Raw genomic sequence first — 56,474 nt, 5'->3', positions numbered from 1 at the left:
ATATAATGCTTTAAATCTCTATCTGACTGCCTAAAACCATCTAATAGTGCAATAGTAATTGGGAAGAAACAGACTAGTGTAATTACGATAATTTTTGGTAGCATTCCAAACCCAAACCAAATAACTAGTAAAGGAGCAAGAACAATTGTTGGTATGTTCTGCGAGATAATAATTAATGGATAAAATGCTTCACGTAAAATGGGAACCAAATGTAAAGCGATAGCGACAAAAATTCCAATGCTTGACCCGATGATGAATCCGATAAAAATTAATTGAATGGTGGATGTGATATGTCCTGAAAAAATGGACCAACCAGTTATTGCCTCACGAACTATCTGGGTTGGTGATGGTAATAACCATTCTGGAATCTGGAGGATGATGGTTGATAATTGCCAACCAAGTAATAAAAGGACGATGACCAGAATTGGTCTCCATCCCTTTTGTAAAAAACTTCGCATTATCGGTATTTCTCCGTTAGCTGGTCCATTGATGCTCCATCAGGCTTATAGAATACTTTCACTTGCGAAATAACACTTGGACAGCCTCGTTCAGTCATTTTTTGATTCATCTTCTCAACAATCTGAAAAAGCTCAGATAGTTCACCCTCCATCGTTGTTTCAAGTGGATTCACTTGGTACTTCACACCAGATTCCTCAATTACAGCAATTGCTTCATCCACAAAAGGAATCGTGTCTTCCCCATTTTTTGTCTTCGGTATGATTTGTACACTTAGTAGTGCATTTGTCATCTCTTCATCCCCCTAATTCGGTAAAAATTCATTTGTAAATGCTTTTTCTGCATCAAGTTCTGCTTCTAAAAGGTCATTCTCATACAACCAGTTCGAATAATTTTCCCATACTTCAAGTTTTTGTTCTCCCCAACGCGGTGCATCATCTTGATATTTAGGTGCCAACCATTCTTGACTTGCACGTACAAGTTCTGCATCTAAATCAGGTACTGCTTCTATTAGAATGTCTGCCGCTTCCTCTGGGTTATCGATTGCAAGCTGATAACCCTTACTTACAGCACTTACAAACTTCTTGATGGTTTCTGGTTTTTCTTCTATCATTTTTTCGTTTGTTGATAAAACAGGTGTATAATAATCTAGTTTTTCGCTATAGTCGGTTAAATAAACGGTATTTATTGGCTCATTTCTAAGCTCTGCTTCTACACCAGTCCAACCATAGTATATCCAAGCAAAATCAATCCCTTGCTCCATTGCAGCGAAAAAGTCCGTATCACCAATGTTTACAATCTCTACTTCATCTACATTCGCATCTTCTTGCTGCATCATAGAATCTAGCACTGCTTCTTCAATTGGTGATCCCCATCCACCATATGACTTTCCTTCAAAGTCCTTCGGTGCAGTAATATTACTATCGGCTAAAGATGCGAAAGCCGATGTATTATGTTGGATAACTGCTGCAATAGACACAATTGGAACTCCCTGAATTCTCGCCATCGTAATTCCTTCTTGATAACTCACACCAAAATCGGCTTGTCCAGATGCTACTAGCTGATCTGCACCAGCTTCACCAGGCATGATGATTTCAACATCAAGCCCTTCCTCTTCAAAGTATCCTTTATCTCGTGCTACATACAAGCCAGTATGATTCGTGTTTGGTGTCCAATCAAGGACGAGTGTAATTTCTTCTAAATCTTGTTGTTCTGTTCCTTCAGTCGCCTCTTCATTTGCTTCGTTATTACCACAAGCAGCAAGGAACAATAGAGCAAGGCTCAAAAATAGTAATCTTTTCATTGATTCTTCCCTCTCTTTAGTAGTTTTACTGTAGTTCTATAGGGGAAGCATACCGATTGATACATCATTTTATGTAATTAAAAACGCCCTAGGGTAATCCTAGGGCGCATACCATTAACAATTCGCATCAAAGTCATGAGTATATGTTCCCTACGCTGGTTTTAACCAGATCAGGTTCTAAGAGTCTGTATCTTACGGATACAATCTCAACCAGCAACACTGGTCCCCCTACAAACTTACAATATTTTATTTATTATACGTTGTTATTTTAGCATAGATGGCAAACCTTGTCACTTGATTGTTTAGAGAGAGGATCGGGTAAGAGTGATTTATTATATAAAAATCCGAACGATGCTTTAAAATCTTCCATTACAACTTAACTTACTTTGGATTTGATGTAAAGTGTAGAATTACTTAATTCAGATTATCTTAATTTTGAGCAACTCTCGCCGTCCGGGATCGCTCTGGGCGGATGCGGACCTTAGGGCACGGCCTCAGCCCTCCTCGGAAGAAAAGCCCTTTCTGCGGGGTCTTCGGACACGTGCTGTTCCCGCAGGAGTCTACGCATTCTGCCTACGCTATGTTAAGTGCTTTAGATGTTATTAAAGCTATCGAACACAGAGTCACGTTTTGGGTAGATTTCCCTCGCGAAAGCAGCATTTTTTTAGTTGAAATCAAATAGAGCAGGAGCTTAGTGGAGGAAACACACGTAGACTCCTACGGGAGGATAGGTCTAGGTGAGACTACGTAGTGCGTTAGCACGAAGAAGGCTCACCAGCCGCCTGCGGAAAGCGAAGTGTGTTTCCGGAACGACGTACTTCTCACTATACTGAATTAAAGAAATCAACACTTTATATAAACTCTTGAGTAATATTAAGGTACAGTAAGTTAACATTCTAAGCTTGGTATTCTATAATCGTTCGTCTCTCGGGTGGGAGGTGTTATTTAGGTCCTATCCAGCTTATTTTTTGTTGAGAAAACGTCCAACTACTTTATCGGAAATGCTTGGGAGTAGATTATAGAGTACACTGCCTGTATTCATCCATCGTGGTAAATTTAGCTCTCTCTTTGGGTTTTGCATTAAACGGACTATTTGCTCTGCTACATGATCAGGTTTTAACAAATATCTTTTGACGTTTTTCACATAGTTTCCACTCTTATCTGCTATGTCAAAGAAACTTGTTTCAATCGGGCCAGGGTTAACGGAACTAACGAAAATGTTTGTATCTGAAAGCTCCAATCGCAGGGTATTGGTGAAGCCTAAAACTGCATGTTTTGTTGCAGCATACCCACTTGACTTAGGTGTTGCGAGCTTCCCAGCTTGAGAGGCAACATTAATAATATGCCCGCCATTTTCGTTGATCATCGACGGAAGAACAGCTTTTGTACATGCCATCATTCCGAGAACATTTACATGGAACATCCTCTCTATGTCACCCAAACTAGCTTCATGAAAAGAATCAAAGATACCAAATCCAGCATTGTTCAGAAGGATATCAACTTGACCAATTTCTTCTGTTATTCGCTTAAATACTACATTTACTTCAGCAAAATCACCTACATCAAGTGGATAATACGTACTATTTATATTTGCATCTTTGTTAATTTTATCGGAAATTGCTTTTAACTTATCTTTTGATCTCGCTAGTAATATTGGACGCGCCCCAAGCTCCGCAACTTTAAAAGCAACCTTTTCACCAATTCCTGAGGAAGCACCAGTTATAACGATTTTTTTATTTGCTAAACGATTCATTTTCCACCTCAACTGCTTTTATTCTCCCATTATTATACACCATCAGAATTCATATAAAGGTATTCTATAGTATTTTAGAAAAAATTAGTGGTATAATAGGCAATGGAATTTTTAAACATACGTAACTTGGAGGTACCATGCTAACATTTGAAGAGAAACTTACAATTATTGAATCCTTTCCGGAGTTAAAACGAAATGATATATCACTTGGAAGAGTGAATTTCCATTATGAAGAAAGCATCTTTGACAAGAAGATAGTCGTGTATCACCTGCACCCGAATGGAAACGGCTTTGTCTATGCGGAAAACATTGATGGAGATTATCAAACCGATCAAAAAGGTATGACAAATATTCGAGATTTCACAGAAGAGGAACTTCGAACGATTATTACACAAGCAATTGCTTCTCTTTCTGAATTTAAAGTATTTGAAGAAGCGTGGATAAACAGTGAGAAACAAATCTTAACACTTATTCATGAATATGACACATGGGATATTTATGCTGGTGACCTGCTAGATGGAACGTACGCTAGTTATAACGCAGCTGCGGATTACCTACAGCAGGAAGGTTTTAGACGAGTGAATAATGAGGACGTTGAATCGTAAAAAGAAGTAACGTTATCAAAACGAAATAGCGCCCAAAAACGCTTGGATTTGAATGGATCCTAGCGTTTTTGGGGTTTGGTCATATTCCTATGTTTAGTAGATGTGACACTTGTTAAAGGACACGGAGTTGATATTCTTTCCGCACGGGTTAACTCAATAAAAAGTCTTGAACGGAGACAAATATGTTAAAAAAGGCAACTATAATCAACAAGTAACCAACCGTTTTCTTCTCTTTTTTTATTTCTTCTCTCCCCATCGTTAATAGTAATGCTCCTAGTAATAACAACGTAATAGACGTCATATCTATACTTGGGTTGAATAATCCATAACCAGATAATAATAAAACAACAATTGCTAAAATAATTTTAATAATGATCACTAACTTCCCTTCCTTTATTATTACCATTACATACGATTTACTTAGAAAAATGTTTCAATATTTGGCTATATGGTGTTTATCAATAGTATCGTTTCTAGAAAGTTACATATAAAAGAAATGAAACAGACCAAGTCACAATGCGATTTGGTCTGTTAATTAAAATGTTCTTTCATAAAAATGGAACTACTTCGTTGAGTTGTTCTCCTGGTTTTTTTTATGACCTTTACCCGAAAATATTTAAATAGAGAAAAAAGATTAGCATCAACGTGAATCCAAATGGTGCAGCAAATTTTGCCCATTCTTTACTCGTGATTCTTAATTTGTTTGCTGAAATAATATTTGGAATGTTTCCTTGAATAAGCATACCCCCACTTATAATTAACCCTAGAATGATATAACGAATTGTTTCGGCACTCATTTCTGGACTGATTTCAGCAGCGGCCAATGTTGCATTATCAAGTATAGCAGAAAGAATATTTATCCAGTATAAGACAGACGAATCTAAATCTAGTAAATACCGATTTACAAGCGGTTCAAATCCAGCCCCAAGCAAAGTTAAGCCCATTACAAATAAATAGATTTTAACGGAACGAAAGATGATTGTATGGTATCCCTCTGTTTCCCTTTTAAATGTTTTGGAATTTGTTTTTTGACTAGGTTGTAACCAAAGGAATGTAAAGGTTCCGATTGCGATAATTGCAACAATAATTTCCATCCCAATTAAATGAAATAAATAAGAGAAATCCTCCCCTAATTTACTTATTGCTATCGTTGCTAATGGCTCGCCAATTGGTGTTAATACCGCACCTAAACCAATAGAGAAACAAGCTAGGACAATAGCTTGTACCTCTGTCTTACGATCAAGTTTTAAGATGCTTATCACAGAAACAAGAATGATAGCTGCTATAATGGCCGTAATGATACTTGATAAAAACCCGAGAATTACAATTAATAACCCTAAAAATAGGCGAATATTTAATGCCTGACTCATTTTTACGATAGCATTTTCAATTGGTTGTTGTAGCCATTTAAAAAGTAGTCCAGCGACTAGGACTGCAAGTGTAATTTTAATTGGGTTTGTCAGTGAGACTTGGAATAATTCCTTATCAAAAACACCACTAACGATCGCTGCCAGTAAACCCATCAAAAATAAAAATACTTCTAAATTCCTTTCAACGATTTTTACAAAAAATGGTAAAACAAGTACAAAGAATAGAATGATTAGTAAACCAACTGTCATTACATAGCCCTCCAAAAATGTAGATGGTATCATTCTATGCTTGTACATGTAGATTAAGAACTATATGTGAATTTATGAACGAAAAAGAAAGAGGGAAACACGAAAATGTGCTGTCCCTCTCTCTTATGATTGGATTAGTATTACAAGACCTTGAGCCAATTCACCAAGTAGTCATTTGCATACATATCATCTGGATAGGTGATAAATGCTGTATCTTCCGCTTCATACAGATATTGCATAAATTCATTTAATACACCCATATATTGTTCGTATAAAAATTCAAAGCTGACCGTTTCTTTTGGCATTAGATTCTCTTCACATACGGTTGGATCCGTGTAATTCACATATGTTCGACATGGAATTGGGCGGATTTCATAGGCCATACATTGGTTTGTTTGTGGATTCAGTAGCGGACATGGAACAAGACTTCTTCTATATTTAAGTTTGAAGTCATTATCTTCGTTGAAATCAAGGGATGTAATCTCTTCTACCCTATCACCGTGTTTTTGGTAATAGTTTGATAGATGATCCTGGATAGCAATACGCCTCTCTTCGGGAAAGTTCTCAATCGCTTTTTTCATTATTTTCGCTTCCATCTCACTAACAATGATTGGAAAATAGCAACAAAAAGCACAGCCTTGTCTACACGTAGCGTCCATCTGAACAGAAGCTTCCATGTTGGTCATTTCGGTACTAACAACTGCAAGTAATTCCCTGAAGCTAGATACTATTTTTTCTTCAACTGAGCTATCTCTCTCAGCCCACTTTTCTATAATCTGGTAAAACTTGTCTTCATCTATTTCATAATTATCTTGTATTTGTTCACATTTAGCTTGTATTTCTTCTAAACTAAGAAACTGCTTCATTATAAGTGCTCCCTTGCTATACAAAATCACACCATTCATTGTATAGCAAATAGCGGTGCCTGTCACTCCTCGAAATTTGTCGAAAAGCGAACAGGCACAATGAATAAAGCTTATTGTCTTTTTTTCGTTTTCTTATTATTATACTTCTCTTCTGGTGTTAATGGTTCATTTGCAAATTCATGATCAAATTGTTTGGACAATTTACCTCTAACTGCTTGTTCATCGCTCATTCCATTTAATTTTTTCTTTGAATTTTTGCTCATTGTTACCACCTCCATCCGCTATTTTTCTCTGTAGATGGATTTTTATGTACAAGTATTTATCCAAACAACGTAATAAAGAACATCATTCCAGCGGGAGAATGATTACTCTTTCCAAACGTTCATTTCATGTAGGAGATTTTCACAGGATTATTTAAGCTTTTTAAATATTGATCAAGGAAATGTACGATATGATGCCATGATTCATTTGCTGCTTTATTATTCGCCTCTTTGCTTCCGCCAAATGTCATTTTCATTCTTGCACGGTTTGAGATAAGTTCGTTTGTTGGAATATTTGGCAATGCATAAGGAAAGCTAGAAAAGTGACCCGCATCTTTAAAAGATATATGTTTAGACTGTTTATTTGCAAGCTTTCTGACTACCATTTTTGAAAATTTAGAAGCGGGAATCAACTGGTCATCTTCTCCAGAAAGAAGTAAAACCGGGCAATTTATTTTTTCTACTGGAATACGTGCCGCATAAACCTTTTTTCGGTTTTCTATTGCTTTTAGTGTTGCGTCAAGGTTTGAAATTGGTTGACCTGTCATCCATTCACCGAAGAAAGTTAGCACATCTTGGATTTTTAAATTGGAATGAAAATAGGCAATTTCTTTTCCTTTATAGGTCCAAGCGGATTGGTTTACTGGCTGATAATCCTTTATCCCAGAAAAGACGAGTCCATTTGGTGATGCCGCGATTATCGTTTGAATTGAAGGATAAACAGAACCTAACAATAAAGCTACTTCAGCTCCTCGAGAAAATCCGATAACACCAATTTTATTTTCGTTAACAAAGGTAAGTTGTTGTAACCAATCTATTGCCCCTCCAAAGTATTCTAGAGGAATGTTGATCAGTCCTTCAGGTAACCCTTCTCTTCCGAAGTATGCTAAAGCAAGTGCAACATACCCCTTTGATGCAAGCATGGCTGCTGCTTGTTCATGTACCGCACCGTCTGACCCTCCTAAAATGATTACTGCTGGATAAGCATTGGAAGCTTTTGGACGGTATAATGTGCCGACTATCCCATTATTGTTTAGTTCAATCTTATGAATCGTTTCCTGTTCAAGCATGCGAGTTACCTGTGTACCAGCAATAACATCTTTCCCGACCTCGGCAGTTAAGTAGGTAGTAATGGGACAGGATGTTGTTTTAATAAACAACTTATTTCCCTTACCAGTATATTCCATTGACCAAAATAAGCCCATCGAATCCTTTTCTTTATACGTACCATTCATTGGCTTTTGACTACTTAAATCTATAACTCCTTCTGGGTCCGCCCTAAACGTGGCAAAAGACGCAAATGGCTGATGTTCATCATCCAATGTTTTTGCTCTAATCGTCACGATTTCTCCTGGTTCACAACCTGATAAACGAATATGGATGTCTTCATCGATATAGGGTTGTTTTGGTGTAATTGAAAACGAGTAATCTTTGCTTAGCTTAGAAGGCATACATCTTCTCCTTTCATGTGATGAAAGTCTTTTTACGCTATTTGTTTTTACCTACTATCAATTTATCAATGAAAGGATGTATATATGACTATTTCTATTTGAAAAAAGCACATTCCCTTATGGAGGGAATGCGCTAATTGTTTATTATGTTTACCTATGAAGCCATGGAGTTGTTTTGCTCCTGTCTATTCGATGCTTTTTTACCGTGGACGATATAATAAACAAGCATACTAAAGAAGACAAGCATAGCCATACCTAAATAAATTCCTCTAAATCCAGTTAAAGGCAAGATGAATCCGAGTAAAAACGGACCAACTCCAACACCTAAATCAAAGAATACGAAAAATGTAGATGTCGCTAATCCAACTCTATGCCGTTCTGCTTCATTTACGGCAATGGTTTGTGCACTTGATTGAAGTGTACCAAAGCCTACCCCAATAATTGCTCCTGCTATAAGTAAAACTAACCCAGAGTTTACTTGACTTAAAATTACCAAGCCTATCCCAAACATTAGGATCGAAGGGTACATTACTTTATTTTCCCCTTTTATATCAAACATTTTCCCTGTGAATGGTCTTGAAAGCAATAGAAAAACTGCATACATAACAAAGAAAAAGCTTGCAGCATTAACTAAATTAATCTCTTCGGCGTAAGCTGTTAGGAATGTTAAGATACTGGAATACACAAAGCCACAAATCATTACGAACAAAGCGATTGGTAATGTGCTTTTTTCAAAGTAATCGGTTATCCTGAATCGTTTCTCTACTTGTATGTTTTCATTCCGCTGCTCTATCTGTGGCACATGCAAAAATAGTGCTGATAAGACGGCTATTACAGCGAAAATAGTCGTTGTAATAAAAATCATCGAGCCATCAAATTGTTGACTAATAAATAATCCCAAAAACGGACCGATTGCCATCGCTAAGTTCATACTTGTAGAAAAGTATCCCATTCCTTCCCCGCGTCTTGCCATAGGAATAATATCTGCAGCAATGGCCCCTGTAGCTGTTGTACTAATACCAAATGAAAATCCATGTAGAAATCGGATAAGGAATAATAGACCTAAGTTATTAATAGGAAAATATAAGAGCATCATAATTAAGAATAGAGATAAACCAATAAGTAACAACTTTTTCTTTCCTACCGTGTCAATTACCTTTCCAGCAATTGGTCTTACGATTACCGCACCTAGAACAAATATACTAGAGGCTAAGCCGGCTTCACTTTGGGATGCATGAAAGTTCTCAATGGAGTAAACCGCTAATGTCACCATTAGCATATAAAATGAAATGAATAATAAAAAGTTTGATATGGATACCATAATAAAATCTTTTGTCCATAATTTTGGTTTTCTTGCCAAAAAAACTCCCCCTTACTTTAATTTTTCGAGAAGAAGTTGCATTACTTCAACTGTCTTTTTCTGGTCATCATCCGGTATTCCTGTAAGTAGTGAGCGTTCAAATGCATCTACAATTTGTTTTGCTTCCTCGTATAACGCGAGACCTTTACCCGTTAACTGTATTCTCCGTTCACGCTTATCTTCACTAGGGATCTTAACAACAAGCTGTTGTTCTTCTAGTCGATTGACGGTTCTTGTAATCGTCGGTTTTTCAACATCAAGGTAGTTGCTAATCTCAACAAGGGTTGTCGTATCAAATTGTTTCAAGTAATAGATAATTGACCATTGGGAATGATATAAACCTACCTTCATTAATTGTTCATTTAATTTCTTTTTAAATGATCTGTTAAATTGTAAATTCCGTTGAAAAAACGATTGAACCACAAAAAAACCTCCATTAGAATTAGTTACCTAGGTAACTATACATCATTTTGTGATGGATGTCACCTTTTTGAGTTTTCTGAAATCAAGCTAACTTATGTACAATAAAAGCTGGTTATCAATTTCGTATCGAATGATAACCAGCATAAAAGACTTGTTATGTATTTTAATTTCAATAAGTTCCATACTAACTCGTTTTTTAATTATGTATCAACTTCTTTTATCAATCGATAAATTGCTTGTTCTGCTCCGAATCGCACAACATTTTCTTGCAGTTCCATTCCTATCTTTTCAAGTAATCTACATGATGCAATGTTAGCTGTTTGAGTTTCAGCGACAAGGGTATTGATTTGTAGTTTATTAAAAGCAAACGCAATCATTGCATTACAAACCTCTGTAGCATATCCCATTCCCCAATAATCTGGTAGGAATTGAAAAGATAATTCAGTGGAGTTGCCATCATGATGTGTATCAAAAGAAACTAAACCAACGAAGGCGTCAGTCCCTTTTTCTTTAACGGTAAAGTAGAAAGCATTTCTAGTCGGTTGCATCATCTTGTTAAATCTTATTATTATTCCCTTCTCTTCAATAACGCCACCAAGGTATTTGCGAACTTTTTCATTGATATACAGAAGTCTTACATTCTCATAATCTGTTTGTTGTACGAATGTAAGTATACAACTTGTTGTCTCTAGCAATAAACCAACTCCTTTTGGAAAACTAACACTCTCGGGTTAAAAGTAAAGGGTCCTATTGACAAGTTAACCTCTGATTCATGACACTTCCTGAGATAATAAAAACGCCACCACAATGAGATATCGGATAAAATGTACAACTGCAAAATGCGGCTAGTGTAGCTGTGATTTCTTCAGCAACAAAGTATATTTCTTCTTCATCCCAGTAGCCTTCACTGTCTTTTCTACAATTGTTCAGTTGTGATCTTGTTTCAAAAGCAATATCGCCAATAAGTAACTTTCCATTTTGGTTAAGTATAGGCAATAACTGTTTGATTAGCTGTACTTTAGCTTCGTCTGTTAGGTGGTGTAACGTATAGGTGCTGATGATCGAGTCATACTTATTTTCAGATACAAAATCTGGTAAACCGTTAGATATATCCCATTCCTTTAAATTTGCGTTTGGCATTTTAGCTTGTGCTATTGATACCATTTTAGAAGAAAAATCTAATCCATCCATTTGATGTCCTTCTTCGTATAGTTTACTCGTTAATACACCAGTTCCAAAACCGATATCAAGAATTTTGGATTTCTCATTTTGCATTGCTTCGTTAAAGATAGTATTCAAGATACGTTTATACCCAGCAAACGGGTACAAATTATTTTCCTCACTAACTTGGACTGTTTTGTCATATTCATCTGCCCATAAATTAAATCCTTGTTTACTTAGCATGATTTACCTCCTAATGTGGAATGTACATATCACTCATAATATATTTAAATTCGACATGATTACTCATAATTCCTGCATGATGTAAAACTCCTTTTCTTTGCTAATCGATCTATTATGTAAATTTTATGTAAAATAATGCCTTATTCCCTTAAAAGGCATTGTAACCTGCTGGCATATATGATAGTTTCTATATATCATTCTTCAATATCGGCTTTCGATATTGACTTACGATAACAGGAAAGGAGTGAATGACACTGGAGGATAAAATACTTAGAAAACTCTTTCTAGGGTTTATACAGATTCACATCCTTCATCATGCAAAGGAACATCCTATTTATGGTGCGTGGATGCATGAGGAATTAGAGGAACATGGCTATGAAATTAGTGCCGGAACACTTTATCCCATTCTTCACAACATGGAAGCGGATGGACTCTTAAAGCGTGAAGACCAGAAAGTTGATGGGAAAATACGCAAATATTATTCAGCAACAAGGAAAGGTGAAGAAGTACTGATTCAAGCGCGTGCGAAAGCCTATGAATTATTTAAAGAAATAAAAGATTAGAAAGCTGGTGAAAAGATGAAATTAAAAACACTACTCGAAATATTAGTCGTTTCCACAAGACTTGGGTTAACCTCTTTCGGTGGGCCTATCGCCCATTTGGGATACTTCCATGAGGAGTATGTTCGTAGACGGAAATGGATGGATGAAAAAAGTTATGCGGACTTAGTGGCATTATGTCAGTTTTTACCTGGACCTGCTAGTAGTCAGGTGGGAATTGGAATTGGTGTAATCAGGGGTGGTGTACTGGGAGGAATCATATCATTTATTGGTTTTACACTACCTTCTGTTATTGCACTCATTATTTTTGCTTCGGTTCTACATACATTTAATATGGAAGAAGCTGGCTGGATTAATGGCTTGAAAATTGTTGCAGTAGTTGTTGTCGCACATGCCATTTTAGGAATGGCACAAAAATTGACTCCTGATATAAAACGGAAAACAATTGCACTATTTGCTTTGGTTATTACGTTGCTTTGGCAAACAGCATATTCACAAATTGGTGTTATTCTATTAGCAGGTGTAGTTGGGTTTGTTATGTATAGAGAGCAAACGTTAAAAGAAGAAAAATCGAATGTTGCACGATTTCCAATTTCACGGCGCTTTGGTTATATCGTCCTGTCTCTTTTCTTTGGACTGTTAATTTTATTACCGATATTAAGTAATCTCACATCACTTGATTGGATTGCATTATTTGATAGCTTTTATCGTTCAGGTGCACTTGTGTTTGGTGGTGGACATGTTGTATTACCATTACTAGAACAAGAATTTGTTCCTACAGGTTGGTTGACAGAACAAGAATTTCTAGCAGGATACGGGGCAGCCCAAGCAGTACCTGGACCACTTTTCACTTTTGCAGCTTATATCGGAACAGTAATTAACGGCTGGCAAGGTGGATTGTTTGCAACGTTTGCAATCTTTTTACCTGCATTCCTCTTAATTTTAGGGACACTTCCATTCTGGGATTCTTTACGCAGCAACCCGAAAATTAAAGGCGCATTAATGGGCGTAAATGCTTCTGTTGTTGGTATATTGATTTCCGCATTTTACCAGCCAATTTGGATTAGCTCGATTTTTACAGCGGTAGATTTTGCGCTTGCTGCAATTTTATTTAGTATGTTGGTATTCTGGAAATTACCGCCATGGGTTGTTGTTTTAGCTGGGGCAGTTGGAGGTATAGTGATTTCTTACTTTTAAATGAATATATTAAGGCTAACCAAAATGGAATGGTTAGCCTTTCTCTGCTTGATGTCATCTACAATTACAACACATCATTAATATTTTGCTGCGCTTCTGTTACTTGTTGACGTACATCATGTAGCTCTTCAAAAGCTTGTTGAAATTGAGAGTTCTCTGTCGCTTCTGTTCCAGCTTGACTACTTACGCCTTGTAACTCTTCTTCCGCTAATCGTAATTGCTTCTCTGCTTGTTCCAATACTTGAAAATCCTTCCCCTGAGCCTGTAGAACCTTTTCCTGAGCATCTTTTATTTTCTGACTTGCCTGTTGTAATTGTTCATGTATGTTCTGTTGTACCATCTATGGACCCTCCAATAAGTATATAAAATCCATCTTATAATTCCCTTAGTCTGCTTTAATTATGTAATTATCGTTTATTCTTTTTATTAATCAAAAATGACCAAAGATAGTACACAGCATAAGCGATGAAGACGGGTAAAGACGGTATAATATTATATATTCGAGGCAAATTGTTAGGAAAATAGATAATTAATAAAATACTAAGAAGGATCGCCGGTATCATTAAATAGAACCAGATTCTAACTTTTTTATTCTTGAAACTTAAATGAAATTCACTCATCGTCTTCCTCCAATTCTGGTAATTACCTTAAATTAATTGTTGCAAATATTTAAAAATAATGCAATTCCAGAAAAACGGATTTTAAACGATATGGATTAAAAACCTATGATTGACCAATCAAACAGTGACCCTGGATCTGTTTTTCGTGTAGGGGCATATTCATCGTGTCCAACAATATGTTTTCTATCCCTTTTAATTGTCGTATTTCGAGACAGGATATCATGAAGTAAAAGATCTAAAGAATGGTACTGCGCATCAGTGTAGCCGATGTACGAAGGATTGATAGATTCATAGGCAGACTCTGACATCATGGGTTCCATTTCTTTCTTAGTCCCAATAGCAGCAAGTTCAATCCCGATGGAGTAATCATTTAAATGGTCTTTATAGTTTGGAAAATCAGGTAAATTCCCTTTTCCAGCATGATAGGCAACCCTGTCTTCAGAAACCAAATGATAGATCTGACCATTTCTTCCGATGAAATAATGGGCCGACACCCCATAATCCCTAAAAATATTAAATATATCTTCTGGAACAAATGGGTCTTGTGGCTTAGCAAGTACGTTGCTCGAAAAATGAATGACGACATGTGTAATCGGTGTGACTCTTGCTTCCGAGTTATCATCAGGAAGAGAAGCATTTATCGTTGGCACACCAGCTTTTATGGTAGTTTCTTCGTTTTGATGGAAGGTTTCTTTATCATTTTTTTCGTTCGGTGCTTCCGTGTCACCAGCAGAATCATTTTCGATTAACTTTTTATTTTCTTCAGTCTCATCTTTTAGTGGGACCAATTCTTCTTTTTCTTTACTCAATTCTTCGGTAGATTTCACAACCGGCTTTTGTTCGATGGCTTGTACCTTTTTTTCTTGAACGTTCTCGAGTTGTTTATCTTCCGCTATTGCCTCATCTTCTTGTTTTTCGATAATCGGCTTTTCTAAAAGCAATACATCCTTTGTATGTTGCATAGAAATCTCTTGTTTCGGTTCTTCCGTACCACATGCAGCTATGATAAGTATAAACAATAATAAGAGATGTAGTAAAAGCGTTCTTTTTTTCATTGCTTTCCTTTCCCAAAATTGTGTAAATCTTGTATGTAATTATTTTTGGTTATAGAAGCTCTCTGTGAAATTGAGCCTTACGTATGAATGTTGATCCAGAACCTCCTTTATGCATAGGATAATTTTACCATATTAAAGCACCTGTCACCATCTATATTTCGACATAAATCGCCAAAATTCGAGGAGTGACAGGCACCATTATTATGAACCGGTGAATAATTGTACCCATGCTCCTTGGTAATAGCCTACGCCAATGGAGTCATATTCTGCTTTTAGAATATTTGCTTTGTGTCCTGGGGAATTCATCCAAGCATTCATTACTTCTTGTGGTGATTTTTGCCCTTTTGCTATATTCTCACCAGCTGTTCTATAAGCTATGCCAAAGGTTTTTAACATATCAAATGGTGATCCATAGTTTGGACTATTGTGCGCAAAATAGTTGGAATTGATTAAATCCATTGCTTTCTTTTCAGCAACGTTTTTAATGTCAGCACGATGTTTCAGTGGACCTAATCCAACTTTCGCTCTTTCAGCATTTACCAAATCTGCTACTTGTTGTTCAAATGATGCAGGACTTTTAGCAGTATCTCTTAAGCGAATTGCACTGCCGACTTGCATATTTGTTGGGACGACACTAGGATTTAATCGCATCAACTCCTGGTAATCCAGTCCATAGCGTTTGGCGATAAACCAGAAGGAGTCTCCTTTTGAAACTTTGTAGTAATCAAATGGTGGCTCATTAAACATTTTAATCTGAGCATGAGCATTTAATGGAAAAACAAACATCAAAGAAAGAACCAAAACCGAAAATATTTTTTTCATTGGCCAAATTCCTCCATTCCAATTAAAACTACATTCTATTTTCCGCTTGTCTGTTCAAAAGGATGTATGGATAAAATTGGAAATGGAGGTATATCGTATTACAAGGTAAAGGAGGAAGGAGGATGTAATAAATTGGGGATCTGGTGGATTAATGTAGGTGCTGTCACTTTTCGGTTTTCGACATATTCCGACAAGTGACAGGCACCTATGAAGGCACCTCGGTTTTAAAAACAAAACTAACTTTATCATAGTTCATCTTTTCTTCATAAAAGCGATGTGCGTCAGTGCGCTGAAGCCCTGAAGATAAAGCAACTTTTTCATAATTATTTGCTTTTGCCCAATCCTGGACATATTTAAGCAACCTCTCGCCAAAGCCATTAGATCGCTTATTCATATCGGTAACTAAATCACATACCCAAACAAATCTTCCGTAATACAAAGTAATCATAGGCTTGAAACCAGTTACTGCAACAATTTCATTTTTATCAAATAAAGCATACATTTTATAACAATCTTTTTCTTGTGCTTCGTGAACTAATTCAAGATAGGTACTTTCATCAAGGTGAGTTCGTAACTGTTTCATTACCGGAAAAGCTTTCATAATTTCTTCTTCAGATACTAGTTCTATAATTGTTAGCGTGCTCATAGTAACCACCTTTTTAATTTTTTGTTCATGTGTACTGGCATGAAGAAACTGTGGGGTGCTCATAGCATCCCACATTCTATCCTTCATTTAATTTGCGGACAATTAACGGTACTTCGATTAAATCATCAATTATGTAATCTGCTCCCGACATTGTCCATTGGAAATTTCTTTTCCATATTCCAGTCATTCCTATGTTTTGTGCGGCCAATATATCGTTTTCTGGATGATCCCCAACAAAGATACTTTCTTTGGGTGAAACATTCAATCCTTCTAAGGCTCTTTTAAATATTACAGTATCTGGCTTTTTCATTCCTTCCCAATCAGAAATTAGAATTGTATCAAAATAATTTTCAATACCCAAAGCCTTTATATTATCCATTTGGAAACTCCCTTTGCCGTTCGTAATCATTCCTAATAGAAAATTTTCAGTTTTTAATTGCTCTAAGATTGAAGAGACATTAGGAAAAGGTATACAATTATTATTAAACCGTGTGAGGTAATCTTCAAGTAGAAATTCCCAAGTGAGCGGTCTCAAATTAAATTCATCCACTAATTGTTGATAAACTTTATCTTTCCAAATCAGACCATGATTATCAAGCTTGATAAATCTTGAAATATAGGTACCTTTTGGTATGTGGCCAAGCCATTTATTTAACCTCTCGTATTGGTCAGCAATAAATACCTCCAAGGATTTATCTCTATTTAGTAATGTTCCGTCTAAATCAAATAGAACGGCCTTTTTCATTTCTTTCACCTCTCATTTATAACTGTAACCCCTTCTCTGCCTCCTTTCTTCCATTCATTATTAAATTTCTAATACTGTTATTTCTATGAATTCGCTATAGATAGGCAATTATCCTTTTCAAAAATGAAATTTTAAATTTATAGAAAAACGATTGTATTACTTGTTGAGAAGTGTTATTGTATACAACAATAAACTTTTTTATTTCATACGAAATATAGATAAAAAGGAGGAAAATAAATGAATAGAAATGTGACACTAGAAATGTTGTTCATACACCCGATCGCTCAAAAGTATGTTGGTCGTTCTGGAATTGCACATGCTATTTCTGTTGCTGAGAAAGCTTTCGATATTGCCATTAAATCAGATGTAAATCCTGATTTAGCAGCAAAAGCAGGCTTCCTGCATGACATCGGTCATTATAGCTGGTACAGCGGGAGCGGAGAATGGGATTATGATATGTACAAAGAAAATGATATCCATGCCATCAAAGGTGCTGCCCGCGCACATAAATTACTTGTTCGCTGTGGCGAGGATTTTAGAGATGCCAAGGCAATTGCTCTAGCAGTTCTTCTTCACACAGACTCATACTTGCCAGAGGGCAATTTACATCTTAGTCCCCTACAAAAGGTCGTAGCTATTGCTGACGAAGCCGATGAAGAACCTGGTGGAAATCATCATTATCGTCAAATAGATTATGCGAACGCACTTACTCGTATCAAAAGGTTAGATTCGAAAATAAATAATTACCAGCCATCGAATCATTTTGAACGAACGAGCTAATCCTTTAGCTACTCCTACTTTTTTATTCGGTGCATATACTTTTGTTCCTGTTCCAATCTTATTATGGATGTATTTAGGAAACTGCTAGTTCAAAATTCAACAAGAAACGGATGAAGATCTGGATTCAAGCAATACTCCATTCTTTGCCTGAAATTCTTAAAAGTAACCATTTCCATTGCTTGTTCTATTGGAAAAAATCCAACATCTAGACTTTCCGAGCTAGTTGTAAGTTCTCCTCCAATTGGTCTAGCCAAAAACAATGTGTTACAAATACTAGCTTTTACATTCTGGAATACACCACAAAACGTTATAATCTCAATATCAATGCCAGATTCTTCTTTTGTTTCTCGAATAGCAGCATTCTTTAGAGACTCCCCCTCCTCAACCTGTCCACCAGGCATTTCCCATCCCCTTCTCGGCCCTTTTATCAATAAAATTTTCCCTTGATCATTTAATACTATTGTTGCAGCTGATACGATATGTTTTGGTGTTGTCATTATTAATCCTCCTCGTTAACCTTTCTTATAATAAAATCCTTACCAAAACTAATACTCATAATATTAGCATAATTATATTGATTTGATATGAATTGTTTTCTATAAAGGCTGTTTTCGCATAATTTGTTGCCTTTTTATAATTGACATTTGATATAAACTTCTGCGTATGTGCTATGCCCGATTCCGTTCCGGGTAGTACGCGCATCCTAGGGCAGGGACTCAGAGCCCTCCTCGCCAGCAAAGACCACTCACTGCGAGGGCTTCAGACACGTGCTTTTCCCCCAGGACAAGAAAGGCTTCTACAGCATAGCCGCAGAAAAAGAAAAGCAACAATCTTCTAGAAAACAGTCAATATAACTATCGCGCATAATTCTTTTTAAAAGACCCATGTTAATGTTAGGAGGTGCTAAAAATGGGAAAAGATCGTCAAGAAAAGAAATTAAAACAAAGTGGACGCGTGGAATCCGACCGTGATGTTGGGTTACGTTATAAAGGATCGACTAAAATGTCGAGTCCTGAGGAAGCAAGAAGATTAAACGATGGTGATAAGTAAAACAGAAAAGCGAGTAATCATAGACAGTGATGGTTGCTCGTTTCTGTTGCTCTTTAACAGATTTTGATTAAGTGCAATTAACTCCACCGATTACTCCCCCTCAATAACTTCTATTTGATTCTTTCAGTTTTAAAAGTATTTGCTAAGATTATTCTCTGCTTTTAGATCATGCTTTCCTTTTAATTGAATAAGCAACCTAAATTGATTATACTAAATTAGAAATATTCCGTCATACAAAAGGAGGATTCCCTTGAGTATTCTTAATTTTCACTTAAAAGCATGCTTAGAAAACGATTAAATTATTCTAAGGAGGGCTTTTATGGAATGGTCAAAAGATTTTTATGATACACAATTCGAGTGGTTACATGCAAATAAAGAATATAATACGGAACGTTTATTGGACAGCTTAGTTGAGAAAGTAGATAAATATAGTGAATACCCAGTTAAGAAGATACTTGAACTAGGTGGTGGAAGTGGGCAATTCGCTGTAGCTGCTGCGAAGAAGGGGTATGAAGTAACCGTTATCGAACTTGCACCTTCAGCTGTCGGGCATATGAAAGAACTTGCACAAAAAAATAATGTTAGTGAAAGGTTAAGCATTGTTCATGGAGATTTTTACGAGGTAACCTTACATGAAGCATTTGACGTTATTTGCTACTGGGATGGATTTGGAATTGGTTCTGATAGGCACCAACAAGTGTTGTTAGAAAGAGTAACGAACTGGTTAAATCCAAATGGTATTGCTCTAATAGATGTCTACACGCCTTGGTACTGGTCAAAGGTTACCGGGCAAAAAATGAAATTCGGAAACTACAATAGTCATTATGATTTTGATGCATATGAAAGTAGGATGATTAATACGTGTTGGATTGATGAGAACAAAGATAAGAAAATCATTCAATCTTTAAGGTGCTATTCTCCTACTGACTTGAAGTTGCTAACACTTGATATGGATTTAAAACTTGTCTACTGTGAACCAAGTGGAGAAATGGATTATGAAAATTGGCATTATAATGCGGATGTACCTTTAGAACGTGCAATGACATTTCTAGCTAAGTTTGAAAAAGGTAAATAGAGATTTTTCCTGCGGTTGTAGAAAAGTATCACTTTCTACAACCGTTACCTAAATGGAGAAGGTTATACCGAAAAACAAAAACTGGTCCATTCCACAAGTCACTTTTTATTATTTCTTCTTTAATGTCTTCCTTGCTATATTCTGTAATAACTTTCTTCCAAAATGTATGAGCAGCTTTATTGGTATTTGTTTGTCTTACTTCCCAAGTACCTTCGAATCGATCGAATAATGAAAACGCGTTTTTTTTTTCTCTATCCCTTTACCTCTAAATTTACGCATGATAAAGTAATCACTTATGACATTAGTCTCGGCTGCTGTGATATGTTTTGTATATGCTTTAGGGACATCAAAGCATAATTAACGCAAAACCCGCAATCTCACCGTCTACTTTAATGATAAATGGGCGGCGATAATCCTCTGTCCATTGATGGTCTAAGTATTTATAAGAATATAAACCATGGTGATTTAGCGCATGTCCATCATGCTCACTGCTGTCATAGCGATATAATTGTATCAATTGAAAGAGAATCATCTTATCTTCGTATGGTACAAGAGATAAAGAAATATTCATTCGTTAACACCAGCTTTAAATGTGTAAGATTTACAACTCCAATGTCTAGAACCTATCTATAATAGATTGTTCCTGATTCTTTTACGGGAACATTTATACCTTGCCAAGGTTATTATACTGTTGTTCAAGTTGTTTTTTTAATACTTTTCTAACTCTCTCCACTTTGGCTGACTTTCTAATCGTCACCAAAGATATAAACGTAATAAATACGTATGGGAGGAAATCGATCTCCTGTTCTTGGTGAATAATCTGATCCATCAATATTCCTCCTCAGCATTTACAAATCATTAGTAAATTTCCATCAGGGTCTTTGAAATTAAAATAGTGTTCATGCCTAATTTCCGTTATTATATTTACATTCTTTTCCTTCATGAATTGATATGCATCATCTATATTTTCTGTATTAAAATGAAACGCGGGAGTCCTGAATACATTATCCTTTGAATAAATCTTGCTATCTAACACAATCCCTGAGCCGTTCATTGGTAGCATATAAAGATGGCCAAATTGTATCTCACCTTTTGTATCTAATCCTAATATCTCACAATACCAATCTCTTGCTTTCTCTATGTTACTAACAGGGATGAAAACGGTTCCTATTTGATTTAATATTGGACTACTCATCATACAATACCACCTTAAAAGCGTATTATATTTCTTATATTCGCTCTTTTAATCTATTGTCCTTCCTGATTATTAAAAAAAGTATATTTTATTTTCAAGCCTGATATTTCTCTAAGTTAATCTTGCCACGATGGTCCACATCAATCCCCTCCATTTGAAGGTTCAATATTTGCGCATGATAAGCATCATCTTCTTTGATTACTACGTGTCCTTTTGCGTTTATTACCCTATGCCATGGAAGGTGATACTTCTTGCTCATTGAATGGAGGATACGGGAGACTTGACGTGCAGCTCTCGGGTTTCCTGCGAGACGCGCAACCTGACCATAAGTCATAACTTTTCCCTCAGGTATATCTCGAATGATATTTATCACTTTTTCGGTAAAAGGTGTCACCAAACACTTCCTCTTTTCATTATTAAGTTGCTTATTGTTGTCTATTCAGCTAATTGTCTATTGTATCGTAAAGAAGTCTGCTTTTCTCCCGTTTCTGTCACAGTGGTTTTTTTCCCTTGAAACACAAAACCCCTAGCTTCATAAAAAGGAATTCCCCGCATATTTCCTTCTTGAACAGATACCCATTGTTCTGTAGCATCGCTCTCCAATTGTTGCTTCGTAAGTGCTTCAAGAAGTAGTCTTCCAATCCCTTTGTACCTGAGCGTTTCATCTACATAAAGCACAAAGATCTCTCCCACGTTTTCACCTGTCATTCCACCACCAATCACACCAACTACTTCATCATGTAATAGTGCTATATGTGAATAGGTTCCTGCTTTGATATCATGATAAACTTTATTTTCGTTATACCAAAAATGAACATTTTCGATCTGGTAATTTTCACTTAAAACCCCTTCCACTGTTTGTCTCCACCCAGTTGCACAGATCTTAGCAATTGCCTTCGTATGTTTTGTTTCAGGTTTTGTAATTGTTATATTCATTTCTACACCTCTAACATTCATAAACTTATATCCTCTTTCTCAATTGATAATAAACGAACAGTACTTCATTAGCGGAATGCCTCAAGCAACCATACAATCTTTTTGTCTCCTAATGCTAATAAAGGGATGGATTCTCTGGTAAAAACGCAGCTAATAGAAGGTAAACGAGTATGGAAACAGGAGTGAAAATAAATATTAGTCTTACAATCAATGGATCAATACTAAAAAATTGAGCTATCCCTGCACATACCCCACATAAAGCTTTATCTGTTGACGATTTCATCAATTTATCCATGTTAGATCCTCCCTTGAATTTAGCTACTATAGTGTAATTTTAGCATAATATACCATTGATTAAAGTAGATTTTTCGAAATACAATGAAAAAAACGAGTGTTCTTCATCAACGTGAAGAGCACTCGTTATATATAAATACTTTTTAAAGTTTCCTTGACGCATTACTCCAAAATAGTGACCTCGACGACTCTTCTACCCCAACTAAACGCTTCATCTTTCGTTGGAACATGAATATCTATTTTATTCCCTTTAATCGCACCACCTGTATCTCCTGCTATCGCATGCCCATAACCTTCTACATATACTTTCGTACCAAGTGGGATAACGTTCGGATCAACAGCAATTACCTTTGCATTGGGATTATTTTTCAAATTAATACCTGTTGCAGTGATACCAGAGCATCCTGCACAGTACGCTGTATATGCAGTCGCTTCAACGGACAGGGTCTTACCTTTGATTGTTGCATCTTGTTCTTCAGGCTCTCCCTTGGTTTCTGTTTCATTTACTTCTGTGCTTTCTGTGTTAAACACTACTGATTCCGAATCCTCTACTTCATTCGTTGAACCTTTGTGCTGAATTTCAGCAGTTTGAGCTGCATCTTCCGCCCCAGTCACGACTAACTCTTGCCCAGTAATGATGAAGTCAGAAGATAAACGGTTCCATGCCTTTAGGTTTGCGATAGTGACATCATCGCCATGCTTCTCGCTGATTTTACTCAGTGTATCTCCTTGCTCCACTATGTAATATTCAAATTCTTCCTCAGCCAAGCTTAGTACTTGTTCAGGGTAAATCCAGGAAGAATCCAATCCATTTATATCCATCAACTGTTTTACACTTGTTTTATGTTCATTCGCTATATCCCAAAGGGTGTCTCCCTTTTTCACTTCATACTCCTCTGCAGATACCACCACCTGAGATAAACTATAAATAATTAAACCTACTAACAAAGCTACTAATTTTTTCACTATGTAGTCCTCCTTTTAATTATTGACAGGCTAATCTTAGCATGGTTAACCCCTATCTGTGGTTACAGCATGTTTAAAAGAGGATGTCTTTCGTTACAAGTTAGTAAGTAGTGTTACAATTGATATATGATTGGATTACTTTGTCCTAATTGCTTTACTCCTTGCATACACTAATAGTAGACGCTTCTCTGCCCTTTCATAATTAATGGCTTAAGGGACCTGAGTAAAAGAAAAAACACTCCAGCATATTTGGAATGTTCGGTTTCGATTATGATTTAGTTATGCTTGTAAATCAATAGCTTCTTCAATAAGATTCTTAAATTGTTCGGGTTTAATTTCTTCTATCTTTTTGATTCGAATATGACGCATTTGTTTACCTGTTCCTTCAAGTAGATTGTCAGGGTCTTTAAGGCCTGCTCCATTATAAAATCCTAGATTCACGTGCTTTTTGGAAGGTTGTAAGTAACAAATATTACTATGTTTATAATAAGAAGGCATCCCCCACTTTACTTCCTCTGTAAAATCAGATATTTCGAATAGCAGTTTTCTTAGTGAAGTTGTTATTTCTTGAATATTCAAAGGTAATGTTTCGATAAGTTGATCTACTTTTTCGTTTTGAGTTGGCTTCAATTTCGTTGCTCCTTCATTCTAAATATATCTTTCTTTATGCAATTATTTATTGCGCACATTCGCTAAATATACGGTATCAATGATTATTAGCAACGCACTCATAAACAAATTGAGATGATTTGAGATTTCCCTGTGAAAGCAGAGTTTATGGATGCTTTCATAATTGCTACAAATAAAAGTGGGTTAATGATTCGAAATATTTTATCGTAAGCTTGAGGGTATCCTGCTTCTCGTTTAATTGGTCTTCTTTAGTAAATGACACAGTTTGCTTCAAAACCTTTTTAATTGATAGCTAAATGATTCAATCCATCACGTGCCCTCAATTCTTTTAACATGGTCCTCAAAGTTGCCGCCTCCCTTTAAATCAATATACATTATCTTGCGCAAAATGATAATGATTATAGTCAAAAGCAAATGCCTTAATCGTAAAGCGTTCTCAACATTCTATTTATTAGGTGTATATTTATTGCTCCCTGGAAGACTTTTAATATTGTTCCAAGCTTTGATTGCTTCATCACGACTTTTCCCTTTATTATTAGGATCGGTAAAAAAGTCACGAGTAAATTGATTATATTCAAATTGAGCTCCGATTTTATTTTTGTAGGATGGGTCTTTTTTTCGTTCTTCTTCTTCGTGCCAGGCTTCAACAACATCACGATATGTTTTTCCTGCATTATTTTTAAAGTAGGTTTGAATGTAGGTAGAAAAATGAAATTTGGGACTAATTTGTTCCTTGAAAAATGCACGTACATCTTGACTACAACGATGATCTTCTGTAATTACCGTATCAAGACTCAACTCAATGTTCTGTCGTGGTTTCTTACCACTTCTTGTTTTTAAGGGGGACTTCGTTATTTCTCCTGTCAGTAGAAAGGTTTCAATCCTTGATGAAATCTCTACTTTAGATCCTGATGTACTTATCCCTATTTCTCTACATAATACTTGCAGTTCTTTTTTTAACCAATAATAGTTTTTAAAATCATTTATATGAATATCTTTTGTGAGCATTGGTCTCATGAACAATACCTCCATTTTTACTTATTTACATTATAGAACATTAGTTCCCGTTATGCAATATATTTAAATATTAATTCATTCAATGAAAGCACCTGCGAATTTGGAATAATTCGCAGGTGTTTTGTTAATTATTATTTTCTTATTGTTTCTCATTCACACCATTCCATTTGGGTCCAATGCTTTTTCTATTTCAGGTGTAAGTAATTCGCGTTCTTGCAAAACTTGTTTAATCGGAACATTTCTGCTATCTGCTTCTTTTCCGATCTGTGCTGCCATGTCATAACCAACGATGGAACTAATACCAGTAACAAGAGCTAGACTGTTCTCCATGAAGTTTTTACAATTTTCCTCATTTGCCGTGATTCCACTAATGCATTTCGTTACGAGTGTAGGGAGTGCATTGGACATAATTTCGAGCGATTCGATAAATGTGTGGGCAATGAGCGGCATCATCACGTTAATTTCTAATTGGCCCGCTACCCCAGCTGTTGCGATTGTAGTCTCATAGCCAATTACCTGGCAACAAACCATATGTGTCATTTCTAAAATTGCTGGATTGACTTTTCCAGGCATGATCGTGGATCCTGGTTGTACTCCTGGAAGAGATATTTCTGTTAATCCAGTTCTTGGCCCTGAAGCAAGTAAGCGCAAGTCACTCGTAATTTTGATAAGATGAATCGATAATTCCTTTATAACTTGCATGACTCGGATAGGTGCATTTGTGTTTTGCATATAGGAAAACATATCGGTAGGTTCCCTAAATGGCAAGTTCGTTCGACGAGAAATTTCCTGTATGACCTTTTTACTATAGTCTGGATGAATGTTATTTCTTGTTCCAATTGCAGTCCCGCCAATTCCAATCTCATATAGGCTATCTGTTACCCTTTCAAGCTGCTGATACACCTCATGAATGGTTTCTGCATACCCAGAAAACTCCTGTCCCATGCGAATCGGTATCGCATCATGCAAATGTGTGCGCCCTGATTTCATGACAGGCATGAGTTCAATGGATTTTCTTTTTAGCTCATCGTGTAATTGCTTGACCCTTGGTAGTAGCTTTTGATTGATTATTACCGCTGCAGTAATGTGGATAACTGCATGGAACGTATCGTTCGTTGATTGAGACATATTGACGTGATCATTCGGATGAATACGTCCATGTTTTTCTGCATCATCTAGCAGTTCCGTTGCGCGGTTTGCGATAACTTCATTGGCATTCATATTTTGAGAAGTGCCAGCACCTGCTTGATATACATCAAGTACAAACTGATGGTCCCACTTTCCTTCCATTACTTCTTCAGATGCCCCGATAATTGCATTTCCGATTGACTTAGCAAGCAATTCATTTTCCATATTTGCTTTCGCCGCTGCTGCTTTAATCATGGCTTGAACTTTAATAAATTCATGAGGGAATCTTCTGTTGCTTATTTGAAAGTTATTTATTGCACGTTGAGTCTGTGCACCATAATATGCGTCTTTTGGAACCAATATTTCTCCTAATGTATCTTGCTCCCTTCGATATGAATTAGAAGTCATTCTTCTCTCGCCTCCATTTCATTGATACCGGCAACTTTTGTATACCTTATGAGATATTGTTTCCATCCGACTAATGAATAAACATAAGGTGCCTGTCACTCCTCGAGTTTTGTTGTATTTTGTCGAAAATAATTAAGGCGAAAATAAAAGCAGTGCGATAACAATATCATCGCGCTGCTTAATCTTTAAGATTTCTTCCCTTTTATTAATCTTAATTCCTTATTTAGTGCCTTCATCAGTGAGATAACCATTAACATGACCACAAAGGAAAATGGTAATGCGGCGGCAATAATCGTATTCTGTAATGCTTGAAGTCCGCCAACGTATAGGAGAACGGTTGCCACTGCCGATTGTGCTAGACCCCATGTAAGTTTTACAGCAGTTGGTGGGGTAAGTGATCCATTTGTTGTCTGCATTCCTAGTACAAATGTCGCTGAGTCAGCTGATGTAATGAAAAACGTAATAATTAACAACACCGCGATTAAGGATAGGAAAAAGGAAAATGGCATTTGGTCAAACATATTAAATATAACCATTTCCGTTGAATATTGTGTTAAATCAACACCACTTCTTTGAACCTCGCCAGCAGTTGTACCGAATGTCGCGAACCAAATGGCAATGATAAGTGTTGGTACAACCATCACACCAATCATAAATTCTCGGATGGTTCGGCCACGTGATACACGGGCAATGAACATTCCAACAAACGGTGCCCATGATATCCACCAAGCCCAGTAGAAAATAGTCCATGCATCTAACCATGCACGATTATCTCCTTCTAATGAAGCCATTCGAAAACTCATTCCAACAATGTTTTGCAAATATAAGCCAAATGTCTCTGTGAACATATTTAAAATAAGTAATGTTGGCCCAATAATAACGACGGCAAGGAATAACAAGATCGCAAGTACCATGTTTGTATTGGATAGCCATTTTATCCCTTTACTTAAACCAGACCAGGCTGATGTGAGAAATAAAACAGTTACAATGATAATAATAATAAATTGCGTTGTAAAGCTAACTTCAATTCCAAAGAGATGGTTTAATCCTCCATTAACCTGTGCAGCCCCTAGTCCTAATGAAGTCGCCACCCCAAAGATTGTGGCAAATGTTGCTAGAACATCAATTACTGTACCAAAAGGTCCCTTCATTCTGTCACCAAACAACGGTTTCAGAGTGGAAGAAATTAGACCTGGTTCATCTTTTCGAAACTGAAAAAAGGCTAATGAAAGTGCAACGATGCCATACATTGCCCAGCCATGAAGCCCCCAGTGAAAAAAAGTATGGGAAAATGCTTCTTTATACGCTTGATCTGTACCAGGTTCAGAAAGTGGACTGTCTGAAAATGCATGAAATAGCGGTTCAGATGCCCCGTAGAAAACAAGACCAATTCCTAGTCCTGCAGAGAAAAGCATTGCTATCCATGATGCATTGGAGAAATCTGGTCGATCGTTATGTTTCCCGAGACGGATTTTTCCATATGGACCTACCGCAATAATTATAGAAACACTGATCAACCCAATCATAAGCCACATATAGTACCAACCGAATGTCCTCGATAAAAATGCATTTAAATCGGCAGTTAATTGTTCAGCTTGTGTTGGAAATATTGCACCAAGTAGAACGGATATAATAATTAAAACAACTGTAATGTAAAAAACATTTGAAACATTTTTCATCGTTTGCCCCCTTATAAACTGGATTTTTTATAAATTTATCAATCCTTCATTTTATCTTTTCCAACGATAAATTTTTCATTCTATACCCCTTCAGTAAAAAAATCAAACCAAAAAAGGTAGAAACATTTTGTTCCTACCTTTTACAACATATTAATTTTTTATATTACCTTCTTTTTCTGGAGTTTATAATTAGCTTGATTGCTGTTCTACTTTCATTATTGACTTTTACATCACGGAATGCAGGGATAAATACGAGGTTAATACCACTGGGAGCTACGAAGCCTCTCGCAATTGCAATGGCTTTGATTGCTTGATTTAGTGCACCGGCTCCAATTACTTGAATTTCTGTATTTCCTCGCTCATGAATAATACCTGCAATTGCACCTGCGACAGATGCTGGGTTTGATTTCGATGATACTTTTAAGACCTTCTCCATTCTGTTTCCCCCTTATTATTTAAACGTGTAATGTCATGTTTAGAATTTAAATAGCGACGTATCTTCTATTATTATTCGAAAAATAAAGGAACAGAACTATTGGCTTAAAAAAATACTCACCATGTTACTTACATGGAAAAAAAGGCTGGGACATAATTAAAACGAACGTTATAGCATAGGAAGCTTAGAATGCTAATTTTCTGTATCTGAATATTGCATTATTGTTGATTCATATCATTATCCTCTATATTTTAAAGCCAATCCTCTTAAGAAATTCCGAGCGAATTTGTCTCCACATTCTTTGTAATTCTTATGTCCTTCTTTTCTTAGCAAGGCACTCATTTCTCCTTTTGTTATGGTGACTCCTGCTTCTTTTAATATATCAATCATATCTTCACTTGTTAAAGTGAGTGCGATTTTCAATTTCTTTAACAATACATTATTCACACTACCATTAGAATTAATTGACATTAAAGGCTTGTCTGCTTGTCCAGATTTTGTCTCTTGCTTCCCTCTTTTATGCGTGATAAAACCATTTAAAAATGACTCTAACTTCAAATTATTAACAGTAATGTAGTCATCATATTCTGATTCCTCTATCTCTTTAGTAGTAACAAGCATCTTCCTAACTTCATCTATTGTTAGTTCAATGCCGCCAAGTTTAAAAATCTTTACCATCTCTGAATCCTTTATGTTTAGCGCAAATCTCAATCGAACCAATATATCATTATTACTTAAACTCATCAAAGTACCTCCAAAAATCTTCATTTCTACATAGTTTACCACGATAGTCAGTTCATGTCATTTGCTATCAAAATCCCCCTATATTACAATGTACTTTTGATATGCATCAGCAATTCACCCTGAAAGGAATGATTAGAATGAAAAAAAGAATAGGCTTTATTGGAAGTGGAAATATGGCGAGCGCAATGATTGCTGGAATTATAAATGCCCGGTACAGTGAAGCTGTTGATGTGTTTGCTTCTAACCGTTCAATAGGAAAATTATTAGATATAAAAGAAAGATATGGTGTTCAAATAGCAGAAAATAATGTATCTGTTGCAAGGAACTGCGATATTATCTTCCTCTCTGTGACTCCTGATATGTACCCTCCTGTTATCGAAGAAATAAAAGACTTTATCCGAGAAGATGCAATTGTTGTTCTCATTGCTGCTGGTCAAACGATCTCGCAGAACGAAGAACGATTTGGTCGTAAGGTTAAAATGGTAAAGGCGATGCCAAATATGCCTGTAGCTGTCGGGGAAGGTTTAACAAGCTTTAGCACAAATGAATTTATGACAGAAGAAGAAATTGAGGAAATCAAGACGCTGTTTGAGAGCTTTGGAAAAGCGGAACTGATTGATGAATCGTTAATGGATATTGCAAGTGCTGTTGGTGGTTCTTCTCCTGCGTTTGTGTACATGTTTATCGAAGCATTGGCAGACGCAGCTGTACTGTATGGGATGCCAAGGGAGCAGGCATATACAGTTTCAGCCCAAGCTGTACTTGGGTCTGCGAAGATGGTATTAGAAACAGGACAACATCCTGGTAAATTAAAAGATGATGTATGTTCTCCCGGAGGAACAACCATTCAATCGGTTGCAAGCCTTGAAGAAAACGGTTTACGTGCTGCTGTGATTCATGCTGTTCGTGCAAACATGAATACAATTGGTAGAAAATAACCTTATAATGAAAGTCCGAGTCATAAACCTTCAGGATGTCTCGGACTTTTTTTTATATGTATGTAAGAATAAGTTTCTAAGTATTGTAGCCTCCTTTTATTCACTTTCTAATAGGAAGACGATACGAATATATAGGGAACTACTTCCTATTCATTCCTGTCAAAGGTCTTTTTATGGTATGATAGATTTAGAGAAAGTGAGTGACTGGAATGATTTGGATGAATATTGATAAGCCAACAAAGACAATAACAACGCACAAACCAAATTGTAATTACATTCCAAAGAAAGAACCAAAACATAAAGGAATTGAACGTGAATTAAGAGACGGTGGTTGGTTTGCTATTGGAAGTGACGAATATGACAGGCAGTTCTTTTATAATATTTACCCAGAATTTAAAAGAAAAACATGCAATTCATGTAAATAATGATAACTGCATGCATTATAACCGTATTTCCACGTATAATACATGCAGTTATCGTTTTATGTTATCTCTTCGGTTTTTATGAAATCTTGACTCTAAATTGTCTGCAAGTTTTTTATCGACTAAAGCTCTTCCTACCATGTTTCGAATTTTCATGATGTATCCTCCAAATTCCTTTTCTATTATGTTGTACCATTTTCCAATAATGATACGGAGAACTTCACAACTTTTTCACACTGATAAATGTGAATAGCTCTAGTGACCTAATTAAACGTTCATAAATCATGAAGAATTGATGAAATTAAATGAAAATTCGTATCTTATCATGAAGAAGAAATGAAATAATCTTCTTTTTAGATGATAGATGTTTACAGCCATTACTAATTCAGGAGGGGTAAAAATGAAAAATGCTAAGCTAAATTGGGTTCGCTTGCCGATTGACAATATTGAGAACTGTCGTGAACTTGGTGGATACAGTACCGACAAAGGACAACAAACGAAATGGCATGCTTTTTTGCGGTCGAGTGATTTGAGTAAAATTAGCCAAGAAGACATCGAATTTTTAAAGGAATACGGTGTTTCTACGGTAATTGACTTACGAAGGAAAGATGAAATTGAGAAGTCTAGGAATCTTCTGGGAGATGTTGATTCCATAGATTATCATAACATTTCATTCATTACGGAAAGCGTTGCAGATATTACAAAACTAAAAGGTACAGAAGAAATATCGATGGGTGATTTTTATATTGAACTATTAAAACAACGTCCAACAGTGAAAGAGATTTTTCAAACGATTTATCATGCAAAAGATGGTACAATCCTTTTTAACTGTCAGGTTGGCAAAGATAGGACCGGCGTATTAGCAATGCTGCTATTTGGAATTGCAGGTGTGGAAAAGAAAGATATCATCTCTAATTATGAGGTCTCTTTCACGAATCTAGAATCTTTGCAAAAACTACTCGTGCAGTTTAAACAGCTTTCATCGAATCTCTTTCTCTCAAATAGGGAGGATATCATAAAAGCATATGACCATATTATGACAGCCTATGGGAACTTTAATGATTACTTAAGAGCTTGTGGTGTTACGCAAGAAGTTATTGATGGGGTGAAAACGCGTCTTGTTGATGACTATCAAGAATCGCGATTTAAAGTTACTGGAAACTAGATAAGCAAGGGTCACTATCCAAACAGCCCAGCACACACGGTGAACTGGGCTGTTTCCTCTACTTCCTAAATGGCAGTCGGGAATCTTCATCTTGATAGATGGAGTATGTCCATGCCCCATTTTCCATTTTGGAACATTTGTCGTTATTGCAATAAAATAGATAAGTCTGTTTATCCGTACGAACACTTACACTAAAGTAGTAGGGAAATCCCCCACCTTTCTTTTTATCCATACTTGTATTAATAGCAATGATGTTTTCATTTTCTGCTAACTCTTTGTAAGCTTCACTTTCAACTGTTTTCTGAACCATTTCACCTAAAATAACTTTTTCTTCTTGGGAAGGTCTGGTCCATTGATCAACCAGAATCCATTTTCCTAGTATATAACAATTAATACCAAAGCTGATTATTAATAGAACAAGTACGAGCTTCTTCTTCATACTTTCCCATCCCTTTAAGATCCATCTAATCAATTATTGTATGATATTTCTCGATGATTGATTCTGTCAAAATCCCTTCTTTATAAAAATGGTTCACATAGACGGTGCGTATCATTTCATTTTCTTCTGTTATCTCCATTTTATATAACACGCAATTAATGATATCTGCTAATTCCTTTGGATTCGTATACATCGTGTTCCATGCACGGACTTGTAATTCTATATCATCACTTAATGCTGCTTGTTCAAGTTCATCCATTGCTACAGGTTCATTTTGATGCGCATATGGATCTTCGTATACGTTCGTATAAATGAATTCTATTGGATTATATGCATCTAACGCATAGGTAAAACAAGCCTTTCCCACGGTAACAACCATTTTATTTTGTGCCCACTCTATATTTCCGTTTTCTATAACGATATTTTCAGACAATTCTTTAATGGCACATGTTACATGTGGCGTAATAAACCAATAGTCATGTTCTGGATTTAATTGTGCTAGAAATTCTGAAAAGGATGTCTCTTCCATCTTCCCTTCATCTTGTAATACTGTATAGAGACAAGGACGATAAAAATATTCTGCATCTAAATGTTTCATTGTAATCGTCCACTCGGCTTCCGGAGAGTCAAACAACACTCGAAAATGGAAACTGTCACCCGTTTTCTGTAGCTCATTGTAAACCAACCATTGCCCAACTTGGATTGGGTCATCCGTATCTTCCGCTCTGATCTGCCTGAAAGTGAAATGAATCATGGATTTTGTCTGAAATCCACTCTCAGTGTTGATGTATAGATGAAGCGTGTCCCCCTCCCGTTCGATTCGCTCGATGATAGAATCATGTAGGCTTTCATTAAAGACTTCTTGAACTGCAGCTGGTAAACTGCGAACAGCGTGTGCTGTATTTTCATGTGCAGCATCTAACACTTGCTCAAATTCCCTATCCGCTTCACGCATCCATTGTAAATAGTTCTCACGTATCGTTTTTGGTAATGTTGGCTGATTCAGCGTTCCGTTTTCTACGTAAGGAATGAAACAGTCTGGTAGAATTTGTAGCAATTCTTCTTTTACTTCTAGAAGATCTGCCTTTAATGCCGCAATAATGTCTTCTCCCTCTTCCTCTGCTTCTCTTAATACAATTTCCCAGTCATGGTCAGATTCATGGATTGGTAGCAGATTACATCTTGAGAATTTTCCCTTCGCTTCCTTTGTTATATTCCACATAACAACACCTCCCTAGAACGAGTCTTCCTATCTCAATACGTCCAAATCCAATGTTGCCATAGTATTCAAAAAATATTATACTACTTTCAATCTGAATAAACAAAACAATTTAGATTGCAGTCTAACCGCCGTCAACAAAGACAGTCGTAACTTTTTCCACAAAAAAATAATCCAGCTCATTTACGATAATTCGAGCTGGATTACACTTAGGCGTTCCCTTTTGGAAAAAAGTCTCCTTTAGTTACTATGCGACGTTGCTGATGTTAAATTATTTATATTTACAGCAACGAGTCGATATTTACTCTCACATTACACCTGCTACACTCCACGCCCATATTGCGATCATCCTCTGGTACATCGAGCACACCGTTACATGCTTTACAGCGCAGGTCAACATACTCGATATACCTTTCCAAAATATAACGCATTCGCCCGCGGGTACCGCAGTGGCTACAAACAAGTGTTATGTTACCTTTTGAAACTTCGACTTTTCTACTGCTCTGACAGGTTGGACACCTGTCCCATATCGAAATATATTTACTTAATGTATACGTATTACGGTGGCTCACCACTTTTTGCTCTATTTCTTCCCTATCGTATTGTGGTTTTTGCAAGTTAAAGTAGCGATACAATAGACTGATCACGTTTTTAGCGACGAGTCGACACATAATAAAGGGAGCTTCTGGTGAAGATTCGAAACTAGTATTGTTCATTACCGGCGTACCAACCCACATTATTTTCTTATCCATTTCAATAAAAGGCATAACCAAATCTCTAGGGATATGACCGTAAGACTGAAGGGCAATGCTATCTTTCTTCGGCGTGATAAAAATGATTTCTGCTTTTTTCTTTACTTCTCTTAACACGGCCCATATCTTTTTATCAATCTTTGCAGGATACGGTGCAGATATCGTAATCTTGTTTGCACTTCGAATATCCTTAACAATCATTGACAAGTCTTCTGCGGAAAACCATTGCATATTCTGGTTGTAAGTCTCTGTTAAAATATCTAATAATTCGTGCCGAGAATACGTCTTGTTGTGTTCGGATAAATGATCGGATAATGCACGCGTTGCTTTATTTTTAGTAATTCTATTTTGAATAAAATCACGGTCTACAATATTGATAAACTTTGCTCTCGCACGGGTTACGGCAACATTGATTAATCTTTCACTGGTAGCATCTGTTAATAACTTACCAGGTCTTGGTTGCGGATAACTGTCAACATTATCAAATACAATCATATCTCTTTCTGAACCTTGAAACTTATGCACGGTGGCAGCTACTATTTTTTCATCAGCTTTTTTCTCTGTATTTTCAGGTATAATATCTTGGATACAAGCGGAAAGTAACCTGGCTTGCGCTCTGTATGGTGCGATGACGCCAATTGATTTCATGCCATCCGCTTTCGCCGATAAAATAAACTGTAAAGACAATAGTGCCGAAATTAAATTATACCTAGATTCAGTTGCGGCTTCTTTTAATGAATAGGCACCCATTTTGGATACATCAACAAGTATTCCTGCTTCCCCATTGAATGGTTTCTTAGCGGTTATAGGATCACGTATTTTTCTAACCGCTTGATGATCTGTTACTTTATCCTGATAGATAAAGTGATTGGTAAAACTTGAAATCGCTGGGTGCATTCTACGTTGTTTGTTGAGCATAAATAAATTTGGGTGCAGCTCCCCGTTTGCTATTTTCTCTTCTATTTTAGCAACTTGAAAAATATCTCTTTTTAGCCACTTATCTACTATTTTATACTCAGCCATGGCGATAGGTGGGAGTTGTTTGAAATCACCACACACAACGACTTTCCTACCCAAGGATGTTGCAAATGCAATCTGTGGAACATACGCCATACTTACTTCGTCTATCACTATCAGGTCGAAGTCACGTTCAAATACGTTAGAATCTATCGCTGCTTTCGATAAAGTAACTCCTAGAACAGATGCTTCTTTTACGTATTGACCTTCTTTTTTCTTTCTACTTGCGCGGAGAAGTTTTAACTTGGATTCTACTTCTGCGAGTAAGTCACGATTCTTATGGGAAAACATACGCTGTAACTGATATCTCTCACGTTCTAGCGATTCTATTTTTTCCTGAAGTGTTGGATTTTCTAATTCGACTAACTGGCTAGCTAATAAATCAGCTTGTCCATTTATTCTAGGGTCAGCACTGTATCCGTTTCGGACAATGTCTCCTGTTTTCCATCTATTTTTTTCTCTAACGTAATTCGCTACTTCTAACGTCAATACGTCTACTGCCGCATTGCTATGTGCCATAACTAATATTTTTTTGCCTGCTTCATAGTGTTTAGCAATCGCTCGAGCTAATGTGTATGTTTTTCCTGTTCCAGGTGGCCCCCAAATATAAGTGGTTGGGTTATATTTCGCCCTTAAAATGACTTCATGTAGTGCATTTTTAATCTTCTCTTTTGGATGTTTTGTGGGGGAATTAGCCAATAATAGACGTGTTACACGTTTGAGTTTCTTCGGTTTCTCAATCATTTCGTCAAGCCTTTTCGTTAATTCCACAAGCAGTTCCCATGCTTCGCTATATAGAAATGCTTCATCCACTTCATCACCAAAGTAAGTGTCCATTTCAAGTACAACATCAAACCCCTGAACAGAGATAACTCGTCCATGAAATTGCTTACCTTTATATTCAATTCGAATGGCTGAACCATCAGGTAGGGTTGCTTCAGAAGTTAGGGAAAACCAATAGGTAGCTCCATTATCATGATTTCGGATGCATTTCCCATCAGAGATAACGATTCGATTTCCACCTTGTTTTTTTAAAAAATTAATTTCTATCTGTAATGCCTTTTTCCATTGTGAAATAATGTCTTGAATTGTTGCCATGATGTAACTCCTTTAGTACATTCTAACTGTATGTAACTTTAGCTTTAAAATTTTGGCTTAAAGTTCCATTCTATCACGACTTTAGGGATTAAGAGATTACCAGATTTTTGAAATATTTCATCACTGGAAATTATAGATTTTTATGAGGGCAGTATGTATTCTTTGGTGTTGTACTTCAGCTAGCGCATCTACATCGCAACCCCTAACTTATAAAAGTCCTCCCCATTTTCAACGTATAGGGCATGCATATGGTAGGTCATCTATGATATAATTAGAACAAGTGTTAATAGGGTTTCATGGGTGGTGACTCACTCCCTTTATTTTTTAAGGAAGGGGGTGATATGATGACAATTTTCCAGGCGCTTGTGTTAATGATTTCATTTTCCAGCCTGATTGTGGCTATTCTGTCATTTCATCAAAAAAAATAACCACCCTATGAGCCTGACGAGCATGTTAGGGTAGTTATTTCTCTAATTTTCGTGAGTCGCCCCCTTGAAGGGCTATTACACTACTTTAGACTGGATGGTGTTACAGCACCGTTCAGTCTTTATATTTTATTACTATCTACCTGTATTATACCTCATTTTACTGATTTGTTAAACATTAAGTATTATAGTGTTTTTAATTCTTCTTTTTTACGTCTGCAACGGTTTTATTTAATTGTTCTATTTGCTTCCGAGCTGCCGTCTCTTGACTATTTGTAGCATTCGTTAGAAAAGTATGTAAATGTACCACACCAACAATCATACCAGCTAAACCGAAATACAATTTCTTCTCTTGATTTCCCTGTTTTTCTTAGACTCTTCTTTTGACTCTAATATATGCAACTATATTTTTCGATTATTCATTGTAGTTCATTACTGCAAAACCTTGCTTCTTTGCATAATTGTTAATTTGTGTAATTAACTGATTTCTTGTTACTGAGATAGGATGATGGATATCTCTCTGCCCGTTTTTCCTATATGTATATTCTTCAAAAATAATGTAATTTTGAAGATCCATTTTTTTAATCACATATTGATTGCATTCATATTCTCCACATCTAATGTTATATGAATAGATGAAATCAATTATCCCATCGTAAAAATCTTGATCAGAAATCTCAATCTTTAAGAATTCCTGCATTCTTTCCGTCACTTTCCATCCCTCACTTCTAATCTAATCCCAATCGTTAAATACAACGGCTCCTACTGTTTTGGGCTGCCAATAGATAAGTTGCTCTAATTCGTCTTGGTGTAACGTATTTTCATTTTGTACGATAATCTTTTTTCCTTTCTGCGTATATCTTAATGGCTCATTTAATTGATTAAGATTTAATACTTCATAATACTGTTCAAATATGGTTGATAATTCAGGTTCGTTGATAAAAGGAAAGTGTAGTACATCTAATTCACGAGTGGCGGTAAATGCGATAAAAGGATACTGAGCATTCAGCAGGACGTGAACCTTTTTATCTTTCACTTTAAGGATACACTCGTAAAAATTCTTTGCTGTTTCATCCTCAGTATAATCCAATGCTTTTGACCCGAAGAGAGAATAACAAATTTGCTTAAATTCGAGCTCTTCAACCGATGGTGCTGGCTGAAAACCAGTGATTCCTGAACGTAGTATGAGCATATAGGACCTCCTGATGATTTCAAATCATTTATACATCTATTTCTATCTCTTTCGTAAAAAAACTCAATTCATGCTTTCGCTTAAACCCCACCTGTTCGTATAGTCTTATTGCTTTTTCATTACTTGAATTAACACAAAGTGTGATAATATCTATCGTATCGAATATAAATAACCAATTCAAGCCAACTGCCAATAATTGCCCTCCTAGCCCCTTCCCTCTTTCAGATTCTTTTACAGCAAAAAATTCAATATTTCCCTCTCCATATGTTGGCTCGGCCTCAACGTAAATGTATCCAGCTAATTGCTTTTATTTCAAACAAATCCATCGCTCCCTGATCATTTTGTTAATTAAATTCCCTAAATTAAATTGTCTTTTACAGTTATATTCCAAAAAAAAGAGGTGAATCATCCCCTTGCAATATTATGGGAGAATTAACACCTACACATTAAAGATTCCTCTTATCTTTATCCATATATTCCTGTATTTTTTTCTCCTCCCAATTTGCTCCAAAAAGCCCAAATGAGGAAACGGAAAGTCCGTGTGATATTAATCCAATACCCCATCCCATTAACGGATAGAAGAACCACCAATGCTCAGCGTATTTATAGGTCAGTACATTAATGACAACAAACATTGTATTCACAAGTACATAAACGATAAGATGAATATAAAACGCCTTTAAATTTTCCACTTTTTTCTTCGCTTTTAGATATCTTTCATCTTCTATTTTCTTCACCCCCTTTCGCGATTGACAAAAATATTCGTAAGAAAAGCTTTCATTATACAAGCCAACAACCATTGTAAATACTTCTTTTCATTGCCTTGTAACAATTGCCAATATGATGCATGATAATCCTGTTAATAATCTATGCCATGTTTTATGGCTAAGTTTTTATAAGTGATAATCATATACAATCCGTAAATAGCAGTAGATAAAACGCCACCAATTCCTGCAATTGCATAAACAGAAGACCAAGAGTTATTACTTTCAATGGCAAAGTAATATGCAATAATTGATGATGATATAGGTAAAGGGGCAACAAAGTAATCAATTTTCCTGTTAAATATTCGTGCTTGTGGAATGAAATGTAATCCAATGATGAATGTAACCGTCGGCATAATGAATTTATATAGCCCAAATACTAAAAAAAGAATGACAAATAACCACAATGCCCCATAACTTATTCCACTTAAAATACCCATGGCTTTACCTATTTTCTTACCTTCTTCACTTTCATTGTAAATAAATCGTTTGGAATGTTTAATGTGTTTTACGCTTTTTATGATTAAAAATAACGATAATAAAACAGTAAATCCAAATAGAATCCAACCTAATATACCCCAGGAAAAACCAAACCATATCGAATAGACTAACATAAATCCAGCCATTATAATCCCAACTGGAGCAATACTTTGAGCAGTTTCACCATACCAATGGGGTACATTATTATCCATAGGCAACGCTCCCTCATTAATAATAAAAGTCCATTCCATTTCCCTTTTTGCAATCTTATATTTTATTAAATTATTTCCAAAAGTATGTATATTGTTAAACTCATTATATGTTTAGCTGGAATAAATTCCAAGTAAAAAATAAAAGGAGATATAATCACTTTGATTTCTCTCCTTTACTTCTTTAACGTATTCAGCTAAGAATTCTCCCTCTTTACTTACATGTTTCAGAGGTGAAAAGTCACCTGCACGATCTGTATCAAATTCTAAGTAATACGCAGAAACATTTTCTTTTGCAAATAAGAGATCGGCTATTGGGTCGTATCCACCCAATAGATTGTAGGCCGACAGCTTTTTGTTTTTCAATTAAATCAATAATGCACTCGTCTTCAACCTTCTTTCGTTCACTTTCTGTAATAGTCCCTTCTGCTAAAGCTGCACGTGCTTCTTTTAACTTTTCAGGACGCAAGAAGCTCCCTACATTATCATGAAGAAATGGTGTAATGAATCTTTTCCCTGCTTTTAATTCTACTCCCATCTTACATCTCTCCCCTTGTTTATGTAAGGTAAGTGTGGCATGGGAGATAAGGTAACACATAAAATCTTTCTTTTGCTATAGCTTTAAACTATAGGACCTTTAGTTCTTCTGCAATTGATTCCTTTAAATATTCAATATAAATGTTAGCCAACCTGCTACCTGCTATATTTTTATGCGTAATATAGCCAACATTTATCCGCTCTTCAACCTTCAACGGAACCGCAATAATATCCTTACTGTTCAATTTATGGCTAATTACGCCCGTTGAAATTGTATAGCCATTTAGTCCAATAAGTAAGTTAAATAATGTGGCCCGATCACTAACTTTAATGTTTTTCGGCCTAGAGAGCGTGCTAAGAATCTCCTCTGAAAAATAGAAGGAGTTATAGTCCCCCTGTTCATAAGAAAGATATGGATACGGGTTTAAGTCAGCCAATGTCACATAGTCCTTTTTAGCAAGCGGATTTTCAGAGCTAATAAAGATGTGTGGCTTTGCTTCAAATAGCTCATGAAAAATTAAATTCCCTTCTCTAAGAAACTTAGAAATAACCTTTCTATTAAATTCATTGACATATAAGATGCCGATTTCGCTGCGAAGATTTTTCACATCATCAATGATTTCATATGTCTTTGATTCGCGTAGTGCAAACTCATATTCCTCACGGTCATATTCTTTAAGTAATCGCACAAAAGCACTCACCGCAAATGCATAGTGCTGGGCAGACACAGCGAAATGCTGCTGTGGTGACTGATTACCTGCATAGCGATTTTCAAGGAGCTCAGCCTGTTCAACAACTTGCCGAGCGTAACCAAGGAATTCCGAGCCTTCAGGGGTAATCACAATCCCCTTATTAGTTCGTTGAAAAAGCGTAATCCCCATTTCCTTCTCCAGCTCTTTAAGTGCATTTGAAAGGCTGGGCTGACTAATAAACAAATTCTGTGCCGCATTGCTAATGGAACGACTTCTTGCCACTTCAATCACATATTTCAGTTGCTGTAAGGTCATCTCGCATTCCTTTCGTTATCATTCATTTTATTTCACATTTAGCTGTCTATTTTTGTCATTGTGCCATATATCGATACGTTGTTTTCCCAATTATTAGTGAAACCGATTTGTTCCTCTGGGTCGCAGTAGACAACATCCCCTTGATTGATTTCAAGGTCCTTCCCATCAATCGATAATACCCCATTACCTTCTAAAACATGTAAATATAATTCACGATTTGGGTGATTATGGGGCTTCATCTGTTGACCTGGAAGAAAGTTTAGCAAAAATACGGAACTTCTTTTTGTTTTTATAATCTCTATTTTTGTAAACCTTTCCTCACTAAATTGTTGTGCTGCCTGAATTGATTTGTTTTCCATATGATCCAACTCCTAATATGTTTTAGGTGATATATATTAGTATACCAGCATTCACCAATAAGCAAACCAACGATTGATTTTTCATATGTATTCCATTTTATTAAAACAAAAAATTGCCTATCAATTTACAATAAGAAATTAAGAGGCAATCATTTTGTAGGCTATACATTTTCAACTCTCTTGTTTTCCCCTGACGTATGTTGCAATGACCATAAAAACAAACATATAACCCACTAACACAAGATAACTTTTCCAATCTGGAGAATTACCAGAAATGATCTCCCATGCACCACTAGCAAAGTGATAGGACGGCAACCATTCTGCAACATGTTGTAAAAATGCAGGAAAGGTATGAATCGGCATCCACATGCCACCTAATACGGCTAATGCTAAGTAAATAATATTACTGACACCACTTGCAGTCTCAACTTTCTTCATTGTACCGATCAATGATCCTAGTGCTAAAAAAGGTATAGAAGCCATTAGTATCCATAATCCAGAGAACAACCACTCACTAAATGACAGGGATACACCATTGATTAGAAATCCTGCCAGAAAGACAATGATGATGGAAAGTAAATGCATGGTGAGTTGACCAAACATTTTTGAAGTGAAATATGCCCAAGCAGGAAAAGGAGTAAGTTTCAAGAATGTGGACCACCCACCTGTCTGTTCTTGTACCATTCGAATTCCGAAGTTCATAATTGCTGATCCCATCACACTAAATGTCGTCATAGACATTAAGTAATATGCTTCCCATTCATTTTGGTCAGGTACACCAGTATTTACGATATTCGTAAATATAAAATAGAATACGATAGGCATGAACAATGTCCAGAATACAAAATATGGGTTGCGAAAAATACGTAATAATTCAAACTTACATTGGGTCATGATAGCATTCATTTCACATGACCTCCTGATCATTCGAAGTTAAATGTTCAAACACTTCCTCTAAACGTCCTTGTTCAATCGCAACATCTTTTGCATGAATGCCTTGCTGGAAAATTTGCGCAAGCACTGCATCTGTATCACTTGTTACAATATAAAAGCGACCATCCTTTTCGAAACATCTAATTACTGTATGAAAAGTCTGTACCAATGCCATCACTTCTTTGTCATCTGTTAGGAAAGATACGCTTCTGGTTGCGAGATTGCGCTTAATCTCCTCTGTTTTACCATCTGCAATAACTTCTCCGTTATTAAAAAGGATAATGCGTTCAGAAAAATCATCAGCTTCTTGTAGATAATGCGTTGTAAAAATAATTGTTTTCCCTTGTGATTTTAGTGTTTCAACCTTTTCCCAGAAATTCCTTCTAGCTGTTATGTCGAGCCCGGCAGTCGGTTCGTCAAAAAATACTAAATCAGGATTTCCTGTAAGAGCAAGCGCAAATCCGACTCTTCTTTTTTGTCCTCCTGATAACTTATTGGCCCATTTTCCTAGCACATCTTCTTTTAATCCAGTTATAGATATAAGTTCTTCCACCTGAAGTGGGGAAGTGTAGTAACTCCTGAACATTTCAATCACTTCACGAACCTTTAGCATATCGATGATACTTACTTCTTGCAGCATTGCTCCGATTCTATCACGTACGATTGTTTCTTTAGGGCTTTTGTCAAAAACTTTTACTACTCCTTCAGTAGGTTCCAGTAACCCTAACATCATCGAAATAGTCGTTGTCTTCCCCGCGCCATTTGGGCCCAAGATTGCTACTGTTGATCCTTTCTCAATTGTAAGAGAAACATCCTTTACCGCTAGCTGTTTACCGAATTTTTTTGTTACGTGTTCTAATTGCACGACATTTCCCACATAATAACCCCCCATCATATTGATATAGAAATATATGTGGATAAAGGAAATTCCATGCCAGGAGCTTTCGAATATTTAGACAAGCTATGGTGCTGTTTCGTCTCTTTTTGATAAAATCCCATCTACTCATAACATTAACCTTATTATTTGCTCTGATGCTCGAAGCGTATTATCTAAATATTGGTAAGGTCTTCTTTTAAAATCGAATACATATATAAATCATCGAATTTGCCACAAGTAAATTCATAATGCCTTAACAAACCTTCTCTTTTAAAGCCTTGTTTTTCTACCAGTCTTAGCGATGGTAGGTTAGCGGGTTCAATCAATGCTTCAATTCGTTCGAACCGGTAATGACTGAACCCATAATGAACCACAGCCTGTAATGCTTCACTGGCTATGCCTTTTCCCCAATAATCTTTGCTTAATTCATAGCCAACTTCGGTTCGAAAATGTTTAGGGTTCATATTAAGAAAACCACAACTTCCAATAACCTTTCCAGCGTCCTTTAAAGTAATCCCCCATCTAATTCCTGTTCCATCATTATATATCGCTTGATACCACGCAATTTCATCTAATACCTCTTTCTCTGTTTGACAAGGTTCTAATCCCATATGTTTCACAACATCTATATTAGATAAATAGGCCAACATATCGTTTGAATCGTTGGTGTTTACTTCTCGTAAAATTAATCGATCTGTTTCAATAATTGGAAATACTTTTGTCACTGTATCTCACTCCACTCAAGTTTTGTAGTTACATAGCGTCATTCGTTAGTTCTATATAGGCATGAATAGCATCAAGGGTAGGTTTAATGGACGCTCTCCAGAAACTGATGTCCTTCATATCTTGATTCAAATAGGTGGAGGCAAGCTCTTCTACAGTCATTCTACCTGAGTTTCTGAGTAGGCCTTCGTATTTCTGCATGAATCCATTCCCATGTTGTTTTGCGTAACCATAAACAGCCGTACTAAAGAGGTAGCCAATTGTATATGGAATGTTATAAAATGCTTTTTCCGTATCATATAAATGACTAAGTGTGATCCATTGATAAGTATTTGGCTCATTTACGGTATTTCCATAGATTCCTTTTTCTGAAGTACTCATTAAATTTGAAATTTCATTCGCAGTGAGTATTCCATCTGCTCTTCTTTGATACAATTTCTGTTCAAATTCAAATAATGCTGGTAGCATTGCGATATATTTCATTCCACTAATTATTTTTGTTTCTATTCGTGCTAGTTTATCTTCTTTACTATTCGCAGATTCAATGGCGGCATCGATTACTAGATTCTCCGTGAAAGTAGACGCTGTCTCTGCTACACTTGTCCCTTTTTGCTGAGCGAATATAGGCTCTGCTTGTAGAATCGAGTTGTGATAAGCATGTCCAAGCTCATGCGCTAAGGTTACAACATCTTCGTAGTTCCCTGAGAATGTCATGAAAATCCTACTTTCTTTCGAGACGGGAAGATTAGCACAGAATGCACCTGCCATTTTATTTGAACGATTTTCTGCTTCAACCCAGCCATGCTGCAATGTATTTTCTGCAAACGCGCCTAACTTCTCGTCAAATCGGTAAAATTGTGTGATGACGAGTCGACATGCTTCTTCATATGTAATCGTTGCTTTTGGTGAAAAGCTAGGAACCAATATATCATACCAAGCGAGATTTTCCTTCTTTTCTATTTTTACTTTACGCTCTAAATAAGTGTGTAGGATTCCTTTATTTTCTTGAATTGCAGCAAGCATGGTGTTTAACGTCTCTTCCTGGATTCGGTTTTGATCTAGCATTTGTTTAAGCGGATTATCCCAACCTCTTAATTTATACGTCGTTAATCGAAAACCTGTTATATTGTTAATAATTGATGCGAAGATATCTTCGTTCGTTTTACACACTTCATTTAGAGACTTTGCTAGTTTCTTACGTTTGATCCTATCACTTGAAAATTCAACCTGATTGAGTGCTTGACCAATAGAAAGATACTTATCCCCATCCGGTATTTGCAGTCTAGACATCATTAATTCATAATGGTCTTCCCATCCAACAAAACCGCTGACAGATAACTGATTTATTGCTTTTTCTAGTTTCATAGAAAGCTTGTCTGTTGCATGCTTTTTTCTTTCTTCTATATAGAATTGATACGGTTTTACTACTTCACAATTAATGATTTCTGTATAAAATTCTTCAGGTAGGTTCATGAGTAGTAGCTCGAAATCAGCAATAACAGAATCAAGCGCTGCTTTTAGTTCTGAGCTCAGGTTCATTAATAACGGACCTTCTTCTCCCTTCACATTTTCAGCATACACACAGACCGAGAAATCCTCTATCTCAGATACACCACTCATTACCATTTGAAGACTTTCGAAAAGATTAATTATTTCATTTGAATTACCTTGATCAATCTTTCCGATTCTTTCTCTTAAAAGATTAAGATCATGGCTTAGTAAATCAATATATTTTTTAAGTTCTGTTGATTTTCCTCCATTATTATACAAGGAATTAAGATTCCAATTCGTATGTATTATGCTGTCTTCCCCCTTAAGTATCTTAATGTATTTAACACATAAAAGATTATTATTTTTAAAACTATTCATTTTATTATAGCACTCCTCGCTAAGAAAAATGAACCCTCTTCTGATATTTCCCGTAGCACCTTATGTCTAATTCTATTCTACTATTGCAACAAAACATTCATTGGTTTGTAATCTTCTTCCCTTATTATCTACACATTTCAGGATTATGATAGAGTTATCTTAAATGGAAGGAGCAAACCGATGTATTTGAAAAAAATTCTAATTGGAATGACTTTGGTCGCTACTGTTATCACGTTAGCTGCATGCGGTGGAACAACAGATGAAGAAGAACCCCAGCCGGAAGAAAATATGGAAGAAGAAACGAATGTAGAAACAGATGAGAATAATATGGAGTCAGATACGGAAACTGAATTAGATTCCGATTTAGAATCTGACAGTGAAGCCCCTGAATTAGAATCTGATATAGACGAAGATATTGATTCAGAGCTAGAATCAGATTCTGGAGCAGACTCAGAATCTGAGGAGCTAGAATCAGAAATCGAAGAAAATACCGAATCTGAATTAGAGCCCGATAGTGAAGAAGATACGAGTATTGAATAACGAAAATATAGTGATACCTTTTTATCTTTAAACGCCTTTTAACTAGTAAATTGAAACCTCCCCTTTTTTATATAAATGTAGTGGCAGTTCCTATTACTATTTTAGTAATTGGGCACTGCCACCTCTTTTAATTTCTTCAATCTCTATTCCGAATTCCTACAATATTTTTTCTATTACTTGCAACATTATTTGTCACTATTTGAGGAGGGTTGAATCAATATGGATAACGTTAGGAGGTTTCCTTCGTTCTGACGTTAATTAAATTGTTTCGTTAATGCATGTAGTGGAGTGCTCATATTCATACCCGATACTCATTACGTATCACTTACGTTAAATCCTGATTCTACCGAAACTTACATCTGATGTCTAACAGCACTTTAGAACAGAACTAGTTAGGATAACTAATTTCTGTTTTTTTGTCATGATTTTTGGCCACTACAAACCCACTCGCCCATTTAATTTGTTCTAATTTCTGTTGTAATTCCTATTCAATTCATCTCCCTTTCTTTTATTTGCTTTGCAATAATTTCACATTTTTTGATAGCCCATATGTAATGATTGGAAGTGTTTGCTGCAAAATAGCTGTATAAATTACTCGTTTTTGTCCACTTATAATATTTTTTGGTCATGATTTCTTCATTGGAATGTGATTTAATTAGATTCATTACTCTTTCATGGCTTAACGCCAACTTCTTGATCGCTTGGTTTAATGTTACATCTTGATAGTTTTCCCAAATTTGTATATTAAGTAGCTTAATAGTCTTCCATTTAAACCCGCGTGCTGGCATAAATGGAGTATCTCCATCCATTCCTTCTCTATACCATCTCTCAAGCATGGCGTGCCATTCATAAAGATGCATTAACACATCACGAAAATTCTTATCTCTTTCCCCCGTTTCAACAGAAATATTCCTTTTTCTACTAGGGATGGTTTCAATTATTTCGAGTAAAGTTTTAAAATTTTGGTTGCTATTAAGTAACAGCATTTCTTTTTCACTATTAGCTATCATGATAATTACCTCTTTTTTTTATATTATGTAATAAATTCAACAAAAAAAGCGGTTATCCTTCTTTTAATTAAGCACCCGTAATAATTCTTGAACCTTTTCTGAAATATAGTTCCTTAGCAAGATAAGTTCATCTTTTTCAAAAGAATAAGTATCTTTCCTATCTGCATAACTATTAACAACTTTTCTAATCGTGATTTCTAATTCGTGTGGTAACGTTTTTAGTCCCCAAATCCCAGCTTCTTGCTTTGATGAAATTACTCCTTCTTTTAGATACCAAAACACTCTAATCAAATTTAAAGAACAATAAATGGGGTCTTCTTCAATATTTTCTATACACTCCTGATAATCACTGATTATTGCCGACAAATAATCTGATTTAGGAACGGAAGGGAATACTTTTTTAATAGGTTCACCATCGATACATATGCCTCGATGATTAATAATTGTAATGTGAGCTGCCAAATCTGTGTCGACGTGAAGGTCTTCACTAAAATAATTGTATGTACCTTTTAATAAATCACTTTCATATCGCTCTCTCCAGAATTCACTATAATGAAAATCATACGGACAGGGATGTTGCCAATTCCTTAATTGTTCTATATGTAGGAAACTTATTTCTATTGGATATGGGGAATTAGATTGATGTAGGAAGAACTGTGCTAAATTCCTTTTATCCTCCATTTTCATTGATGAGTTCGTAATCACTAAAATATCGATATCGCTACTTTTCGGATTAAATCCTCCCATAGCTAAAGAACCATGTAAATAAAAACCTAGTAAATCATCCGTTATGATTCCTGTAACTCCTTTTTGTAGATTATAGATAAAATCCCTTATATCAGAAGGGCACGTTTTCCAATCATAGTAATTTGGTGCCTGTCACTTGTCGAATATTGATGGATATTGATGAATATTGTCGAATGCGATATCCAAAACGAAAGACATCTAATACAATAAGCATTAGATGTCTTTCACCTTTCTATAGAATCTCCGCTTTAATCTGTTTGGTATAGAAAAAGCGTACAATGAAAAAGTAGATAACTTGAATAACGAAGAATGCACTTAGAACAATTATCGATTCCTTCAATAAATCATAGAAGAACATATGGGATAGTGCAGTAAGAGCAACTGCCCCGTGAATAAGCGCGACAATGATTGGTGCAAAGAATAGAATCATAATTTGTCTATTCAATACCTTCTTCAACTCTTTATTGCTTAGGCCCATTTTGGCAATCGACTTAAATTTTTGTTTATCTTCGTCCAAATCCATATAAAGTCGGAAATATAAGAAACTACCAGCAGATACGAAAAAGACAATACCGATAAATAATCCAACAAATAAGATCGGACTGTACTGCTTATTTATTTGATAAACATCATACGCACCTGCAGTAATTTCATAAGGAGGTAGTTCGCTATATAACTTCTCAGCAGCTTCTAAAACTCCCTGTTCCCCTTCTGTAGCCTGCCATGCATGAAAGCTTTCTTCATGCGTTGGAATGGTGGCGAGCTCTTCATAATCATGGTCTGAAACAACATAATAAGAATCTGTTGCAGGAAGAGCTCTTGAATATATAACTTCATTTGCATTTGGTTTCAATGTTTCCCCTGAGTTTAGCTTAATTGCTTGATTTAATAATTCATCCGTTTGCGCAAAATCTTCCATTCCTTCATATTCTACTACGAACACTTGTCCATCTTGAATCTCTATATTTTCTTCTCCAATAAGGTTCGCAAGCTGGTTATAGTCTGTTTCTTTTGCTATCAATATATGAGGATCTTCTGCTATTTCAAAGTAGCGAAGGTTTGCTTGTGCCGTTTCAGTCTCAATACCCTCGTCAAGTAGTGTTTTATTGATGAAAGCTACATCCTGCTCTTCACTATCATTTAACGTATAGGTAAATGTATTCGGATTCCCGATCTTTATCCCCTCTGTAAGTAACGTTTGAAACCCGAATAATGTTCCAATTGCACTAAATGCAACCGTTGAGACCATTGCTACCATGAAGAATGTTCGTGCATTATCTTTTAATCGGAAAGATAGATCAGAAAAAAGAATCATATTTGTTTTGTACCAGAAGACTGACTCATTTTTCTTCAGCTTGTGTATAATGAACACACTAAGTTGTGTAAACAACAGATAGGTGCCAATGGTAACAACAATAATTACTGGCAACATAACTGCTAGTACATCCATTCCCTCCGTTACCAATGCTACGATATAGCCTGCTGCTAAGAGAATGATGGCTATCAAGGTTAAAAAGATATTTGCCTTAGGCTCTCCTCTAAACTTCTTATTTCCTTTAATTAAATCACCAAGTTTTTTACTTCTTAAAATATAGGAAACAAACAAAGAAATAAAGAAGAACAACACAATAAAGGATAAGAATGATAACAGAATCGCCTCTATCGGAAAGTAAAAATTCAGGCTGTTGTCAATGACTAATACATTCTCGGCCAACAACAAGATCAATTTCGCAAACACTAAACCAATTAGAATCCCGCCAATCGTTGCGAAAAATCCTATCACCATATTTTCTAGAAAAACCATGGTACGTAGTTGCTTTAGTGACATTCCCTGCATCATCAATAAACCGAATTCTTTCTTTCGGGATTGTAAGAAGGAGCTCATTGCATACAAAATAAAGAAGAACGAAAAGACATAAATAATGCCACCAGCAATATTCATCCCTTTTGTAACACTGGAATTAAAACCATCCGCACTAAGTACCGGATGAAAAGAAAATATGGCAAATGTAAAAAAGACCATTACGGTAAAGAGAATACTAAGAAAGTATGCGGCATATAACCTTTTGTTACGCGTGACATTCTTAAAGGCGAATTGACGAAAGGTCATGCCCATCCCCCCCTAGTAAGGAAAGTGTATCAATAATTTTTTGGAAAAAGGCTTGTCGATTATCACCACGGTGAATTTCAGAATAAAATTTACCATCACGAATAAAGACAACTCGATTACAGTAGCTCGCAGCTTGAGGATCATGGGTAACGAGCATCATTGTCGTACGCTCCTTTTGATTAATCGTTTGCAGCATCTCCATGACATCCTTAGAAGATTTCGAGTCGAGATTTCCAGTTGGCTCATCTGCAAGTAATAGTTTTGGTGTGTGGATCATCGCTCGAGCAATAGCAACTCGTTGTGCCTGTCCACCAGAAATTTCGTACGTGCGTTTTTGCATAATGTGTGTAATCCCGAGTTTTTCAGCAATTTCATTTGCCTTATTTTTCATTACCTTTACTTTCGTACCATCAAGTGTTAGTGGAAGGACAATATTTTCTTCGACCGTTAATGTGTGAAGTAAATTAAAGTCTTGGAATACAAACCCCAATTCCTGTCTGCGAAATTTAGCCAATGCATCTTTTTTTAGTTTGTGCGGGTTCTTTTCATTAATCAGAATTTCTCCTGTAGTTGGTTCATCAATGGTTGCAATCATATTAAGTAGGGTAGTCTTCCCACTTCCAGATGGCCCCATTATTCCAACGAATTCTCCTGTTTCAATGGTTAAATTAATATCTGTTAATGCGCGGTATGCCATTTTTCCTTCATATATTTTACTAACTTCTTTTACGTTCAGCATCACAAGCTCTCCTTTCAGATAATAACACTTCAACTTGTGACCTTAGTATACCCTCTGTTATATACATTAAAAATCGATTCTTCTTTCATTTTCCTTACAAGTTTGTAAGGTTTTGTGTAGGGGAGAAAATGATTCGAAAAGTCGTCCCTTCGTTAACTTTTGAATCCATTTCTATTCGATGCCCAAGTTGAACAGAAGCTTCCTTCGTTAAGTAGAGGCCCATACCAGTAGACTCTCTAAATTTGCGTCCATTTTCACCTGTATAAAAGGCTTCAAAAATTCGTTTGTGATCCGATTGTGGAATACCTACACCAGAATCCATTACTTCTAATACTGCTTCGGATTCTCTTTCATAAATGGAAATATGGATGTTGCCACTTTTTCCTTTTGTATACTTCACTGCATTATGTATCAATTGTGAAACAATAAAAAACAGCCATTTTTCATCTGTTTCTACCGTAATTTCTTTTTCAGCTTGAAATTTCGGATAAACCTTGTTCCTAATATAAAAACGCTTATTTTCGCTATTTACTTCATGAATTAATTTCAATAGGGATACAGGTTTTATATGAAAATCCTGTTCAATGGAGCGTAAACGTGCCATATATAAAATCGTATGTAAGGAATTTTTCATTCGTTCTGTTTCTTCACGAATATTAGATGAATCTGGTTCATCTAAATTTTGTGCGGTAAGTTCAATAACAGATAGCGGTGTCTTCATCTGATGCACCCATTGATCCATAAATTTCAGATGCTCCTCCTGTTTAGACTCTAATCGTTTGATCTCCTTCTGGTAAAGATTATACTGATCTTTTAAAAGGCTATCTAATGCAATGGACACAGGAGTCTGGTCGGTTTTTTGGAAGGAGTCATCAAGGAACTCAAGCGGTTTATCAAGTCGCTCAAAGAATTTCCGGCGGCTATAAAAATGGTAGAGTAGATAGCAACCGAGGAAAAAGAAGCCTAGAAAAATAGCATAGAGTGCAGTTTTAATATGGTGATCCCCATTAAGCCAGTAAACGGCTACAATTACTGTAAATTGAATAACCTGTACGGCAATTAATAAAGCATGTTCTTTAAAAAATAGCTTCATTTGTCCTCTTCCTCAACCCAGGAGATGTTTAATCGATAGCCAGCACCCCTCATCGTTTCTATCGCCTCTTTTATCCCAATTGCCTCAAACTTTTTTCTAACTCGAGTAATATTAACATTGAGTGTATTTTCATCAACATATACTTGATCGTCCCATAATTTTTCTAGTAAATCTTCACGACCCGCAATACGTGGATAACGTTCCATTAAGCTTTCGATAATGTCGTTTTCTTTTTTGGATAAGGAAACTACCTTCCCTTTAAAAGATAGCTCTAGTCGTTCTGGATAGAGTTTTAATCCTTTTGTTTCCAAAACACGTTCTTCTGTCTGTATGGCATATTCTCCGTAAGCACGCCTAAGTTGGCTCCTGATTTTTGCCATTACAATTTCAGGGTGAAATGGCTTTGTAATGAAATCATCTCCACCATTTTCTATCGCCCTTACTTGGTCCATCTCACCGACTCGTGCCGATATAAAGATAACTGGGCAAAGCGATTCTTTCCGAATTTTCCTACACCAGTAGTATCCATCGTAGCTCGGAAGGTTAATGTCAAGAAGAACTAAATCGGGTTTGTTCTTATAAAAATCATCCATAACATGATTGAAATCTGTTACTTTAAACGATGCATATCCGTATTTATTCATATAGGACGCTAAATGTTCTGCAATTTTGGGTTCATCTTCTACGATCATAATTTTTTGCACATTGTTCTCCCCTTTTCCTATGAGAATTATGACACAAAAGGGAAATATTTACACACTGGTATCTCCCTATTTCCACAGTTTGCATGACTCGACTGTTGATACCTTTCTACTCCCGATTCTTTTCAAAGCGTATCACTTCACTCACTTGTTTTGGGGGATATCCATATAATTCTTCTGCTTTGTATGCATGAATTTGATTATATACTTTTTTCATATTTTCATATATCATCATTTCGTTTATTTCATCGTCTGCCCAATACAAAATCTCCATTTCTGTTTCTTCATTAACTACTAAGGATTGGAATTGATACATAATTGGTAATGCATGTTTAAATCCTTCTCGTTTATAGAATCGTAGCCTTTTTTCCGTGTCTTGGTCTTCTTTATTTATTGGTTCAACTTCTAAAATAATTGGTTTATTTTTTGCTTTAAGCTTTTCCATTACTTGATGGCCAATTCCTTTTCCCCGCGATTCCCTAGAAACCAATAGAAAGTCAACAAATAGAAACGAAGAAAAATCTGCATACAATACAATATGATACTCTCCTTCATTCTTAACGTATAACTCTCCTTTTTCAGTTAGTAGTGTCTCTAATTGTTCCTTTGATTTCATTTCACTAACAGGAAAATATGTTTTCAATTTTTCATACCAGCTCATTTGATTATGCTCCTTTTGTTCCTAAATAGGGGTACGACCGAGGTACTTGTAAAAAAAGGTCATAGCATGGATTTTTTTACATTTACAACCCTTTTTACTCTGTAGGGTAGGGTGGGGTCAGAAAAGTGCGGTTGTTGGTAGGTCCCTATTAGGGAATACTTAAACTAAATCACAAATTAATAAGAAGAAACACATCTTAAAAAATGAGCATTGAACCTTTGCATAATAAGCAAAAGTCCTTTAAATTTGTTAGCTGGGGAGAAAATGCTGTAATGCTCTTATAAAAAAGAATGGTTGCAAAATAGTTTAGGTAAGTTCTAAAACGATTTCTTGTATTCTTCGACAAACAGGCCAGATTCGTAATTTCTCAAGAGAATAATACAAGTCGCTGTAGGGGTTTTTTGTATTTTTTCACTTATGATCACTTTGATATACAAGACCTATTTCATCTCTCACTTTATCCAACACTTGTATCGTGGTGTATGAGTTTTTATGTGAGTTAGTATCAGACTCTGTTTTTCCTCGGTTGATTAATTCAATAAATTCTTTCACTTCGTAATACATAGCTGGATGAGATTGGTCGACTGTTAATTGTTCAACCGTGCCGTCAGTGTAGTGAATTTCTACTTTTTCAGCCGTATGAATCTTATCAATCATGATACTTCCTTTTTCTCCTTGAATTTCGCTTGGTAAATAAGAGTTCGTTATTTTGGAATACATCACAATCGCATCTTTATCATCATATTTTAAGATGACGCTACCTTCACCATCCACACCCGAATCAAGCATAATGCCAGTTGCCTTCACTTCTTTTGGTTCACCAAATAATGTAATAAGTGGATACAAACAATAGACACCAAGGTCCATTAATGAACCGTTCGCAAACTCTGGATTGAAGGCATTAAGGACAATTCCTTCTTTGTATTTATCATAACGAGATGAATACTGACAATAGCTTGCAAAGTTTCTACGGATAGGACCAATTTTATGTAAATTATCTTGAATGACCTTGAAGTTTGGAAGTAATGTTGATTTCATTGCTTCCATTAATAGGGCGTTATGATCTTTTGCGGCTTGAATCATCCTCGCTACTTCGGTTGCATTAACAGCCAGTGGCTTTTCACATAACACATGCATTTTGTAAAAATAATATAGCTTGTTCTGCGTGATATGAATTGGGAGTAGCAATGTACACCGCATCAATTTCTTGACTAACTGCCATTTCTTTTAGGTTTGTAAATATTTTTGTTACTCCATATTTACTTGCAAATTCTTCTGCTCTACTAATCGTGCGAGAATAAACAGCAGTTAGTTTAGAATCTTCTACATCATTTGCTGCTTCAAGTAATCTTTCTGTAATCCAATTAGTACCGATTACGCCGAATCGAACCATTTATTCAACCTCATTCCTTTGTTTTATAAAACGAAGAGTTTTGTTTACTACACTTATGAAGCGTTTTTCATCGCCAATAGGATTTAATTTTCCCATAAAAAAACTTATATAGACATGGGGCCTACCAGTGAAATATTGGTGATAACCCAAATAGGGCTCATACTGTGAGTGATGGCTAAATTCTTGGCTGTGCCCCACCCAATAATGATCTCTGATCCGGCCATAGAAGGGACTGAATCAGAGGCTATTTTTTCTTTCCTGTATGGACTGTGTTATTTGTAATATGCAGTAAAGACCGCAATTCATAAAAGAAATAAATGCGGTCTTTACGATGTTTCCATATTTTTTAAAGTGTACTCTATTCGAGATTGGCATGTTTGCCGTACATTTTAGTAGAGTCTAAGCCTTTTTTTTCCATAAAACGCAAGATCAATGCATCGTAAAATATTATCATCGTTTGCTCAAAAAGTGATCCCATTGGTTGTATGGTCTTATATTCACTTTCAGATTGGTCTTTCGGTGATCCAGGCAATTTAATGATAATATCAGCTAATTTCCCAATCGTAGAGTTAGGGAAAATCGTTACAGCTGCGACTGTCCCACCTAAGCTTTTTGCTTTTTCAGCGATCGAAACCAAAGTTTTCGTTTCACCTGAACCTGAACCGATGATCAACAGATCATCTTTTTCTAAATTAGCTGTTACGGTTTCACCGACTACATAGGCATCGATCCCCATGTGCATCATTCGCATGGCAAAGGATTTGCCCATAAATCCAGATCTACCTGCACCAGCAACAAAGATTTTCTTGGATTCCAGAATCTTGTTAACCAACTTCTCTGCTTCTTCATCAGAAATTAAACCGACAGTCCGAGTTAATTCTTCAACGACTTCAGCTAAATATTGAGTAGTCTGCATAGTCGCAATTAACCTTGTTTAATCATTTCTTGCATTTTAGCTGCAACAGCTTTTTTATCGTCTTTGCCCGTAATACCGCCACCTACGATGACAAGATCTGGTTGTTCTTTAATCACTTCTGGAAGTGTTTCTAATTTGATTCCACCTGCAATAGCAGTTTTTGCATTTTTTACAACGCTCTTAATGGTTGCAAGGTCTTCGAAAGAGTTTTTTCCTACAGCTTGAAGGTCATAACCTGTGTGAACGCAGATATAATCTACTCCTAGTTCATCCAGTTCTTTCGCACGACCTTCAATGTCTTTAACTGCGATCATATCAGCAAGGATTTGTTTACCTTGTTTTTTTGCTTCTTCTACAGCACCTTTAATGGACTCGTCTTCAGCTGTACCAAGAATGGTGATGATGTCAGCGCCTGCTGCAGATGCTTGGCTAACTTCATATCCAGCTGCATCCATGATTTTAAGGTCAGCTAATACAGTTAAGTTAGGGAAGGCAGCTTTCACTTCCTTTACTGCTTTAAGGCCTTCATTAATCACAACCGGCGTGCCGATTTCTACAACATCTATATGATTTTCTACTTCTTTCACCAATTCAATGGCTCCTGGAATATCTACAAGATCTAATGCTAATTGTAATTTCATTTATTACTCGCTCCT

Annotated in this window: 67 protein-coding genes, 2 pseudogenes and 1 riboswitch (1 of these 70 only partly in view); of the genes and pseudogenes, 11 read left to right on the top strand and 58 right to left on the bottom strand. The window is 36.1% G+C overall.

Annotated elements, in window-relative coordinates:
• The 4 genes from D8M05_RS05695 to D8M05_RS05680 form a co-directional block, all read right to left on the bottom strand.
• Positions 1–458 carry the 5' portion of an ABC transporter permease gene (locus D8M05_RS05695; protein ID WP_121129522.1) on the bottom strand. 316 nt of this gene lie to the left of the window's left edge, so only the first 458 of its 774 coding nucleotides appear in the window; the start codon lies at positions 456–458; its stop codon lies beyond the left edge, outside the window.
• A complete protein-coding gene (locus D8M05_RS05690) occupies positions 458–748 on the bottom strand; it encodes a thiamine-binding protein (protein ID WP_121129520.1) in 291 nt (96 codons plus the stop codon). The genes D8M05_RS05695 and D8M05_RS05690 overlap by 1 nt, the downstream gene beginning before the upstream one ends.
• A 12-nt stretch (positions 749–760) precedes the next feature.
• On the bottom strand, positions 761–1,759 hold the full coding sequence (locus D8M05_RS05685) for an ABC transporter substrate-binding protein (protein ID WP_121129518.1): 999 nt from the start codon (positions 1,757–1,759) through the stop codon (positions 761–763).
• 130 nt (positions 1,760–1,889) lie between these two features.
• Positions 1,890–1,999, bottom strand: a riboswitch (TPP riboswitch).
• A gap of 721 nt (positions 2,000–2,720) precedes the next feature.
• On the bottom strand, positions 2,721–3,512 hold the full coding sequence (locus D8M05_RS05680; protein ID WP_121129516.1) for an SDR family NAD(P)-dependent oxidoreductase: 792 nt from the start codon (positions 3,510–3,512) through the stop codon (positions 2,721–2,723).
• Positions 3,513–3,649: 137 nt separating this feature from the next.
• On the opposite strand from D8M05_RS05680, the gene D8M05_RS05675 reads away from it, so the two are divergent.
• Positions 3,650–4,117, top strand: coding sequence for a hypothetical protein (locus tag D8M05_RS05675; protein WP_121129514.1), 468 nt, complete (start codon positions 3,650–3,652; stop codon positions 4,115–4,117).
• A 148-nt stretch (positions 4,118–4,265) separates the two neighbouring features.
• On the opposite strand, the gene D8M05_RS05670 is transcribed toward D8M05_RS05675, so the two are convergent.
• The 9 genes from D8M05_RS05670 to D8M05_RS05630 form a co-directional block, all read right to left on the bottom strand.
• Entirely contained in the window at positions 4,266–4,496 is a 231-nt protein-coding gene (locus tag D8M05_RS05670) for a DUF3953 domain-containing protein (protein WP_183072711.1), read from the bottom strand.
• Positions 4,497–4,719: 223 nt separating this feature from the next.
• Positions 4,720–5,736: a DUF1646 family protein gene (locus D8M05_RS05665; protein ID WP_121129510.1), complete on the bottom strand. Its 1,017-nt coding sequence runs from the start codon at positions 5,734–5,736 to the stop codon at positions 4,720–4,722.
• A 140-nt stretch (positions 5,737–5,876) separates the two neighbouring features.
• Positions 5,877–6,602 (bottom strand): YkgJ family cysteine cluster protein, encoded by a 726-nt coding sequence (locus D8M05_RS05660; RefSeq protein WP_121129508.1) that lies wholly within the window; start codon positions 6,600–6,602, stop codon positions 5,877–5,879.
• A gap of 110 nt (positions 6,603–6,712) precedes the next feature.
• The gene (gene sspO / locus D8M05_RS05655; protein ID WP_121129506.1) at positions 6,713–6,865 is read right to left on the bottom strand and encodes a small acid-soluble spore protein O; all 153 of its coding nucleotides are present in this window, start codon (positions 6,863–6,865) and stop codon (positions 6,713–6,715) included.
• A 119-nt stretch (positions 6,866–6,984) separates the two neighbouring features.
• The gene (locus D8M05_RS05650) at positions 6,985–8,313 is read right to left on the bottom strand and encodes an acyl-CoA thioester hydrolase/BAAT C-terminal domain-containing protein (protein ID WP_121129504.1); all 1,329 of its coding nucleotides are present in this window, start codon (positions 8,311–8,313) and stop codon (positions 6,985–6,987) included.
• A gap of 154 nt (positions 8,314–8,467) precedes the next feature.
• Positions 8,468–9,673 carry an MFS transporter gene (locus tag D8M05_RS05645; protein WP_121129501.1) on the bottom strand — a complete coding sequence of 402 codons (1,206 nt, stop codon included), beginning with the start codon at positions 9,671–9,673 and terminating at the stop codon, positions 8,468–8,470.
• 12 nt (positions 9,674–9,685) lie between these two features.
• Positions 9,686–10,096 carry a MarR family winged helix-turn-helix transcriptional regulator gene (locus D8M05_RS05640; protein WP_121129499.1) on the bottom strand — a complete coding sequence of 137 codons (411 nt, stop codon included), beginning with the start codon at positions 10,094–10,096 and terminating at the stop codon, positions 9,686–9,688.
• 200 nt (positions 10,097–10,296) lie between these two features.
• A complete protein-coding gene (locus D8M05_RS05635; protein ID WP_121129497.1) occupies positions 10,297–10,791 on the bottom strand; it encodes a GNAT family N-acetyltransferase in 495 nt (164 codons plus the stop codon).
• A gap of 52 nt (positions 10,792–10,843) precedes the next feature.
• Positions 10,844–11,500: a class I SAM-dependent methyltransferase gene (locus D8M05_RS05630; RefSeq protein ID WP_183072710.1), complete on the bottom strand. Its 657-nt coding sequence runs from the start codon at positions 11,498–11,500 to the stop codon at positions 10,844–10,846.
• A 254-nt stretch (positions 11,501–11,754) separates the two neighbouring features.
• Between D8M05_RS05630 and D8M05_RS05625 the strand changes: the two genes are divergently transcribed.
• Together D8M05_RS05625 and D8M05_RS05620 are read left to right on the top strand one after the other, a co-directional pair.
• Positions 11,755–12,063: a PadR family transcriptional regulator gene (locus D8M05_RS05625; protein WP_121129602.1), complete on the top strand. Its 309-nt coding sequence runs from the start codon at positions 11,755–11,757 to the stop codon at positions 12,061–12,063.
• Between the two features lie 15 nt (positions 12,064–12,078).
• Positions 12,079–13,257, top strand: a complete 1,179-nt coding sequence (locus D8M05_RS05620; RefSeq protein WP_121129493.1) for a chromate transporter — start codon at positions 12,079–12,081, stop codon at positions 13,255–13,257.
• A gap of 64 nt (positions 13,258–13,321) precedes the next feature.
• Here D8M05_RS05620 and D8M05_RS05615 read toward each other — a convergent pair whose 3' ends face one another.
• The 5 genes from D8M05_RS05615 to D8M05_RS05590 all read right to left on the bottom strand — a co-directional run bounded on the left by D8M05_RS05615 (position 13,322) and on the right by D8M05_RS05590 (position 17,145).
• A complete protein-coding gene (locus D8M05_RS05615; protein ID WP_121129491.1) occupies positions 13,322–13,597 on the bottom strand; it encodes a hypothetical protein in 276 nt (91 codons plus the stop codon).
• Positions 13,598–13,972: 375 nt separating this feature from the next.
• Positions 13,973–14,932: an N-acetylmuramoyl-L-alanine amidase gene (locus D8M05_RS05605; protein WP_245985211.1), complete on the bottom strand. Its 960-nt coding sequence runs from the start codon at positions 14,930–14,932 to the stop codon at positions 13,973–13,975.
• Between the two features lie 201 nt (positions 14,933–15,133).
• Positions 15,134–15,754, bottom strand: coding sequence for a CAP domain-containing protein (locus D8M05_RS05600; protein ID WP_245985209.1), 621 nt, complete (start codon positions 15,752–15,754; stop codon positions 15,134–15,136).
• 205 nt (positions 15,755–15,959) lie between these two features.
• The gene (locus tag D8M05_RS05595) at positions 15,960–16,400 is read right to left on the bottom strand and encodes a GNAT family N-acetyltransferase (protein ID WP_121129596.1); all 441 of its coding nucleotides are present in this window, start codon (positions 16,398–16,400) and stop codon (positions 15,960–15,962) included.
• A 76-nt stretch (positions 16,401–16,476) separates the two neighbouring features.
• Positions 16,477–17,145: an HAD family hydrolase gene (locus tag D8M05_RS05590; RefSeq protein WP_121129594.1), complete on the bottom strand. Its 669-nt coding sequence runs from the start codon at positions 17,143–17,145 to the stop codon at positions 16,477–16,479.
• Between the two features lie 237 nt (positions 17,146–17,382).
• Here D8M05_RS05590 and D8M05_RS05585 point away from each other — a divergent pair, with 237 nt between their 5' ends.
• A complete protein-coding gene (locus tag D8M05_RS05585) occupies positions 17,383–17,925 on the top strand; it encodes an HD domain-containing protein (RefSeq protein WP_121129487.1) in 543 nt (180 codons plus the stop codon).
• Between the two features lie 89 nt (positions 17,926–18,014).
• On the opposite strand, the gene D8M05_RS05580 is transcribed toward D8M05_RS05585, so the two are convergent.
• The gene (locus D8M05_RS05580) at positions 18,015–18,422 is read right to left on the bottom strand and encodes an NUDIX hydrolase (RefSeq protein ID WP_121129485.1); all 408 of its coding nucleotides are present in this window, start codon (positions 18,420–18,422) and stop codon (positions 18,015–18,017) included.
• Between the two features lie 412 nt (positions 18,423–18,834).
• On the opposite strand from D8M05_RS05580, the gene D8M05_RS05575 reads away from it, so the two are divergent.
• Together D8M05_RS05575 and D8M05_RS05570 are read left to right on the top strand one after the other, a co-directional pair.
• Positions 18,835–18,975: a YpzI family protein gene (locus tag D8M05_RS05575; RefSeq protein WP_121129483.1), complete on the top strand. Its 141-nt coding sequence runs from the start codon at positions 18,835–18,837 to the stop codon at positions 18,973–18,975.
• A 319-nt stretch (positions 18,976–19,294) separates the two neighbouring features.
• A complete protein-coding gene (locus D8M05_RS05570) occupies positions 19,295–20,050 on the top strand; it encodes an SAM-dependent methyltransferase (protein WP_121129482.1) in 756 nt (251 codons plus the stop codon).
• A gap of 346 nt (positions 20,051–20,396) precedes the next feature.
• Here D8M05_RS05570 and D8M05_RS20505 read toward each other — a convergent pair whose 3' ends face one another.
• From D8M05_RS20505 to D8M05_RS05510, 13 genes are all read right to left on the bottom strand, one after another.
• Positions 20,397–20,621, bottom strand: a complete 225-nt coding sequence (locus D8M05_RS20505) for a hypothetical protein (protein ID WP_245985207.1) — start codon at positions 20,619–20,621, stop codon at positions 20,397–20,399.
• 93 nt (positions 20,622–20,714) lie between these two features.
• Positions 20,715–20,879 carry a hypothetical protein gene (locus D8M05_RS20110; protein WP_183072709.1) on the bottom strand — a complete coding sequence of 55 codons (165 nt, stop codon included), beginning with the start codon at positions 20,877–20,879 and terminating at the stop codon, positions 20,715–20,717.
• A 12-nt stretch (positions 20,880–20,891) separates the two neighbouring features.
• Entirely contained in the window at positions 20,892–21,245 is a 354-nt protein-coding gene (locus tag D8M05_RS05560) for a VOC family protein (protein ID WP_121129592.1), read from the bottom strand.
• Between the two features lie 94 nt (positions 21,246–21,339).
• Entirely contained in the window at positions 21,340–21,639 is a 300-nt protein-coding gene (locus D8M05_RS05555) for an MGMT family protein (RefSeq protein WP_121129480.1), read from the bottom strand.
• Between the two features lie 41 nt (positions 21,640–21,680).
• A complete protein-coding gene (locus D8M05_RS05550; protein ID WP_245985204.1) occupies positions 21,681–22,202 on the bottom strand; it encodes a GNAT family N-acetyltransferase in 522 nt (173 codons plus the stop codon).
• Between the two features lie 94 nt (positions 22,203–22,296).
• Positions 22,297–22,476, bottom strand: coding sequence for a PspC domain-containing protein (locus D8M05_RS05545; RefSeq protein ID WP_121129478.1), 180 nt, complete (start codon positions 22,474–22,476; stop codon positions 22,297–22,299).
• A 161-nt stretch (positions 22,477–22,637) separates the two neighbouring features.
• Positions 22,638–23,441, bottom strand: a complete 804-nt coding sequence (locus tag D8M05_RS05540) for a 3D domain-containing protein (protein ID WP_121129476.1) — start codon at positions 23,439–23,441, stop codon at positions 22,638–22,640.
• Positions 23,442–23,720: 279 nt separating this feature from the next.
• A complete protein-coding gene (locus D8M05_RS05535) occupies positions 23,721–24,071 on the bottom strand; it encodes a DUF1801 domain-containing protein (RefSeq protein WP_121129474.1) in 351 nt (116 codons plus the stop codon).
• Positions 24,072–24,515: 444 nt separating this feature from the next.
• Positions 24,516–25,088, bottom strand: a complete 573-nt coding sequence (locus D8M05_RS05530; protein ID WP_121129472.1) for a DUF6434 domain-containing protein — start codon at positions 25,086–25,088, stop codon at positions 24,516–24,518.
• 153 nt (positions 25,089–25,241) lie between these two features.
• On the bottom strand, positions 25,242–26,624 hold the full coding sequence (locus tag D8M05_RS05525; RefSeq protein ID WP_121129470.1) for a class II fumarate hydratase: 1,383 nt from the start codon (positions 26,622–26,624) through the stop codon (positions 25,242–25,244).
• Between the two features lie 185 nt (positions 26,625–26,809).
• Entirely contained in the window at positions 26,810–28,303 is a 1,494-nt protein-coding gene (locus tag D8M05_RS05520) for a glycine betaine uptake BCCT transporter (protein WP_121129468.1), read from the bottom strand.
• A 163-nt stretch (positions 28,304–28,466) separates the two neighbouring features.
• Positions 28,467–28,739, bottom strand: coding sequence for a stage V sporulation protein S (locus D8M05_RS05515; protein WP_121129466.1), 273 nt, complete (start codon positions 28,737–28,739; stop codon positions 28,467–28,469).
• A gap of 237 nt (positions 28,740–28,976) precedes the next feature.
• Entirely contained in the window at positions 28,977–29,483 is a 507-nt protein-coding gene (locus D8M05_RS05510; protein WP_121129464.1) for a YehS family protein, read from the bottom strand.
• Between the two features lie 137 nt (positions 29,484–29,620).
• On the opposite strand from D8M05_RS05510, the gene proC reads away from it, so the two are divergent.
• From proC to D8M05_RS05495, 3 genes are all read left to right on the top strand, one after another.
• A complete protein-coding gene (gene proC, locus D8M05_RS05505) occupies positions 29,621–30,421 on the top strand; it encodes a pyrroline-5-carboxylate reductase (RefSeq protein ID WP_121129462.1) in 801 nt (266 codons plus the stop codon).
• Positions 30,422–30,621: 200 nt separating this feature from the next.
• Positions 30,622–30,846 carry a hypothetical protein gene (locus D8M05_RS05500; RefSeq protein WP_121129460.1) on the top strand — a complete coding sequence of 75 codons (225 nt, stop codon included), beginning with the start codon at positions 30,622–30,624 and terminating at the stop codon, positions 30,844–30,846.
• A gap of 397 nt (positions 30,847–31,243) precedes the next feature.
• A complete protein-coding gene (locus D8M05_RS05495) occupies positions 31,244–32,008 on the top strand; it encodes a tyrosine-protein phosphatase (RefSeq protein ID WP_183072708.1) in 765 nt (254 codons plus the stop codon).
• A 58-nt stretch (positions 32,009–32,066) separates the two neighbouring features.
• Here the strand turns inward: D8M05_RS05495 and D8M05_RS05490 are convergent, their stop codons facing one another.
• From D8M05_RS05490 to D8M05_RS05480, 3 genes are all read right to left on the bottom strand, one after another.
• Positions 32,067–32,447 carry a hypothetical protein gene (locus tag D8M05_RS05490; protein WP_121129456.1) on the bottom strand — a complete coding sequence of 127 codons (381 nt, stop codon included), beginning with the start codon at positions 32,445–32,447 and terminating at the stop codon, positions 32,067–32,069.
• Positions 32,448–32,472: 25 nt separating this feature from the next.
• The gene (locus D8M05_RS05485) at positions 32,473–33,669 is read right to left on the bottom strand and encodes a DUF4085 family protein (RefSeq protein WP_121129454.1); all 1,197 of its coding nucleotides are present in this window, start codon (positions 33,667–33,669) and stop codon (positions 32,473–32,475) included.
• A gap of 278 nt (positions 33,670–33,947) precedes the next feature.
• Positions 33,948–36,533, bottom strand: a complete 2,586-nt coding sequence (locus D8M05_RS05480) for an AAA domain-containing protein (RefSeq protein ID WP_121129452.1) — start codon at positions 36,531–36,533, stop codon at positions 33,948–33,950.
• Between the two features lie 296 nt (positions 36,534–36,829).
• On the opposite strand from D8M05_RS05480, the gene D8M05_RS20880 reads away from it, so the two are divergent.
• On the top strand, positions 36,830–36,961 hold the full coding sequence (locus D8M05_RS20880) for a putative holin-like toxin (protein WP_220667574.1): 132 nt from the start codon (positions 36,830–36,832) through the stop codon (positions 36,959–36,961).
• 193 nt (positions 36,962–37,154) lie between these two features.
• On the opposite strand, the gene D8M05_RS20105 is transcribed toward D8M05_RS20880, so the two are convergent.
• From D8M05_RS20105 to D8M05_RS05420, 13 genes and pseudogenes are all read right to left on the bottom strand, one after another.
• On the bottom strand, positions 37,155–37,301 hold the full coding sequence (locus D8M05_RS20105) for a hypothetical protein (protein ID WP_183072707.1): 147 nt from the start codon (positions 37,299–37,301) through the stop codon (positions 37,155–37,157).
• A gap of 72 nt (positions 37,302–37,373) precedes the next feature.
• Entirely contained in the window at positions 37,374–37,670 is a 297-nt protein-coding gene (locus D8M05_RS05475; RefSeq protein ID WP_121129450.1) for a hypothetical protein, read from the bottom strand.
• A 21-nt stretch (positions 37,671–37,691) separates the two neighbouring features.
• On the bottom strand, positions 37,692–38,150 hold the full coding sequence (locus tag D8M05_RS05470; RefSeq protein ID WP_121129448.1) for a hypothetical protein: 459 nt from the start codon (positions 38,148–38,150) through the stop codon (positions 37,692–37,694).
• 28 nt (positions 38,151–38,178) lie between these two features.
• Positions 38,179–38,442, bottom strand: a pseudogene (locus D8M05_RS05465) (GNAT family N-acetyltransferase); the annotation flags it as partial.
• A gap of 154 nt (positions 38,443–38,596) precedes the next feature.
• Positions 38,597–38,950 (bottom strand): 2TM domain-containing protein, encoded by a 354-nt coding sequence (locus tag D8M05_RS05460; RefSeq protein WP_121129444.1) that lies wholly within the window; start codon positions 38,948–38,950, stop codon positions 38,597–38,599.
• Positions 38,951–39,009: 59 nt separating this feature from the next.
• Positions 39,010–39,606 carry a hypothetical protein gene (locus tag D8M05_RS05455; RefSeq protein ID WP_121129442.1) on the bottom strand — a complete coding sequence of 199 codons (597 nt, stop codon included), beginning with the start codon at positions 39,604–39,606 and terminating at the stop codon, positions 39,010–39,012.
• Positions 39,607–39,862: 256 nt separating this feature from the next.
• Positions 39,863–40,141 carry a hypothetical protein gene (locus tag D8M05_RS20100; RefSeq protein WP_183072706.1) on the bottom strand — a complete coding sequence of 93 codons (279 nt, stop codon included), beginning with the start codon at positions 40,139–40,141 and terminating at the stop codon, positions 39,863–39,865.
• 88 nt (positions 40,142–40,229) lie between these two features.
• Positions 40,230–41,147: a LysR family transcriptional regulator gene (locus D8M05_RS05445; protein WP_121129440.1), complete on the bottom strand. Its 918-nt coding sequence runs from the start codon at positions 41,145–41,147 to the stop codon at positions 40,230–40,232.
• Positions 41,148–41,185: 38 nt separating this feature from the next.
• Positions 41,186–41,506, bottom strand: coding sequence for a cupin domain-containing protein (locus tag D8M05_RS05440; RefSeq protein WP_121129438.1), 321 nt, complete (start codon positions 41,504–41,506; stop codon positions 41,186–41,188).
• A 171-nt stretch (positions 41,507–41,677) separates the two neighbouring features.
• Complete coding sequence (locus D8M05_RS05435; RefSeq protein ID WP_121129436.1) at positions 41,678–42,412, bottom strand: ABC transporter permease; 735 nt, start codon at positions 42,410–42,412, stop codon at positions 41,678–41,680.
• Between the two features lies 1 nt (position 42,413).
• Positions 42,414–43,316: an ABC transporter ATP-binding protein gene (locus tag D8M05_RS05430; protein WP_183072705.1), complete on the bottom strand. Its 903-nt coding sequence runs from the start codon at positions 43,314–43,316 to the stop codon at positions 42,414–42,416.
• Positions 43,317–43,489: 173 nt separating this feature from the next.
• A complete protein-coding gene (locus D8M05_RS05425) occupies positions 43,490–44,041 on the bottom strand; it encodes a GNAT family N-acetyltransferase (protein WP_121129432.1) in 552 nt (183 codons plus the stop codon).
• A gap of 28 nt (positions 44,042–44,069) precedes the next feature.
• A complete protein-coding gene (locus D8M05_RS05420; protein WP_121129430.1) occupies positions 44,070–45,908 on the bottom strand; it encodes a M3 family oligoendopeptidase in 1,839 nt (612 codons plus the stop codon).
• Between the two features lie 180 nt (positions 45,909–46,088).
• Between D8M05_RS05420 and D8M05_RS05415 the strand changes: the two genes are divergently transcribed.
• Complete coding sequence (locus tag D8M05_RS05415) at positions 46,089–46,448, top strand: hypothetical protein (RefSeq protein WP_121129428.1); 360 nt, start codon at positions 46,089–46,091, stop codon at positions 46,446–46,448.
• A 488-nt stretch (positions 46,449–46,936) separates the two neighbouring features.
• On the opposite strand, the gene D8M05_RS05410 is transcribed toward D8M05_RS05415, so the two are convergent.
• The 10 genes and pseudogenes from D8M05_RS05410 to hxlA form a co-directional block, all read right to left on the bottom strand.
• Positions 46,937–47,458, bottom strand: a complete 522-nt coding sequence (locus tag D8M05_RS05410; RefSeq protein WP_121129426.1) for a ClbS/DfsB family four-helix bundle protein — start codon at positions 47,456–47,458, stop codon at positions 46,937–46,939.
• A gap of 63 nt (positions 47,459–47,521) precedes the next feature.
• Positions 47,522–48,250 (bottom strand): aminoglycoside adenylyltransferase domain-containing protein, encoded by a 729-nt coding sequence (locus D8M05_RS05405; protein ID WP_379542942.1) that lies wholly within the window; start codon positions 48,248–48,250, stop codon positions 47,522–47,524.
• A gap of 187 nt (positions 48,251–48,437) precedes the next feature.
• Entirely contained in the window at positions 48,438–50,315 is a 1,878-nt protein-coding gene (locus D8M05_RS05400) for an ABC transporter permease (RefSeq protein WP_121129422.1), read from the bottom strand.
• Positions 50,290–51,054 (bottom strand): ABC transporter ATP-binding protein, encoded by a 765-nt coding sequence (locus D8M05_RS05395; protein ID WP_121129420.1) that lies wholly within the window; start codon positions 51,052–51,054, stop codon positions 50,290–50,292. Before D8M05_RS05395 ends, D8M05_RS05400 begins: the two co-directional genes overlap by 26 nt.
• A gap of 94 nt (positions 51,055–51,148) precedes the next feature.
• On the bottom strand, positions 51,149–52,147 hold the full coding sequence (locus D8M05_RS05390) for a sensor histidine kinase (protein ID WP_121129418.1): 999 nt from the start codon (positions 52,145–52,147) through the stop codon (positions 51,149–51,151).
• On the bottom strand, positions 52,144–52,851 hold the full coding sequence (locus D8M05_RS05385) for a response regulator transcription factor (protein ID WP_121129416.1): 708 nt from the start codon (positions 52,849–52,851) through the stop codon (positions 52,144–52,146). The genes D8M05_RS05390 and D8M05_RS05385 overlap by 4 nt, the downstream gene beginning before the upstream one ends.
• 106 nt (positions 52,852–52,957) lie before the next feature.
• The gene (locus tag D8M05_RS05380; RefSeq protein ID WP_121129414.1) at positions 52,958–53,509 is read right to left on the bottom strand and encodes a GNAT family N-acetyltransferase; all 552 of its coding nucleotides are present in this window, start codon (positions 53,507–53,509) and stop codon (positions 52,958–52,960) included.
• 411 nt (positions 53,510–53,920) lie between these two features.
• A pseudogene (locus D8M05_RS05375) lies at positions 53,921–54,902 on the bottom strand (Gfo/Idh/MocA family protein).
• 358 nt (positions 54,903–55,260) lie between these two features.
• Entirely contained in the window at positions 55,261–55,818 is a 558-nt protein-coding gene (gene hxlB / locus D8M05_RS05370; RefSeq protein WP_121129412.1) for a 6-phospho-3-hexuloisomerase, read from the bottom strand.
• 8 nt (positions 55,819–55,826) lie between these two features.
• On the bottom strand, positions 55,827–56,459 hold the full coding sequence (gene hxlA, locus D8M05_RS05365; protein ID WP_121129410.1) for a 3-hexulose-6-phosphate synthase: 633 nt from the start codon (positions 56,457–56,459) through the stop codon (positions 55,827–55,829).
• Between the last annotated feature and the right edge of the window lie 15 nt (positions 56,460–56,474).

The organism is Oceanobacillus bengalensis (genome assembly GCF_003628445.1).
In the GTDB taxonomy this organism is placed as follows: Bacteria; Bacillota; Bacilli; order Bacillales; family Amphibacillaceae; genus Oceanobacillus; species Oceanobacillus bengalensis.
This window is presented reverse-complemented; position numbering and strand designations above follow the sequence as displayed.

Excerpts from the sequence above, each read along its gene's own strand:
- D8M05_RS05675 (WP_121129514.1), top strand. The coding sequence starts at position 3,650 with ATGCTAACATTTGAAGAGAAACTTACAATTATTGAATCCTTTCCGGAG.
- D8M05_RS05590 (WP_121129594.1), bottom strand. The coding sequence starts at position 17,145 with ATGAAAAAGGCCGTTCTATTTGATTTAGACGGAACATTACTAAATAGA.
- D8M05_RS05380 (WP_121129414.1), bottom strand. The coding sequence starts at position 53,509 with ATGAGCTGGTATGAAAAATTGAAAACATATTTTCCTGTTAGTGAAATG.
- D8M05_RS05510 (WP_121129464.1), bottom strand. The coding sequence starts at position 29,483 with ATGAGTTTAAGTAATAATGATATATTGGTTCGATTGAGATTTGCGCTA.
- D8M05_RS20505 (WP_245985207.1), bottom strand. The coding sequence starts at position 20,621 with ATGAATATTTCTTTATCTCTTGTACCATACGAAGATAAGATGATTCTC.
- D8M05_RS05630 (WP_183072710.1), bottom strand. The coding sequence starts at position 11,500 with ATGCTAAGTAAACAAGGATTTAATTTATGGGCAGATGAATATGACAAA.
- D8M05_RS05435 (WP_121129436.1), bottom strand. The coding sequence starts at position 42,412 with ATGAATGCTATCATGACCCAATGTAAGTTTGAATTATTACGTATTTTT.
- D8M05_RS05615 (WP_121129491.1), bottom strand. The coding sequence starts at position 13,597 with ATGGTACAACAGAACATACATGAACAATTACAACAGGCAAGTCAGAAA.
- D8M05_RS20110 (WP_183072709.1), bottom strand. The coding sequence starts at position 20,879 with ATGGATCAGATTATTCACCAAGAACAGGAGATCGATTTCCTCCCATAC.
- hxlA (WP_121129410.1), bottom strand. The coding sequence starts at position 56,459 with ATGAAATTACAATTAGCATTAGATCTTGTAGATATTCCAGGAGCCATT.
- D8M05_RS05420 (WP_121129430.1), bottom strand. The coding sequence starts at position 45,908 with ATGAATAGTTTTAAAAATAATAATCTTTTATGTGTTAAATACATTAAG.
- proC (WP_121129462.1), top strand. The coding sequence starts at position 29,621 with ATGAAAAAAAGAATAGGCTTTATTGGAAGTGGAAATATGGCGAGCGCA.
- D8M05_RS05570 (WP_121129482.1), top strand. The coding sequence starts at position 19,295 with ATGGAATGGTCAAAAGATTTTTATGATACACAATTCGAGTGGTTACAT.
- D8M05_RS05470 (WP_121129448.1), bottom strand. The coding sequence starts at position 38,150 with ATGCTCATACTACGTTCAGGAATCACTGGTTTTCAGCCAGCACCATCG.
- D8M05_RS05485 (WP_121129454.1), bottom strand. The coding sequence starts at position 33,669 with ATGTGGAATATAACAAAGGAAGCGAAGGGAAAATTCTCAAGATGTAAT.
- sspO (WP_121129506.1), bottom strand. The coding sequence starts at position 6,865 with ATGAGCAAAAATTCAAAGAAAAAATTAAATGGAATGAGCGATGAACAA.
- D8M05_RS05445 (WP_121129440.1), bottom strand. The coding sequence starts at position 41,147 with ATGACCTTACAGCAACTGAAATATGTGATTGAAGTGGCAAGAAGTCGT.
- D8M05_RS05665 (WP_121129510.1), bottom strand. The coding sequence starts at position 5,736 with ATGACAGTTGGTTTACTAATCATTCTATTCTTTGTACTTGTTTTACCA.
- D8M05_RS05400 (WP_121129422.1), bottom strand. The coding sequence starts at position 50,315 with ATGACCTTTCGTCAATTCGCCTTTAAGAATGTCACGCGTAACAAAAGG.
- D8M05_RS05495 (WP_183072708.1), top strand. The coding sequence starts at position 31,244 with ATGAAAAATGCTAAGCTAAATTGGGTTCGCTTGCCGATTGACAATATT.
- D8M05_RS05650 (WP_121129504.1), bottom strand. The coding sequence starts at position 8,313 with ATGCCTTCTAAGCTAAGCAAAGATTACTCGTTTTCAATTACACCAAAA.
- D8M05_RS05460 (WP_121129444.1), bottom strand. The coding sequence starts at position 38,950 with ATGGTTGTTGGCTTGTATAATGAAAGCTTTTCTTACGAATATTTTTGT.
- D8M05_RS05455 (WP_121129442.1), bottom strand. The coding sequence starts at position 39,606 with ATGGATAATAATGTACCCCATTGGTATGGTGAAACTGCTCAAAGTATT.
- D8M05_RS05605 (WP_245985211.1), bottom strand. The coding sequence starts at position 14,932 with ATGAAAAAAAGAACGCTTTTACTACATCTCTTATTATTGTTTATACTT.
- D8M05_RS05415 (WP_121129428.1), top strand. The coding sequence starts at position 46,089 with ATGTATTTGAAAAAAATTCTAATTGGAATGACTTTGGTCGCTACTGTT.
- D8M05_RS05660 (WP_121129508.1), bottom strand. The coding sequence starts at position 6,602 with ATGAAGCAGTTTCTTAGTTTAGAAGAAATACAAGCTAAATGTGAACAA.
- D8M05_RS05550 (WP_245985204.1), bottom strand. The coding sequence starts at position 22,202 with ATGAATGTTAGAGGTGTAGAAATGAATATAACAATTACAAAACCTGAA.
- D8M05_RS05620 (WP_121129493.1), top strand. The coding sequence starts at position 12,079 with ATGAAATTAAAAACACTACTCGAAATATTAGTCGTTTCCACAAGACTT.
- D8M05_RS05395 (WP_121129420.1), bottom strand. The coding sequence starts at position 51,054 with ATGCTGAACGTAAAAGAAGTTAGTAAAATATATGAAGGAAAAATGGCA.
- D8M05_RS05690 (WP_121129520.1), bottom strand. The coding sequence starts at position 748 with ATGACAAATGCACTACTAAGTGTACAAATCATACCGAAGACAAAAAAT.
- D8M05_RS05575 (WP_121129483.1), top strand. The coding sequence starts at position 18,835 with ATGGGAAAAGATCGTCAAGAAAAGAAATTAAAACAAAGTGGACGCGTG.
- D8M05_RS05600 (WP_245985209.1), bottom strand. The coding sequence starts at position 15,754 with ATGAAAAAAATATTTTCGGTTTTGGTTCTTTCTTTGATGTTTGTTTTT.
- hxlB (WP_121129412.1), bottom strand. The coding sequence starts at position 55,818 with ATGCAGACTACTCAATATTTAGCTGAAGTCGTTGAAGAATTAACTCGG.
- D8M05_RS05585 (WP_121129487.1), top strand. The coding sequence starts at position 17,383 with ATGAATAGAAATGTGACACTAGAAATGTTGTTCATACACCCGATCGCT.
- D8M05_RS05390 (WP_121129418.1), bottom strand. The coding sequence starts at position 52,147 with ATGAAGCTATTTTTTAAAGAACATGCTTTATTAATTGCCGTACAGGTT.
- D8M05_RS05410 (WP_121129426.1), bottom strand. The coding sequence starts at position 47,458 with ATGATAGCTAATAGTGAAAAAGAAATGCTGTTACTTAATAGCAACCAA.
- D8M05_RS05580 (WP_121129485.1), bottom strand. The coding sequence starts at position 18,422 with ATGACAACACCAAAACATATCGTATCAGCTGCAACAATAGTATTAAAT.
- D8M05_RS05680 (WP_121129516.1), bottom strand. The coding sequence starts at position 3,512 with ATGAATCGTTTAGCAAATAAAAAAATCGTTATAACTGGTGCTTCCTCA.
- D8M05_RS05525 (WP_121129470.1), bottom strand. The coding sequence starts at position 26,624 with ATGACTTCTAATTCATATCGAAGGGAGCAAGATACATTAGGAGAAATA.
- D8M05_RS05595 (WP_121129596.1), bottom strand. The coding sequence starts at position 16,400 with ATGAGCACGCTAACAATTATAGAACTAGTATCTGAAGAAGAAATTATG.
- D8M05_RS20880 (WP_220667574.1), top strand. The coding sequence starts at position 36,830 with ATGGGTGGTGACTCACTCCCTTTATTTTTTAAGGAAGGGGGTGATATG.
- D8M05_RS05440 (WP_121129438.1), bottom strand. The coding sequence starts at position 41,506 with ATGGAAAACAAATCAATTCAGGCAGCACAACAATTTAGTGAGGAAAGG.
- D8M05_RS05560 (WP_121129592.1), bottom strand. The coding sequence starts at position 21,245 with ATGAGTAGTCCAATATTAAATCAAATAGGAACCGTTTTCATCCCTGTT.
- D8M05_RS05520 (WP_121129468.1), bottom strand. The coding sequence starts at position 28,303 with ATGAAAAATGTTTCAAATGTTTTTTACATTACAGTTGTTTTAATTATT.
- D8M05_RS05490 (WP_121129456.1), bottom strand. The coding sequence starts at position 32,447 with ATGAAGAAGAAGCTCGTACTTGTTCTATTAATAATCAGCTTTGGTATT.
- D8M05_RS20100 (WP_183072706.1), bottom strand. The coding sequence starts at position 40,141 with ATGGGAGTAGAATTAAAAGCAGGGAAAAGATTCATTACACCATTTCTT.
- D8M05_RS05530 (WP_121129472.1), bottom strand. The coding sequence starts at position 25,088 with ATGAGACCAATGCTCACAAAAGATATTCATATAAATGATTTTAAAAAC.
- D8M05_RS05545 (WP_121129478.1), bottom strand. The coding sequence starts at position 22,476 with ATGGATAAATTGATGAAATCGTCAACAGATAAAGCTTTATGTGGGGTA.
- D8M05_RS05480 (WP_121129452.1), bottom strand. The coding sequence starts at position 36,533 with ATGGCAACAATTCAAGACATTATTTCACAATGGAAAAAGGCATTACAG.
- D8M05_RS05515 (WP_121129466.1), bottom strand. The coding sequence starts at position 28,739 with ATGGAGAAGGTCTTAAAAGTATCATCGAAATCAAACCCAGCATCTGTC.
- D8M05_RS05685 (WP_121129518.1), bottom strand. The coding sequence starts at position 1,759 with ATGAAAAGATTACTATTTTTGAGCCTTGCTCTATTGTTCCTTGCTGCT.